We start from the raw sequence: 51,054 nt of genomic DNA on the forward strand, positions 1-51,054 counted from the left end.
CGCCGGAGCATCTGCCTTTCGCCGACGCGCTCGGGGCGGCGCTGGCCGCCCCCCTGGAGGCGCTTACCGACCTGCCCGCCTTCGACACCTCCGCCATGGACGGCTGGGCGGTGTCCGGGCCGGGGCCGTGGCGGATCGGTCCGGCCCGCGCCGACAACAGCGACCAGCTGCTGGCCGGCCGCGGCAGCACGGTGCCGCTGGCGGACGGCACCGCCGTGCGCATCGCCACCGGCGCGCAACTGCCGCCGGGCGCCACCGCCGTGCTCCGGCGCGAGGACGGCGGCGTGCGCCGCGACCGCAGCGGCGCCGAACTGCTGCACGACCGCGGCGACCACCCGCTGGAGCAGGGCCGCGACATCCGGCCGCGCGGTCAGGAGTGCCGTACCGGCGAGCCGCTGCTGCCGCAGGGCACCACGGTCACCCCCGCCGTCCTCGGCCTGGCTGCCGCGGCCGGCTGCGACACGCTCACCGTGCACCGGCGTCCCACCGTGGAACTGCTGGTGCTGGGCGACGAACTGCTGGACTCCGGGCTGCCCGGCGCGGGCCGCACCAGGGACGCGCTCAGCCCGCTGCTGCCGCCCTGGCTGCGCGCCCACGGCGCGCGGATCACCGACGTACGCCGGGTCAGGGACGACCTCGGGCTGCTCCGCGACGCGCTCCGGCGCAGCCCCGCCGACGTGGTGGTCACCACCGGCGGGACGGCGGCGGGACCGGTCGACTACCTGCACCGCGCGCTCGCCGAGATCGGCGCCGAGCTGCTGGTGGACGGGGTGCGGGTACGTCCGGGACATCCGATGCTGCTGGCCCTGCTGCCGCCGCTGGAAGGCGATGTGACCCCGCGTCACCTGGTCGGACTGCCGGGCAATCCGCTGGCGGCGGTGGCCGGTGCGGTCACCCTCGCCGAGCCGCTGCTGCGCACCCTGGCCGGCTTCCCGCGCAGCGAGCCGTACCTGGTCGAGGCCGCCGTCGCGCTGCCCGGGCACGCGGTGGACACCCGGCTGCTGCCGGTGGTGCTGCCCGAGCGCGGGGCGCTGCCGCTGGCCTTCGACGGTCCGGCGATGCTGCGCGGGCTGGCCCTGGCCGAGGGGCTGGCCGTGGTGCCGCCGGGCGGGGTCGAGGCGGGGGCCAGGGTGGAGGTACTGGAGGTCCCCACGGGATGAGCCGCACCGGCCGTTCCGGCCGCACTTCCCGCGACGGCCGCACCGCCCGTAGCTCTCGCACCTCCCGCAACGTCCGTACCGTCCGCACCGGCCGCGGCCGCCGGCACCCCGGCGAGCTGCAGCTGCGTCAGATCCTGCTGCCGGAGCCGGCGGCGTCCCCGGTGCAGCAGGTGCGGCGACGCTTCGTGCTGGCCCTGCTGGTCATGGTGGTCACCATCCTGATCGTCTACCTCGGCCGGGACGGCTACCACGACAACGCCCACGACCACCTCGACCTGCTGGGCTCCGCCTACTACGCCACGGTCACCCTCTCCACCACCGGCTACGGCGACATCACCCCGGTCAGCGACGGTGCCCGGCTGGCCAACATCCTGGTGATCACCCCGCTGCGGGTGCTCTTCCTGATCATCCTGGTCGGCACCACCCTGGAGGTGCTGACCACCCGCACCCGTCAGCTCTGGCGGATCAAGCACTGGGAGGCCGCCATGAGCCAAGGGCCCCAAGGACATGTGGTCGTCGTCGGATACGGCACCAAGGGCAGCAACGCCGTGGAGACGCTGCTGCTCAAGGGCATCGCCAAGGACCGGATCGTGGTCGTCGACCCCCAGCACAAGGCGATCGAGGCGGCCAACGAGGACGGCCTGGTCGGCATCCTCGGCGACGCCACCCGCACCGACGTGCTGCGCCGTGCCCAGGTGGAGCGCGCCGAACAGATCATCGTGGGCACCCAGCGCGACGACACCGCGGTCCTGGTCACCCTGACGATCCGGCAGCTCAACAAGCACGCCACGGTGGTGGTCGCGGTACGGGAGGACGAGAACGCGCCGCTGCTCCGGCAGAGCGGCGCCACCGTGGTGGTGACCAGCTCCAGCTCGGCCGGCCGACTGCTCGGCGTCTCCACCCTCAGCCCCAACGCCGGTGCGGTGCTGGACGATCTGCTGACGGTCGGCAACGGCCTGGACGTCATCGACCGCCCGGTCACCGCCGCCGAGGTCGGCGGCTCCCCGATGGACTGCGGCGACCTGGTGATCTGCGTGGTCCGAGGCAACCGCAGGCTCCCCTACGACGACCCGGAGGCCGCCGCCCTGCAGTCGACCGACCGGGTCATCGCCATCCGACGGGTGGACCCGGCACTCGTCTGACCGGCTACTTCTGCTTGTTCGCCGGATCGACGATGTCCTGGGCGAACACCATCCCCAGCGGCTCCGGCCCGATGTACTGCTGGCAGTTGCAGGGCCGGGCCTCGTACTTCAGCGGCTTGCGCGCGGCGTCCCAGGCGGTCGGCGCCTCCACCACCTCGTGGCACTTGCCGCTGCGGTCGTGCTTGGCCAGATGGTGGGTGCAGCCGCAGACCGGTTCCGGCGGTCGGTTGGCCGCGTCGAGGGCGAGCTGGCGCTGCTCGGTGGCCTTGAGCAGTTCCAGCCTGCGCTCGTGCCGGGTGCGCAGCGAGCCCTGCAGGAGTTCGCCGAGCCGGCCGCCGCCCACGATCACGGCAGGGATCAACAACCACAGCCAACCGCCCATGCCGGACCTCCCTGTGGGATCGCTCCTGCAGTCCAGCTTAACGAGCGTCAGGACCTGGCTGTCAGTACCTGAAGCAGCCTCGCGTTGCCCGGCCGACAGCCGCGCTTCCGGTAGCGTCGGGCGCATGCGAGCGATCACGATCACAGAGCCCGGCGGACCCGATGTGCTGACCTGGAGCGAGGTCCCCGACCCGGTCCCCGGGGAGGGCGAGGTGCTGGTCCGGGTGGCGGCCTCGGCGGTCAACCGGGCCGATGTGATCCAGCGGCAGGGCTTCTACGACCCGCCGCCGGGAGCCTCGGCCTACCCCGGCCTGGAGTGCTCGGGCCGGATCGCCGCGCTGGGCGCGGGCGTCTCCGGCTGGGGCGTCGGGGACGAGGTCTGCGCACTGCTGGCCGGCGGCGGCTACGCGGAACTGGTGGCGGTGCCCGCCGGGCAGCTGCTGCCGGTGCCGAAAGGCGTCGACCTGGTGAGCGCGGCGGCCCTGCCCGAGGTGGTCTGCACGGTCTGGTCCAACGTGTTCCAGGTGGCGCATCTGCGGCCGGCCGAGACGCTGCTGGTGCACGGTGGGAGCAGTGGGATCGGGACGATGGCGATCCAGCTGGGCAAGGCGATCGGCGCCCGGGTGGCGGTGACCGCGGGTAGCGCGGAGAAGCTGGAGGCGTGTGGTGCGCTGGGTGCGGACGTCCTGGTCAACTACCGCGACCAGGACTTCGTCGAGGTGCTTCAGGGTGTCGGCGGCGCAGATGTGATCCTGGACGTGGTGGGCGCGAAGTACCTGGACCGCAATCTGGACGCGCTGGCGGTCAACGGCCGCCTGGTCGTCATCGGCATGCAGGGCGGCGTCAAGGCCGAGCTGAACCTGGCCAAGCTGGTCGCCAAGCGCGCCGCCGTGGCCGGCACCGGTCTCCGGGCCCGCCCGCTGGTGGAGAAGGCCGCGATCGTCGCCTCGGTCCGCGAGCACGTCTGGCCGCTGTTCGAGTCCGGCGTCGTCAAGCCGGTCGTCGACCGGGCCTTCCCGCTGCCGGAGGTCGCCGAGGCGCACCGCCTGATGGAGTCCAGCACCCACATCGGCAAGATCCTGCTCACGGTCTGAGTGCCCAGCCCCCTCTCCTCGTCCTCCGACCGGCCGCAGCAACGGATGTCTGGAATGCCGGATATAAGGGCATGTGTAAAAGTCGACTGAGCAGGTGTTGTCGGATGCGGGTCGGCGTCGGGCGGGAGGGTGCGGAGCGTGGCCATGTCCTCTTCCTCCGTTGCGGCCAGGGCTGCCGCGCTGGCGCTGGGGTTGGGTGTCGCGCTGGCCGTCGGAACCGCTCCGACGGATGCCGCCGCGGCGGGCGGTGCGACGGCCAGGGGGTGGCGGCCCGCGCCGTACTGGCCGGACGGGATGGTCGTGCAGCTGCCGGGGGGCTCGGAGATTTGGGTGGAGTGGCCGGGTCTGCCGTTTCTTGCGGGGATCCCGGGCGCGGGGTTCGGGGCGGACGCGGCGCCCGCACCGTCGGAGTCGGCGTCCGTGCCGCCGGACCCCTCGCCGCCCGCCCCGTCGGCGCCGGTGGCCTCGAAGCCTGCCGGGCCGTCGCCGTCCGCCTCGCCGGCCCGGACCCCGGCCGGCCCGTCGCCGTCGGTGTCACCCTCGCCGAGGCATGCGCCGTCGCCGTCGGCCTCCCCGGCGCCGTCCGTCAGCTCGCTGTTCCCGGTGCAGGTGGAGCCGCAGCGGACCCCGGCCGGACCCCCAGCGCCCGCCCCCGCCGCGGGCAATGCCGCAGCGGCCCCGGGCGCCTCGCGCCACTCCCGGCGGCCGTCCGCCGACCAGGACCCCGCCTGGACCGCGCCCTCGCAGGGGCCGCCGCCGCTCGGGCCGGGGGCGCTGGCCGGACAGGCCGTTCCGGACCAGGTGACCGCCGTACGCACCGGTAACGCGGACTCCGCGCGGGACCTGCTGAAACGCAGGCTGCTGCCGCTGGGGGTGGGGCTGGCGCTGATCGGCTGCGGGGCCGCGCTGTTCGGCTGGCGGCTGCGCCGCATGTAGCACCGGACGCAGCACCGCTGTGCCGTGGCGGTGTGCGGCGCCGGATGGGGCGGCAGAACGCCCGCGGCCGTACAGGTGTTCTCCGGGCTGCCGCCCCAAACCCGGTCCGTTGGGGCAGAATGACGGCTATGAACAGCCCGAACGCGCGGCCCGAAGACGGCCCCCACGGCCCCCAGGTCCTGATCGTCGGCCCCGACGGGATGCCCGTCGGGGGCCTCCCCGGCGGCGCCCGACGCCCCGCCCCGGAGGAGGGGGCGAGCGGCGAGGGCGAGTCCCGCGAGCTGCCGATCACCGAGATGGTCGAGCAGCCCGCCAAGGTCATGCGGATCGGCAGCATGATCAAGCAACTGCTGGAGGAGGTCCGGCAGGCGCCGCTGGACGAGGCCAGCCGGGTCCGCCTCAAGGAGATCCACGCCAGTTCGGTCAAGGAGCTGGAGGCGGGTCTCGCCCCGGAGCTCGTGGAGGAACTGGAGAGGTTGTCACTGCCGTTCACGGAGGAGGCCATCCCCAGCGAGGCCGAGCTCCGGATCGCCCAGGCACAGTTGGTGGGTTGGCTGGAGGGCCTCTTCCACGGCATCCAGACCGCGCTCTTCGCCCAGCAGATGGCCGCCAGGGCGCAGTTGGAGCAGATGCGGCGGGCGCTGCCGCCCGGCCAGGGCGGTCTGGACGAGGGCGACGACGGCCAGGGGCACCTCCGTTCGGGCCCCTACCTGTAGCAGTTCCGGTGGCGGCGCGGCGGTCACGGACCGGAATCGGTCCTATGGCGCCGCGACGACTGTCCGTGCGGACCGCTAGCCTGATCCCCTGATGCCGTGGGGGAGAAGAGAAGACAGATGAGCGAGCAGGGCACCACCGAGCAGAGCGGCGCAGCTGGACGAACGGTCGGTCACGGCCGCTACCTGCTCCGGGAGTTGCTCGGGCAGGGCGGGATGGCGACGGTCCACCTCGCGGACGACACGGTTCTGGACCGCCCGGTGGCGGTGAAGAGCATGCTCGGCAACATGAGCGCGGAGCCCTCCTTCCGCGAGCGCTTCCGCCGTGAGGCGCAGGCCGTCGCCAGGCTCAACCACCCCAATATCGTCTCGGTGTTCGACAGCGGCGAGGACGTCAACGAGGACGGGGTGCATGCCCCCTTCATCGTCATGGAGTACATCGAGGGCGGTTCGCTCAGCTCGGTGCTCAGGGACGACATCGCCGCCCACGGCGCGATGCCGACCGACAAGGCGCTGAAGATCACCGGCGATGTGCTGGCCGCCCTCGGCGCCTCGCACGAGCAGGGGCTGGTGCACCGCGACATCAAGCCCGCCAACGTCATGCTGACCAGGCGCAACACCGTCAAGGTGATGGACTTCGGGATCGCCAGGGCGATGCAGTCCGGGGTCACCTCGATGACCCAGACCGGCATGGTGGTGGGCACCCCGCAGTACCTGTCGCCGGAGCAGGCACTCGGCAAGGCGGTCGACGCCCGCTCCGACCTCTACTCGGTCGGCTGCCTGCTCTTCGAGCTGCTCACCGGCCGGCTGCCGTTCGAGTCCGACACCGCGCTGGGCATGGCCTACCAGCACGTCCAGGACACTCCCCCGGCGCCGTCCTCCTTCAACGCCGCGGTCACCCCGGCGGTGGACGCGCTGGTGGCGCGGGCGCTGCGGAAGGACCCGGGGCACCGCTTCCAGACCGCCGACGAGATGCGCGAGGAGTGCGAGCGGCTGGCCGGGGCGGGCGGCGCCAACACCCCGCTGATCATCGGCGAGGGCCCGCGGGTGACCAACATCGGCGGCTCCGGCGCGAACGCGGTCTTCCCGCCCGCGCAGGGCCAGCTGGGCACCATGCCGCCGCAGCAGCCGTACCAGCAGCAGCCGATGCCGCACCCCTCGATGCCCGGCACCCCGCCACCGCAGAGCTACGTCCCCGGGCCGACGCCGCCTCCCACTCCGTACCCGCAGGGCGGCCGTCCCGGCATGCCCACGCCGCCGCCCACCCCGACCCCGTATCCGCAGGCCATGCAGGGGATGCACGGCGGCATGCAGCAGGGCGTGCAGACGCCGCCGCCCTACCGGCCGACGCCGGCGCCCACCCCGCTGCCGCGACCGACGCCGATGCCGCAGCCGCCGCGGCCGGGGACGCCCGTCCCGCGTCCGGTAAGCAGGCCCGTCAACACCGGGCAGCAGCCGCACACCCCCATTCCCAAGGGCGGCCGGGGCTGCGGCGCCGCCGCGGCCGTGGTCGGCGTGATCGTCGGCGTACTGGTGCTGCTGGTGCTGATCCTGGTGCTGGTGCTGCAGAACAACGGGTCCAGCTCGAACACCACCGACAACGGTTCCGGCCGGCTCGGACCGGTCGCCGCGGAGCAGGCATCCGGAGGCCCGGCGCTACTGGGCTGAACTGGGCCGAAACGGGCTCTCACATGGTCCACACGGTGATCGGCGGGCCCGGACACGGCGAAAAACCAGTAGCGTGCAGATGCTGGGTCGCCCCGAGCTGAATGCGGGAGCGGTGCGCAGGCGAACGACCGACGGCGGAGAGTAATGGCAGACAACGAGCGGCCCGACCACGGGGAAGGCACCGGACCGGGTGCCCCCCAGGGCGGCGGCCCGGGCGACACCCCCACCGTCGGAAACCCGATGATCGGCGGCGGCGGTTCGGACGGCGGCGGCTACGGTGCCCCGGGTCAGGGCGACCCCGCCCGGACGCCGACACAGGGCGGCGCCTTCCCCGGCGATCCCGGCCTCGGCGCCGACGAGCCGCTGGTCACCTCCACCAGCGGGCTGTCCGTCTTCGGCGAGGGCCGCTACCGGCTGACGCACCGTCTGGGCCGGGGCGGCATGGCCGAGGTCTTCGCCGCCAGGGACGTACGGCTGGGCCGCACCGTCGCCATCAAGGTGCTCCGTCCCGAGCTCGCCGAGGACACCACCGCGCGGATCCGCTTCACCCGCGAGGCCCACTCGGTCGCCTCGCTGAACCACCACGCCGTCGTCGCCGTCTACGACACCGGCGAGGAGGCGCAGCGCGGCGAGACCGTCCCCTACATCGTGATGGAGCTGGTCGAGGGCCACACGGTCCGCGAGCTGCTGCAGGGCGACGAGCCGCCGCCGGTCAGCCAGGCCCTGATCATCACCGCCGGGATCCTGGAGGCGCTGGCCTACAGCCACCGCCACGGCATCGTGCACCGGGACATCAAGCCGGCCAACGTCATCATCACCAACACCGGCGCGGTCAAGGTGATGGACTTCGGCATCGCCCGCGCGCTGACCGGTGCGACCAGCACCATGACCCAGACCGGCATGGTCATGGGCACCCCCCAGTACCTGTCGCCGGAGCAGGCCCTCGGCAAGTCCGTCGACCACCGCTCCGACCTCTACGCCACCGGCTGCATGCTCTACGAGCTGCTGACGCTGCGTCCGCCGTTCACCGGCGACACCCCGCTGTCGGTGGTGTACCAGCACGTCCAGGACCCGCCGGTGCCGCCGTCGCAGGCCAACTCCCGGGTCCCGGCCTCGCTGGACGCCCTGGTGCTGCGCTCGCTGGCCAAGGATCCGGACGACCGGTTCCAGAGCGCCGACGAGTTCCGGGCCCACCTGCAGCACGCCCTGCGCACCCTGGGGTCGGCCACCGGGCCGACCGAGCTGCTGCCGAGCGCCGCGGCCGCGGCGATGGCGCCGACCGTGGTCGGCCGTACCGTCGGCACCCCGCCGATGGGCACCAGGGCGATGTCCGCCGGCGCCGCCGGCGCGGTCCCGCCCCGGTACAACGACCGGGACGACGAGGCCGGCGAGGGCGGCAACCGCCGGATGTTCTTCGCGGTGGTCGCGGTGCTGGTCGCGATCGCGGCGATCACCATCGGGGTGGTGCTGGCGATGCAGGGCACCGGCGACAACGGCAACAACCCCGGCGTCGCGACCAGCTCGTCGGTCAGTGCCACGCCGTCGGACACGGCGTCCTCGGAGCTCCCGAGCGACTCGGCCTCCCCCACGCCCTCGGCGAGCCCGAGCACCGTGCCGCCGAGCACCCAGACCTACACCAACACGGCCCCGACCACCAGCAGTTCGCCGTCGCTGTCGGCCTCCGCCAGCGCCAGTGCCAGCGCTTCGGCGAGCGCCTCGGCCAGCGCGTCCAAGAGCCCGAGCGCACCTCCGAGCAACACGGGCGGGCCCAGCAGCACGGCTTCGAACCCGGCGGCGGGCGGCGGCCCGTCGTCGTCCAGCACCGCGAAGGTCTCTTGAGCCGCACTCAGTTCACACAGGCGTCGAGCACCTGCTCGTACTCCTCGCACCACCACACCAGCTGCGCCGCCGCCGCCGGGAACAGCGGGTCCGCCCGCTCGTCCCGGCGCTGGTAGCGCCAGCGCAGGATCCAGAAGTCGTTCAGCCGCTCCCACCAGACCCGGTGCACCGCGGCGGCCAGGTGCTCCGGGCTGCTGCCGGAGGCCTCCCGGTAGCCGCGGGCGTAGTGCCGCACCCGGGACAGGTCCAGCACCCCGGTCTCGGGGTGGTTGAAGAACAGCGTCGAGGCCCGGACCGCCTCCTCGGCGCAGGGCTTGACCCCCAGCCGGTCCCAGTCCAGCACCGCCACCGGCTCCGCCGCTCCGTGCCCCGGGTCCCCCGCGGCGGACGCCGGATAGAGCAGGTTCAGGTGGTGGAAGTCGCCGTGCACCCAGCCGGACGGCGGCGCCGCGTCCGGCTGCGGCCTGCGGTGCCGGTACCGCGCCAGCAGCTCGCGGCGCTCCCGCAGCCGCTCCCTGGCCAGGGCGTCGAAGGGCTCCTGCGGGGTCCGCAGCTGCGAGCGTTCCAGCAGCTCCGCGATGGTCTGCTCGGTCCGCGCCGGATCGGCGCAGGGCAGCGAGCGCGGTTGCGGCACCGGCGGGTGCAGCTCGGCCAGGGTGGCGTGGATCCGTCCGAGCAGTGTGCCGAGCGCCGCGCACTGCTCCCGGTCCAGCGAGCGGCCGGTGCGGTGGGACCCCTCGACCCAGGGGAACAGCGCGTAGCGGCGCCCGCGCAGCAGCACACTGCTGCGGCCGTCCCTGGCGGTGAGCGGGGGAGCGGTCGGCAGGCCGCGGTCGCGCAGCGCCGCTATGGCCCGGTGCTGGGCCGCGATCGCCGCGCCGGAGGCGTGCCCGGCGTCGTCCAGGTACTGCTTGAGGAAGTAGCCGCCGTGCGGCCCGCTGATCCGGACCCCCCGGTTGAGCAGGCCCTGGCTGACCCGCTCCACCGTCAGCTCCGGGTAGGCGTCGGGGAGGTCGTAGCGCTCCAGCACCCCGGCGACCGGGATCCCGTGCACCCTGTCCAGCAGCCCCGCCCGCGTCTGAGCCTGCGTCACGGTGCCGATGCTACTGCTGATGCGCGTGGGACACGTGTTCACTTGACAGCGGAGCCGTCGATCTGATCCGGTGTCAGCGCTCCTCGGCGTGCAGCTTCGCGACGTACGCCGCGGCCTGGGTGCGGCGCTCCATCCCGAGCTTGGCCAGCAGGCTGGAGACGTAGTTCTTCACGGTCTTCTCGGCCAGGTGCAGTTCGTTGCCGATCTGCCGGTTGGTCATCCCCTCGCCGATCAGGTCGAGGATCCTCCGCTCCTGCTTGGTCAGCCCGCTCAGCCGCTCGTCCTCCTGCGAGCCCTCGCGCAGCCGGGCCAGCACCTGGCCGGTGGCCACCGGGTCCAGCAGCGACTTCCCCGCGGCGACGTCGCGCACCGCCGACAGCAGGTCGGTGCCGCGGATCGCCTTGAGGACGTAGCCGGCCGCCCCGGCCATGATCGCGTCGAACAGCGCCTCGTCGTCGGAGAAGGAGGTGAGCATCAGGCACTTGATCTCCGGCTGCCGCGAGCGGATCTCCCGGCACACCTCCACCCCGCTGCCGTCCGGCAGCCGCACGTCCAGCACGGCCACGTCGGGGCGGGTCGCCGGGATGCGGTTGAGCGCCTCGGCGGCGGTGCCGGCCTCGCCGACGATCTCGATGTCGTCCTCCAGCGAGAGCAGCTCATGGACGCCGCGGCGGACCACCTCATGGTCATCCAGAAGAAAAACCCTGATATGCCCGGATTGTGTCATGGCACAAGATTCGCACAGCACATCCCGGCCCACGCGCGGGAATGGCAGGAAATAGCCTGATTTGCCATGGGGCGGGGTACTCGGAGGTTACAAGGACGTCCTACCAGCGGAGCGGCAGGCCCTTCCGCTGGGTAACGTTCTCCTGCAGGATCAGGGCACCACCAACCGCTGGTCCGCACCCCGCGCACACCCCGCGCAGCGAGTACGGAGACGGCGACCGGACCGGTGGCCGGCACTGGCCCTTACCCAGGGTTGCAGGCGGAGACCGGAGAGACCGAGGAGTGAACGTGACCGTCGACAGCACGGCCGGGGCGCCCACCACCGCCCCCGCCCACGGTAGCCCCGCCGACGCGGGTCCACCGGAGCTGGTACAGCTGCTCACCCCCGAGGGGGAACGGGTCGACCACCCCGCCTACTCGCTGGAGACCACTCCGGAAGAGCTGCGCTCCATCTACCGGGACCTGGTCCTGGTACGTCGCTTCGACTCGGAGGCGACCTCGCTGCAGCGCCAGGGCGAGCTGGGCCTGTGGGCCTCGCTGCTGGGCCAGGAAGCGGCCCAGGTCGGCTCGGGACGGGCGATGCGCCCCACCGACTACGCCTTCCCGACCTACCGTGAGCACGGTGTGGCCTGGTGCAAGGGCGTGGACCCGCTGAACCTGCTGGGGATGTTCCGCGGTGTGAACCACGGCGGCTGGGACCCCAACGAAAAGAACTTCCACCTGTACACCATCGTGATCGGCTCGCAGACGCTGCACGCGACCGGCTACGCGATGGGCATCACCAAGGACGGCGCGGACGACGCGGTGATCGCCTACTTCGGCGACGGCGCCTCCAGCCAGGGCGACGTGTCCGAGGCGTTCACCTTCGCCTCGGTCTACCAGGCCCCGGTGGTGTTCTTCTGCCAGAACAACCAGTGGGCCATCTCCGAGCCCACCGAGAAGCAGACCCGGGTGCCGCTCTACCAGCGCGCCTCCGGCTTCGGCTTCCCCGGTGTGCGGGTGGACGGCAACGACGTGCTGGCCTGCCTGGCGGTCACCCGCTGGGCGCTGGACCACGCCCGTACCGGGCAGGGTCCGGTGCTGATCGAGGCGTTCACCTATCGGATGGGCGCCCACACCACCTCGGACGACCCGACCCGCTACCGGATCGCCGAGGAGCTGGAGTCCTGGAAGCTCAAGGACCCCATCGAGCGCCTGAAGGCCTACCTGGTCCGCGAGGGCTGGGCCGACAGCGCCTTCCTGGAGTCGGTGGAGGCCGAGAGCGAGCAGCTGGCCCGCCGGGTCCGCGAGGGCGTGCGCACCATGCCGGACCCCGACCCGAGCTCGATCTTCGAGAACGTGTACGCGGAGGGGCACGCCCTGGTGGACGAGGAGCGCGAGGGCTACCTGGCCTACGCGTCCTCCTTCGTGGGCGCGGCGGCTGAGATCACGGACGGGGAGGACGACTGATGGCGGTCGAGCCGGAATTCGATAAGCCGGTCACCATGGTGAAGGCGCTCAACGAGGCGCTGCGCCGCTCCCTGGACGAGAACCCCAAGACCCTGGTCATGGGCGAGGACGTGGGCCGCCTCGGGGGCGTGTTCCGGGTCACCGACGGACTGCACAAGGACTTCGGCGAGGAGCGGGTGATCGACACCCCGCTGGCCGAGTCCGGCATCGTCGGCACCGCGATCGGCCTGGCGCTGCGCGGGTACCGCCCGGTGGTGGAGATCCAGTTCGACGGGTTCGTGTACCCGGCGTTCGACCAGATCGTCACCCAGCTGGCCAAGATGCACGCCCGGGCGCTGGGCCACATCAAGCTCCCGGTCACCATCCGGATCCCGTTCGCGGGCGGCATCGGCGCGGTCGAGCACCACAGCGAGTCGCACGAGGCGTACTTCGCGCACACCGCCGGGCTCAAGGTGGTCGCCCCCTCCAACCCGGCGGACGCGCACTGGATGCTGCGGCAGGCCATCGCCAGCGACGACCCGGTGGTCTTCCTGGAGCCCAAGCGGCGCTACTGGGACAAGGCCGTGCTGGACCCGACCGGCGCTCCGGCGCTGGGGCTGCACCAGGCCAGGGTCGCCCGCTCCGGCAGCGACCTGACCCTGGTGGCCTACGGGCCGATGGTCAAGGTCTGCCTGGAAGCGGCCGAGGCCGCCGCCGAGGACGGGCTGAAGCTGGAGGTCGTGGACCTGCGCTCGCTGTCCCCGATCGACTTCGACACCCTGGAGCAGTCGGTCAAGCGCACCGGCCGCGCCGTGGTGGTGCACGAGGCCCCGGTCTTCCTGGGCATGGGCGCGGAGCTGGCGGCGCGGATCACCGAGCGCTGCTTCTACTCGCTGGAGGCCCCGGTGCTGCGCGTCGGCGGCTACTTCGCCCCCTACCCGCCGTCACGGGTCGAGGACGCCTTCCTGCCGGACCTGGACCGGGTGCTCGACGCCGTCGACCGCGCCATGGCCTTCTGAGGGGTTGAGGAGACGTCATGACGACAGCAGTCGAGTCGGTACGGCAGTTCAAGATGCCCGATGTGGGCGAGGGGCTGACCGAGGCCGAGATCCTGAAGTGGTACGTCCAGCCCGGTGACACGGTCAGCGACGGACAGGTGGTCTGCGAGGTCGAGACCGCCAAGGCGGCCGTCGAGCTGCCGATCCCGTTCGACGGGGTGGTCCGCGAGCTGTTCTTCGACGAGGGCACCACGGTCGACGTCGGCCAGGTGATCATCACCGTGGCCGTGGCCGGGGGTTCCGCCCCCGCCGAGGCACCGGCGGAGGTCGCCTCCGAGCCTGCGGCCGCGTCCGAGGAGTCCGAGCCCGAGCGCCGCGAGGTGCTGGTCGGCTACGGCCCCCGCTCCGGCGCCTCCCGGCGCCGCCCCCGCAAGGTGGCGCTCACCCCGCCCGCGACAGTCCCGGCGACCGCCCCGGCAGCGGTGCAGGCGCCGGCCCCTGCGCCGGCCCTGGCGGTCCCGGCGGCTCCGGCCGCCGCGCCCGCAGCCCCGGCCGCCCCGGCGGACGGGGAGCGCCCGCTGGCCAAGCCGCCGGTGCGCAAGCTGGCCAAGGACCTGGGCATCGACCTGCGCACGGTCACCCCGACCGGCCCGCACGGGACCATCACCCGGGAGGACGTCCACGCCGTCGCGGCTCCCGCAGCCCCGGCCGCCGCCCCCGCCCCGGTGCCGGCCGCCGCCCCCGCGGCCACCGCCGTCACCACCGCCGTGACCAGTGCCGACGGTGACCTGCGGGTCCCGATCAAGGGTGTCCGCAAGGCCACCGCGCAGGCCATGGTGGCCTCGGCGTTCACCGCGCCGCATGTCACCGAGTGGGTGCAGGTGGACGTCACCCGCACGATGAAGCTGGTGCGCAGCCTCAAGGCCAGCGGCGAGCTGGGCCCGAACGTCAGGGTCAGTCCGCTGCTCCTGGTCGCCCGGGCGCTGCTGACCGCGATCCGCAGGCACCCGGAGGCCAACGCCGCCTGGGACGAGGCCAACCAGGAGATCGTGGTGAAGCGCCGGGTCAACCTCGGCATCGCCGCGGCCACCCCGCGCGGGCTGATCGTCCCCAACATCAAGGACGCCGGCTCGCAGACCCTGACCGAGCTGGCGCAGTCGCTGACCGCGCTGATCGAGACGGCCCGCGAGGGCCGGACCTCGCCGGCGGACATGCAGGGTGGCACGGTCACCATCACCAACGTCGGCGTCTTCGGCGTCGACTCGGGCACCCCGATCCTCAACCCGGGCGAGGCCGCCATCCTGGCCTTCGGCCAGGTCAGGGAGCTGCCCTGGGTGCACAAGGGCCGGGTGGTGCCGCGACTGGTGACCACGCTGGCGCTCTCCTTCGACCACCGCATGGTCGACGGCGAGCTCGGCTCCCGGGTGCTCGCCGACACGGCGGCGATTCTGGAGCAGCCCAAACGCCTCATCAGCTGGGGTTGACGGGCTTCGCCACTTACGGGTGAAGGCTGATCGGGTGACGCGTGGTCGCCCGAGGCCGGTGGGTACTCCTTCGCGGACCACGTTTCCCGAGGGGTGGAGGAGTACCCGATGCGACCGAAGGCCCATGCCTTGGTCCTGTCCGTTTCCGTGCTGCTGATGGTGCTCGCGCTGCTGGCGCGGGGGCCGGCACGAGCCGCGGCGGCCGGTTCCGGAACGCTGGTGGTGAACAACGGCGATCCGGGGAAGCGGATCACCCTGGTCCTTCTGGGCGACGGCTATACGGCCGCCGACCTGCCCCGTTTCCGGGAGCAGGCGGCGGCCGTGTGGCAGGCGCTGACCGAGGTGGAACCTTTCCGCACGTACCAGCACTTCTTCGACGTCCGCCGGGTGGACGTCGTCTCCCCGCAGTCGGGGCTGCACCGGGGCTCGCCGCTGGGCATGCACTTCGGCTGCGACGGCATCGCCCGGCTGCTGTGCGCCGACGACTCCGCGGTGGCCGGCCACGCGGGCGAACCGTCCGGTCCCCAGTACACCCTGGCGCTCGCCGACTCGACCGAGTACGGCGGCGAGGGCGGCGGGGCGACGACCACGCTGGCGGCCGGGTCCCCGGACGCGGCGCAGATCATCCAGCACGAGATGGGGCACACCGTCGGCGCCCTGGGCGACGAGTACGACTCGGCCCCCGCCGACAGCTCCTACCCCAACCTCTCCTCGAAGGGCGCCGGCGCGATGCGCGCCGACCGGGTCAAGTGGTGGCGCTGGCTGGGCGCGGCCGACCCCAGCGGCGGCACGGTCGGCGCGTACCGCAGCGGCAACGGCCTGTACCGGCCTACCAAGGACTCGATCATGCGGACCCTGGGCGGCGTCTACAACCTGCCGTCCCGGGAGGCGATCATCGAGTCGGTCTACCGCCAGGTCTCTCCGGTCGACCATGTCGCCCCGGCCGCCGGCACCGTGGCCGGGCTGCCGAAGCTCCAGGTCTTCCCGCTGGCGCTGGCCGGCGGCCGCCGGCTCCAGGTGAGCTGGCGGGTGGACGGGCGCCCCGCCCCCGCGGCCGCGGTCAGCGGCGACACCCTGGACCCGACCCGGCTGGGCATCGGCCCCGGGCGGACCTGCACGGTCGCGGTGACGGTACGGGACACCACGCCCTGGGTGCGGGACGAGGCCTTCCGGGCGGGCTCGATGACCCGGACGGTCACCTGGAGCCTGCGGGGCTGAGCGTGTGCCCCGCTGCCGGGAGCGAATTCATCCCACCATAGGATGGCGGCACTATGCCTGCCGACCCCGGCGTCTCCACGTCCGCAACCGTGTCCCCGTCCGCATCGGCCGCGGTACCGGCCCAGCCGCTCAGGGCAGCAGCCGCCCGGACCACCGCGGTACCGGGGGCCTGGGCGGCGTGGGGCATCGGCGTCGCCGTCTACGTCCTCGCCGTGGTGCACCGCACCAGCCTGGGCGTGGCCGGACTGGACGCCGCGGCCCGCTTCGGCATCGGCGCCTCCGCGCTGTCGACCTTCTCCATCCTCCAGGTGCTGGTCTACGCCGGGATGCAGATACCCGTCGGCCTGCTGGTGGACCGGCTGGGGCCGCGCCGGGTGCTCAGCGGCGGGCTGCTGCTGCTCACCGCGGGCCAGCTCGGCTTCGCCTTCTCCACCGCGTTCACCCCGGCGCTGGTGTCGAGGGCGGTCCTCGGCTGCGGCGACGCGATGACCTTCGTCAGCGTGCTGCGGCTCGGCTCGCGCTGGTTCCCGCCCCGCCGCAACCCCTTCATCGCCCAGCTCACCGGCCTGGTCGGCACCATGGGCAACCTGGTCAGCACCCTGGTGCTGTCCCAGGTCCTGCACAGCGCCGGCTGGACGCCGACCTTCGCCACCACCGCGCTGCTCGGCGTCGCCGTCCTCGCCATGGTGCTGCTGTTCCTGCGGGACACCCCGGACAGCCCGCGCCGGGCCTCGCTGTTCCGGCTGCCGGTGGTGGCCTCGCTGGACGGCCTGACCGAGGCGGCCCCGGCGGCGGCGCCGGCCCGGCTGCCGCTGCGCGAGCAGATCGCCGCGGCCTGGCGCGAGCCCGGGACCAGGCTCGGCCTGTGGGTGCACTTCACCACGGCCTTCCCGGCCTCGGCCTTCCTGCTGCTGTGGGGGATGCCGTTCCTGATGTCCGGTCAGGGGATGTCCAGGGCGCTGGCCGGCTCACTGCTCAGCCTCGTCATCGTCAGCGGGGTCGGCTTCGCGCTGCTGTTCGGGCAGCTGGTGTCCCGCCGCCCCGGGGTGCGCACCCCGCTGGTGTTCACCGTGGTGCTCACCACCGGCGGCCTCTGGGGCCTGGTGCTGAGCTGGCCGGGCGACCACATCCCGATGGGCCTGCTGGTGCTGCTGACCGTGGTGATGGGCAGCAACGGCCCGGCCTCCCTGGTCGGCCTGGACTACGCCCGACCGGTGAACCCGCCGGAGCGGATCGGCACGGCCTCCGGGATCGTCAACATGGGCGGCTTCATCGCCGCCGTGCTGGCCCTGTTCGGCATCGGCCTGGTGCTGGACCTGCTCACCCCCGGCGGCGGGGACGACTACACCCCGCACGCCTTCCGGCTCGCGTTCTGCATGCTCTACCTGCCCATGGCGCTGGGCCTGACCCAGATCCTGCGGCTGCGGCCCAAGGCGGCCCGCCGGGAGGCCGAGCTCAGGTCCGAATCCAGGGCGTGACGGATCTACGGCGTGACGGCGAAGTTCTCCAGGATCCGCCGCCCGAGGGCCTCGTCCCCCTCGATCTTGACGTTGGCCGACATCGCGGGAATGCGGCCGCAGGCCAGCCGGGCGAAGGTCTCCCAGTCGGTGGTCAGCTGCACCGCCGGGGCCAGCGGTACGGTCGCGTCCACGGTGCCAAGGCCGTCGTCGTCCACCCGCACCGTCCGCATGAACTCCAGCGGGCCGTGCACGTCGAAGACCACGGCGGTGCCGGCCGGGGCGCCGGCCAGCTTGGCGACGGCCTTGGGCAGCATCTCGATCAGGTTGTCCCGGCTGACCACGGCGGCGGGGGAGTCCAGGTTCCCGGGCTTGCGCAGGGCACGGCGCAGGTCCTGCTCATGGGTCCACACGTCGAAGGCCCGGTTGCGCAGCAGGTGGAAGTACGGGATGTCGCGGCTGTAGGGGCCCATCGGCCAGCGCACCTCGTCGGTGGGCTGGTAGCGGCTGTTGTCCCGCAGCGCGCGCGAGCGCCGGATGATGGTGTACTCCAGCTCCGCGGTCATCTCCGGCGCGGTGTGGCAGCGCCGCTTGTCGACCGGGACCTCGCAGTAGCGGGTGAACTCGTCGACGACATGCCGCAGATCGCGCGGCAGGGTGTGGATCGGACGCGGGTCGCCCAGCAGTTCCGTCTCCATGGCGATGACATGCGAGACCACGTCCCTCACCGACCAGCCAGGGCATTCCGTCGGACGGTTCCACTCACCCTCGGGGAGCGGCGCCACCAGCTCGGAGACGGCCTCGATGGACTGGGTCCAGGCGTCGGCATAGGCCTGGACTATCTGTGTGTCGGTCACGTTTCTTGACCCCTCGGCCACAGGGCGGCGGTGTGTTCGGTCGGCTGCGGTTCATTACAGGTGTGGTCTCGCGGCCCGCTCCCCGGGCTCCGGTCGCTGCCGTGCAGTGACCAGGGCCGATCGGACCGACGAATGCGCTATTGGCACGTTACGCTCACCAGTGTTACCGGGTCAGCGCTTTCACATGTTGATCGCACCGATCGTAGTCCGCTCACCTGGGAGGGTGACAACGTGCGTGCCTCGCTCATCCAGCTCGACGTCGATCCGGCGGAGTCCCCGGACGACCGCAGGACCCGTACCGCGGCCCTGGTCCGCGGGCTGCGCGGCTCCGACCTGGTACTGCTCCCCGAGCTCTGGCCGCTGGGCGGCTTCGCCTATGACGCCTGGTCAGCCGGGGCGGAGACGCTGGAGGGCCCGACCGCCGAGGCGATGGCCGCGGCCGCGGCGGACGCCGGGGTCTGGCTGCACGCGGGTTCGATCGTCGAACGCGACCCGGACGGACCGATCTTCAACACCTCGCTGCTGTTCTCGCCGACCGGCGAACTGGTGCACACCTACCGCAAGATCCATCGCTTCGGCTTCGACAGCGGGGAGGCCGTCGCGATGGGCGCCGGCACCGAGATCGTCACGGCGGCGACGCCCTTCGGCACGCTCGGTCTTGCGACCTGCTACGACCTCCGCTTCCCGGAGCTCTTCCGGGCCCTGCTCGACGCCGGCACCGAGCTCTTCACCATCCCGGCGGCGTGGCCCGCGAGGCGGGTCGAACACTGGACCCTGCTGGCGCGGGCACGGGCCGTCGAGGAGCAGGCGTACGTCCTGGCCTGCAACAACGCCGGCACCCACGGCGGGGTGCCGCAGGGCGGCCACAGCATCGTCGTCGACCCCTGGGGCAAGGTGCTCGCCGAGGCAGGCGAGGGCGAGGAGATCCTCACCGTAGACCTGGACCCGGCCGCCGTCGCCAAGTCCCGGGAGGCCTTCCCCGTCCTGAGGGACCGCATCATGGGGATCCCGGCCCCGGCGGAACGCGGCTGACGCCGCGCGGCTGAGCCACTGCCTGGGTCCGGGCCTGCTGCCGCTCTCCCCACTGCGTGGTTGCTGTTCGCGCAGTTCCTCGCGCCCCTGGGGGACTGCCTGGCTGAGGTCCTGCCGACGCCTTCCCACGAGGGTGGTTGCTGTTCGCGCAGTTCCCCGCGCCCCTGAGCGGCTGCAACCGGCCCGGTTGCACTTGCTGGGGGCGCGGGGAACTGCGCGAACAGCAACCACGCACTGCGCAGGGGCATGCGCGAACATCAACCACCGGTGACCTGCACCGCATCCGCCAACGCCCGGAACAGCAGAACGGTGGACGCCGCCCCCGGGTCCAAGTGGCCGACGCTCCTCGGGCCCAGGTACGACGCCCGCCCCTTCCGGGCCTCCAGCGGGACGGTCGCCTCGGCGCCGCCCTCGGCAGCCGCCGCAGCGGCGAGTGCGGCCGCCTGCAAGGCCTCCCCCGCGGCGACGGCCGAGTCGAACCCGTCGACGGCCGGGATCCATGCGTCCAGCATGGTCTTGTCCCCGCCCCGGGCCCCGCCGAGCGCCGCGATCGCATCACGCGCCGCCGCCAGCCCCGCCACCACCTGTTCGGCGTCCGCGCCCCCCGAATCCGCCAGCGCCTTGCCCATGGCCCGCAACGCACTGCCGTACAGCGGACCTGACGCCCCGCCGACACTCGACACCAGTGTTCGCCCCGCCAGCATCAGCACCGCCCCGGGCGTCCCCGCCGAAGCCGCCGACAACGCCGCCTCCACGGCAGTGAACCCGCGCTGGAGGCTGATCCCGTGGTCCCCGTCGCCGATGGCCGCGTCCAGCTCCGTCAGCCGGTCCCGCTCCCGGTCCACGGCTTTCGCCATTCCCGCCATCCAGCCGCGCACCCCGTCCGCATCCAGCAGCACCGTCACGGTCAGACCCCCCACCGCAGCGCGGGGGTGTTCACCGGCGCGTCCCACAGCGCCAGCAGCTCCTCGTCCGCCCGGCACAGCGTGATCGACACCCCGGCCATGTCCAGGCTGGTGACGTAGTTGCCGACCAGGCTCCGGGCGATCCGCACGCCCCGCGCGGCCAGCACCGAGGCGACCTCCCCGAAGACGATGTAGAGCTCCAGCAGCGGAGTCCCGCCCAGCCCGTTGACCAGCGCGATCACCTCCTCACCGGACTCCAGCGGCTGGTCCTCCAGAATCGCGGCCATCGCGTCCGCGACGATCTCCTTGGCCGGCCGGATCTTCTCCCGGCTGCGGCCGGGCTCGCCGTGGATGCCGACGCCGACCTCGATCTCGTCCTCCGGCAGGTCGAAGCCGGGACGCCCCGCGGCCGGGGTGGTGCAGGAGGTGAGCGCCACCGCGAACGACCGCGAGGCGGCATTGACGCGCCGTCCGGTCGCCGCGACCTCGGCCAGGCTGCCGCCGAACTCGGCCGCCGCGCCGGCGATCTTCTCCACCAGCAGCGTCGCCCCGGTGCCGCGCCGGCCCGCGGTGAAGGTGGAGTCCTGGACGGCTACGTCGTCGTCCACCAGGACCGTCTGCACGGAGATGCCCTCCTCCTCGGCGTACTCCGCGGCCATCCGGAAGTTGAGCACGTCGCCGGTGTAGTTCTTCACGACGAAGACCACCCCGGCGCCGCCGTCCACGGACTTGGCCGCGGCCAGCATCTGGTCGGGCACCGGGGAGGTGAACACCTCGCCGGGGCAGGCGGCGTCGAGCATCCCGGTCCCGACGAACCCGCCGTGCAGCGGTTCGTGTCCCGAACCGCCGCCGGACACCAGGGCGACCTTGCCGATCCTGGTCTGCGCCGACCGGGTGATCACCCGGGCCTTGGTGTCCACGCTCAGCCCGGGGTGCGCGGCGGCGATCCCCGCCAGCGCATCGGTCACGACTTCGTCGGGGGAGTTGATCAGCTTCTTCACGCGACGGCTCCTCAGCGGTGGGAGGTTCCAGCATCACCTAGCATCAGCACACATGAGCGAAGGTGACGGTGTTTCATTTCCGTCGGTCGGAATCGTACTCGTCTCGCACAGCCCCGAGCTGGCTTCGGGCCTGCGTGACCTGCTGGCCCAGCTGAGCGCCGGCCTGGTCCCGGTCGCTGTCGCGGGCGGCACCGACGACGGCCGGCTGGGCACCAGCTACGGGCGGATCGCCGGGGCCGTCGCGGAGGCTGACCGCGGCGCCGGGGTGCTGGTCCTCGCCGACCTGGGCAGTTCCGTGCTGACGGCCCGGATGGTCCTGGAGGACCTGGAGCGCGGGGACGTCGTGCTGGTGGATGCTCCGTTCGTGGAGGGGGCGGTGGCCGCAGCGGTGCTGGCCTCCACCGGCGCGGGCCTGGCCGAGGCGGTGGCGACGGCGCGGGACGCGCGCGGCGTGCCGAAGTTCTGAGTGGGGGCCGACGGGCTGTCACTACGGACCGTCACTTCACCCGGGTCAGCGACAGCAGCTCCCGGGCCGGACCCGCCGGGCGGGTTCCGGTCGGCCAGACGGCACGGAGCGGACGACTCAGGTCCAGGCCGGCGACCGGGACCGAGACCAGCCGGCCCCGGGCCACCTCGTCCGCGACGGCCAGCTCACTGAGCACGGCCGGCCCCGCGCCGGTCACCGCCGCCGCCTTCAGCGCCGTGGTCGAGGCCAGTACCAGCAACGGCGCGGCCGGACCCCCGTACGGGGCCAGGGCCCGGTCCAGCACCTCCCGGGTGCCGGAGCCCTGCTCCCGCAGCACCAGCGGCGTCGCGGCCAGCTCCGCGCCGTCGACCGGACGGCCCCGCCGCGCCCACGGATGGCCGGGGCCGACCACCAGGTGCAGCCGGTCGGCGGCGATCCGGACCTCGTCGAGGCCGGGCGGGGTGCGCAGCCCCTCCACGAACCCCAGGTCCGCCTCCCCGGCCAGTACCTGCGCCGCGACATCGGCGGAGTTGGCGGCGCGCAGCGTCACCGCGGTGTCGGGCAAGGCGGTGTGCAGGGCCATCAGCCAGCCGGGCATGAGGTACTCGGCGACGGTGAGGCTGGCCGAGACCCGCAGCCGGCCGTCCCGGCGCTCGCGCAGCGCGCCGATCCCGGCGTCCAGCGCCTGCGCGGCGGCCAGCACGGGTGCGGCCCACTCGGCGACCAGCGAGCCCGCCTCGGTCGGGCGCGAGCCGCGCGGGGAGCGCTCCAGCAGCGGCACGCCGATCTGCCGCTCCATCCCGGCGATCCGCGCGGACGCCGCCGGCTGGGTGACCCCGAGCTCGGCCGCGGCCCGCCCCAGGCTGCCCAGCCGGATCACGGCGAGCAGCAGCTCCATCGCGCCCAGGTCGGGCATCCGGTGCGACAGGTGCGGGTGCGGGTGCGGAGAGCTGCTCATGGGTCCAGGGTAGAGCTCCGCTCATAGAGGACGCTTATGGCCTCATCGCCCGGGAGGTTCTACCGGGGGGCCGTCCGCGCGACGACCGTGGAGTCATGGCCACCACCGCGACTGCTGCTGCTCCTCGGACCCTCTCCCCCGCTCCCGCGACCCGGCTCTCCGGACTACCGGGCCGCTTCGGGCCGAACTGGTACGCGGCCGTGATGGGCACGGCGATCGTCGCCAACGGCGCGCACGCGCTGCCCGCCGCCGTCCAGAGCCGTGCACTGGCCGACGCCGCCGCCGCGGTCTGGCTGCTGTCGCTGCTGATGCTCACCGCGCTGGCGGCGCTCCGCCTCTCCGCCCGGCGGCTGCCGAACCGCATCCGTGCGCTGGACGACCCGGCGACCGCCGTCTTCCTCGGCTGCCCGCCGATGGCGATGCTCGCCGTCGGCGCGGGGGCGCTGGGCGCGGGAGCGCCGCTGGTCGGACACGGCAGCGACGCGGTCGCCCTGGACGCCGCGCTGTGGATCGGCGGCACGGTCTACGCCGTCGGCGCCGCGGCCGGGATCATGTACCTGCTGCTGAACCGCTACCGGGTGGAGCGGGCCGAGGCGGCCCCGACGCTGCTGCTGCCGGTGGTCGCCCCGATGGTGTCGGCCGCGCTCGGCCCCGCGCTCATCCCGCACCTGCCGGCCGGCGGCCAGGCCAGGGACACCATGCTGGCGCTCTGCGTCGGGCTCTTCGGCGTCAGCCTGCTGGCGACCCTGGTGCTGCTGCCGGGGATCTGGAGCCGGCTCATCCACGAGGGCCCGCTGCCGCCGGCTCTGGTGCCGACCCTCTTCCTGGTCCTCGGCCCGCTGGGCCAGTCGGTCACCGCAGCCACCCAGTTCACCACCGCGGCCCCCGCGTTGCGCGGGTTCGCCCTGCTCTACGGCGCCACGGTGATCGGCTTCGCCCTCCTCTGGCTCGGCGTCGCCGTGGCGACCACGGTCCGGACCCTGCGGTCCGGCATGCCCTTCGCGATGACCTGGTGGGCCTTCACCTTCCCGGTGGGCACCTGCGTCACCGGCACCGCAGGCCTGTGGCACCTCACCGGTCTCGACCTCTTCGCGGTGCTGTCCGTCAGCCTCTACGCCCTGCTGCTCACAGCCTGGACCGTCGTGGGCGTCCGCACCGTACGGGGCCTCGCCACGGGGGTGCTGCTACCGGCCGTCTGAACCCCCGTAAATGGTTCTCGCGCAGTTCCCCGCGCCCCTTACGTGCTGCAACTGGCTCAGTTGCACATGCCTACAGGGGTGCGGGGAACTGCGCGAACAGCAACCATGTGCCGGCCCGCACCGTTACCGCTTGGGCCGCCAGACCACCAACGCGCTACTGGCCTGCACCTGCTGATACGGCACCAGGTCCCGCCGATAGGAAGCGTGCACCGCCGCCTCCCGCTGCGAAGCAGCCACGCCGGCCGAGGCGACCTCGCCCTGGAGCTCGGCGACCCGCGCCTGCAACGCCGTCACCTGGTTCTCCAGCTCGATGATCCGCTTGATCCCGGCGAGGTTGATCCCCTCCTCCTGGGACAGCCGCTGCACCTCCCGCAGCTGCTGGATGTCCCTCGCGGAGTACCGCCGCCCGCGCCCGGCCGTGCGGTCCGGGCAGACCAGGCCGAGCCGGTCGTACTGCCGCAGTGTCTGCGGGTGCAACCCGCTGAGCTGCGCGGCGACGGAGATGACGTACACCGGCGTGAGCTCGGTCAGCTGGTACGCGGCACCGCCGCGCCCCGCGCCGCGTCCCCGGCCCGGCCCGGGAACGCCCCCGGGCAGGCCGTCGCCCAGCCCGACACCGATCGACCGGGCCCGGTCCTGGGACCGGTCCTGTCCGGCGGAGCCGGTCCTCTTGCCGTCCATCACCTCACGCCTCCTCTGCGGCCTTGAACAGTGCTGCCCTCGGGTCGCCGTCCGCCGTGGCCTCGCGGTACTTCTCCAGGGCCGACAGCGCCTCGCCGTCGGTCTCCGGCGGCACCGCGACCTCCACCGTCACCAGCAGGTCTCCGCGGGTGCCGTCCTTGCGCACCGCACCCTTCCCGCGGGCCCGCATCGTACGGCCGTTGGCCGTCCCCGCGGGGATCTTGAGGCTGACCGCGGGTCCGCCCAGGGTCGGTACCCGGATGGTCCCGCCCAGCGCGGCCTCCGGGAAGCTCACCGGGACGGTCACGGTCAGGTTGTCACCCTTGCGGCCGAAGACCGGGTGGTCCTGGACGTGCACGGTGACGTACAGGTCGCCCGGCTGGCCGCCGCGCTCGCCCTGGGCGCCCTTGGCCTTGAGCCGGATCCGCTGGTTGTCCGCGACACCGGCCGGGATCCGCACCTGCATGGTGCGGGCCGAGGTGGCGCGGCCGCTGCCGTGGCAGACCTCGCAGGGATCGTCGACGATCAGCCCGCGGCCCTTGCAGTCCCGGCACGGGTCGGACAGCGCGAAGCTGCCCTGGCCGCGCTGGACGTGCCCGGTGCCGACGCAGGTCGGGCAGACCCGCGGCGTGGTGCCGGCCTTGGCGCCGGTCCCCGCGCAGGTCTTGCACGCGGCCTGACTGGTCATCCGGAGCGGGACGGTGGTGCCCTCGACCGCCTCCATGAAGCTCAGCGTGACCTCGGACTCGACGTCCGCGCCGCGCCGCGGCTGGGCCGTACGGGTGCCGCCGCGGTTGAAGATGCCGCCGAAGACGTCACCCAGACCGCCGCCGCCCCCACCGCCGCCGAAGGTGCCCGACTGGCCGCCCTGGCCGCCGTTGAAGAGGTCGCCGAAGTCGAAGCCGAAGCCGCCGGTCCCGCCGCCGCCGGTACGGAAGCCGCCGTTGGCGAACAGCGTCCGGGCCTCGTCGTACTCCTTGCGCCGTTTGGGGTCGGACAGCACGTCATTGGCCTCGGAGATCTCCTTGAAGCGCTCCTCGGCACTGCGGTCGCCCTTGTTGGCGTCCGGGTGGAACTCCCGGGCCAGCTTGCGGTAGGCCTTCTTGATCTCCGCGAGGGTGGCGTCCTTGGGCACGCCGAGGACCTTGTAGTAGTCCTTCTCCACGAAGTCCTTGCTGCTCAACGGAATCGCCTCCTTCCCTCACCGGCTGTTCTGTCACGGATGGCGCTGCTGTCGAAGACGACGCTGACGGGGATGGTGCCGTGGGACCGCACCCCGGAGCGGGCAGCTCCGGCATGCGGTCCCACGGGCGCCATCGGGTCAGTCCTCGTCGCCACCGTCGCCCTTGGCGCCGGCAGCCGAACCCGCGTCATCCTGGCGGGCGTCGCTGACGTCGCCCTCGGACTCGCCCGAGCCGCCCGGCTCGGGCTCCGCCACGGCGACCCGCGCCGGCCGGATGATCCGTTCACCGATCTTGTACCCGGGCTGCAGGATCTGCACGCACGTGGTCTCGGAGACGTCGGACGAGTAACTGTGCATCAGGGCCTCGTGCAGCTGCGGGTCGAAGGGCTCGCCCTGCTTCCCGAACTGCTGCAGCCCGAGCTTGGAGACCACGGTCTCCAGCGACTCGCCCACGGACTTGAAGCCGCCCGTCAACTCCTCGTGCTCGCGCGCCCGGCCGATGTCGTCCAGCACCGGGAGCAGGTTCTCCAGGAGCGCGGCGACGGCGATCTCACGCACCGTCACCCGGTCCCGCTCGACCCGCTTGCGGTAGTTCTGGTACTCGGCCTGGAGCCGCTGCAGGTCCGCGGTGCGCTCGGCGAGCGCCTTGCGGGCCTCCGCCAGCTCCTCAGCGCCCGACGCCGCGGCCTCGGCGGCTCCGTCCTTCCCGGAGCCCCCGGAACCTTCCGCGGCCTTCGCGGCGGAGTCGGCGCCGGGCTCCTTCTCGTCGCCCTGCGTCTTCTCCTCGGTCACTGTGCACCGCCCTCGCGCTTCTCGTCGTCGACGATCTCGGCGTCCACGACGTCGTCATCGGCGGCGGCGGCGTCCTGCGGGGCGTCGGTCGGGCCGCCGGCCGCGGCCGCGCCCTCGCCCGCCTGGGCGTAGAGGGCCTGGCCGAGCTTCTGCGAGGTGGCCGAGAGCTTCTCGGTGGCCTCGCGGATCGCGGCGCTGTCCTCGCCCTTGAGGGCTTCCTTCAGCTCGGTGACCGCGGCCGCGACCTCGTCCTTGACCTCGCCGGGGACCTTGTCCTCGTTGTCCTTGACGAACTTCTCGGTCGTGTAGACGAGCTGCTCGGCGGTGTTGCGGGTCTCGGCGGCCTCGCGGCGCTTGTGGTCGTCCTCGGCGAACTCCTCGGCCTCGCGCATCATCCGCGCGATGTCCTCCTTGGGGAGGGCCGAGCCGCCGGTGACGGCCATGCGCTGCTCCTTGCCGGTACCGAGGTCCTTGGCGGAGACGTGCATGATGCCGTTGGCGTCGATGTCGAAGGTGACCTCGATCTGCGGCAGGCCACGGGGGGCCGGCGGCAGACCGGTCAGCTCGAACATGCCGAGCTTCTTGTTGTACGCCGCGATCTCGCGCTCGCCCTGGTAGACCTGGATCTGCACGGACGGCTGGTTGTCCTCGGCCGTGGTGAAGATCTCGGAGCGCTTGGTCGGGATCGTGGTGTTGCGCTCGATCAGCTTGGTCATGATGCCGCCCTTGGTCTCGATGCCGAGGGACAGCGGGGTGACGTCGAGCAGCAGGACGTCCTTGACCTCGCCCTTGAGCACGCCGGCCTGGAGGGTCGCGCCGATGGCGACGACCTCGTCCGGGTTGACGCCCTTGTTGGGCTCCTTGCCGCCGGTCAGGTCGCGGACCAGCTCGGCGACGGCGGGCATCCGGGTGGAGCCGCCGACCAGGACCACGTGGTCGATCTCGGACAGCTGGATGCCGGCGTCCTTGATGACGTTGTGGAACGGGGTCTTGCAGCGGTCCAGCAGGTCCGAGGTCAGCTGCTGGAACTGGGAGCGCGAGAGCTTCTCGTCCAGGTGCAGCGGGCCCTCGGCGGAGGCGGTGATGTAGGGCAGGTTGATCGTGGTCTCGGTCGAGGACGAGAGCTCGATCTTGGCCTTCTCGGCAGCCTCACGCAGACGCTGCAGCGCCATCTTGTCCTTGGACAGGTCGACGCCGTGGCCGTTCTGGAACTGCTTGACCAGGTGGTCCATGACCCGCTGGTCCCAGTCGTCGCCACCGAGGTGGTTGTCGCCGTTGGTGGCCTTCACCTCGACGACGCCGTCGCCGATCTCCAGCAGCGACACGTCGAAGGTGCCACCGCCGAGGTCGAACACCAGGATCGTCTGGTCGTCCTTGTCCAGGCCGTAGGCCAGGGCGGCGGCGGTCGGCTCGTTGACGATGCGCAGGACGTTGAGGCCCGCGATCTCACCGGCCTCCTTGGTGGCCTGCCGCTCCGAGTCGTTGAAGTAGGCCGGGACGGTGATGACCGCGTCCGCGACCTTCTCGCCCAGGTACGCCTCGGCGTCGCGCTTGAGCTTCTGCAGGATGAAGGCGGACATCTGCTGCGGCGTGAAGTCCTTGCCGTCGATGTTCACCTTCCAGTCGGTGCCCATGTGCCGCTTCACGGACCGAATGGTCCGGTCGACATTGGTGACCGCCTGGCGCTTGGCGACCTCGCCTACGAGGACCTCGCCGTTCTTGGCGAAGGCGACGACGGACGGTGTGGTCCGGGCGCCCTCGGCGTTGGTGATGACGGTGGGCTCACCGCCTTCGAGGACGCTGACGACAGAGTTCGTCGTTCCGAGGTCGATTCCGACCGCACGAGCCATCGTGGAACCCTCCAGAGGGGAAGTTGAGCTTGACGGGCTCAATCATGCCCTGCCGATCTCGATGCGTCAACAGAGCTGAGTGGAGCTGGCTCAACTTTATATAGCCCCTACACCGAATGGGTTCATGTGACCGGCGGCATAGGAACGGGGGCGCCCGGTGCGGGGTAGGGTCCCGCTGATCGGGACCTGCCGGTTCCCGGCTAAGTTACCGGCGGGTACACTCGGCTCAAGCAGCTATACGCCAGCCCTAGGAGACGGAGCGATGCAGCTCGCCGCGATCGTGATCTCACTGGTCACGACACTGGTCGGTACCGCGCTGGCCGCGCGAGCCGCCCTTTACATCTACACGTTCGTCAAGCTCGGCGCAGATGTGCCGGCCGGCCTGCGCACCGGCAACCCGGTGCAGCGGGTGAGGACGGTGGCGAAGGAGTTCCTCGGCCACACCAGGATGACCACCTGGGGCGTCGTCGGGGTGGCCCACTGGTTCGTCGCCACCGGCTTCTTCTGCCTGGTGCTCACCCTGGTGACCGCCTTCGGCCAGCTGTTCCAGGCCGACTTCGCGCTGCCGCTGATCGGCAACTGGTGGCCGTACGAGCTGTTCGAAGAGGTCGTCGGCCTGTTCACCACGCTCGGCATCATCACCCTGATCGTGATCCGGCTGCTGTCGCTGCCGGGCCGGGCCGGCCGCAAGAGCCGCTTCGCCGGCTCGATCGCCTGGCAGGCGTTCTTCGTCGAGTACGTGATCCTCGGCATCGGCATCTGCATCCTGGTGCTGCGCGGCCTGGAGGGCGCGCTCGCCGGAGTCGGCCACTACCAGGTCCAGTACGCGGTCAGCTACCCGCTCGTGCTGGCGTTCAAGGGGCTGAGCGCCGCCACGCTGCAGAACCTCATCTACTTCTTCGCGATGCTGAAGATCACGATCTCCTTCACCTGGGCGATCACCATCGGCCTCAACCCCTCGATGGGTGTGGCCTGGCACCGTTTCCTGGCCTTCTTCAACATCTACTTCAAGCGCGAGGAGAGCGGCGAGGTCGCCCTCGGCGAGCTGCTGCCGATGACCTCCGGCGGCACCCCGATCGACTTCGAGGACCCGGCCGACGACGCGGTCTTCGGCGTCTCCCAGGTCGAGCAGTTCTCCTGGAAGGGCCTGCTGGACTTCTCCACCTGCACCGAGTGCGGACGCTGCCAGTCGCAGTGCCCGGCCTGGAACACCGGCAAGCCGCTGTCGCCCAAGCTGCTGATCATGAACCTGCGGGAGCACGCCTACGCCAAGGCCCCGTACCTGCTCGCGGGCGGCGGCAAGGACGCCGAGGGCAACGAGACCGCGACGCCGGAGCAGCTCGCGAACGTCCCCGCGGCCGCCCTGGCCGAGGCCGAGCGCCCGCTGATCGGCACCGCCGAGGCTGCAACCAATGGGCTTGGCGGGGTCATCGACCCCGACGTGCTGTGGTCCTGCACCACCTGCGGCGCCTGCGTGGAGCAGTGTCCGGTGGACATCGAGCACATCGACCACATCGTCGACATGCGCCGCTACCAGGTGATGATCGAGAGCTCGTTCCCGACCGAGGCCGGGACCATGCTCAAGAACCTGGAGAACAAGGGCAACCCCTGGGGCATGGCCACCAAGGCCCGGCTGGACTGGGTGAAGGAGCTGAAGAAGGAGACCGGCATCGAGGTCCCCGTCATCGGCGAGGACATCGACCCGGCCGAGGTCGAGTACCTGTACTGGGTCGGCTGCGCCGGCGCCCTGGAGGACCGGGCCAAGAAGACCACCAAGGCCTTCGCCGAGCTGCTGCACACCGCGGGCGTGAAGTTCGCCATCCTCGGCAAGGAGGAGTCCTGCACCGGTGACTCGGCCCGACGGCTGGGCAACGAGTTCCTGTTCCAGATGCTCGGCGCGCAGAACGTCGAGACCCTGAACACGGTGCTGGAGGACGCTCCGGTCAAGCGGATCGTGGCCACCTGCCCGCACTGCTTCAACACCATCGCGAACGAGTACCCGCAGCTGGGCGGCCACTTCGAGGTGATCCACCACACCCAGCTGCTGCAGCACCTGATCGACGAGGGCAAGCTGGTCCCGGTCAACCCGGTCGAGGGTCTGATCACCTATCACGACCCCTGCTACCTGGGCCGCCACAACAAGGTCTACACGCCTCCGCGCGAGATCATCTCCGCCGTCCCCGGACTGCGCAACGAGGAGATGCACCGTCACAAGGAGCGCGGCTTCTGCTGCGGCGCCGGCGGCGCGCGGATGTGGATGGAGGAGCGGATCGGCAAGCGCATCAACACCGAGCGGGTGGACGAGGCGCTGTCGCTCGACCCCGACATCATCTCCACCGCCTGCCCGTTCTGCCTGGTGATGCTGTCCGACAGCGCCAACGGCAAGAAGAGCGAGGGCGCGGCCAAGGAGAACCTGCGGGTGGTCGACGTGGCCCAACTGCTGCTGGACTCGGTCAAGGCCGCCCCGGAGGCCCCGGCCGACGCCGCGGGCGACCCGGAGCCGGTGCCGTCGGCCTGAGCACCGCACGGGGCTGAGGCCCCGTCGGTGTGACGGTGTCACAACTGCGCTGCAAGCGGCCGCTGTCGATCATTCCGATGGGAACAGCGGCCGTTCGGCGGGTACCGTCCATACGTGGGCAGCAACAGATTCAGCTTCGGCAGGGGCGGCGGCCGGCAGGTGCCGGTGGCGCCGGCCCACACTCCTGAGCAGGGCCGTCCCGAGTCGGACAACGGATATGACGACATGCCGGGGCACACCAGGGCGTTCGCCGTCCAGGTCCCGGACGAGCCGTTGGCGGAGCCCTACTACGACGGCGCCTACAACGGCGCGGCGGCCTCCGCTACCGGCAACGGCAATGGCATCGGCAACGGCAGCAGCGGCAGCAGCAATGGCAGCGGCAGCACGCATGTCACCACCTACCGGGCCGGCACCGCGCACCCGCAGGTCAGCTCGGCACGGCTGGCCTGGCGCCCGCTGCTGGCCGGCGTCTTCCGGCATCCGCACCGCACCTTCGCGCAGATGCGCGGACACCAGGTCTGGGCGGTGGCGCTGACCGTCTCGGCCGTCTACGGCGCGCTGGCGGTCTTCGGCTTCGGGGACACCCGGGACTCGGTGCTGAACTCCACCTTCTCGCTGGCGCTGACCTATGTGCTGTCCAGCGCCGTGGGCATGGTCATCGCCGGGCTGATGTTCGGCGGGGTCACCCATGTGCTGGGCCGCAGGCTGGGCGGGGACGGCGCCTGGGCGCCCACCATCGGCTTCGCCATGATCATCTCCTTCGCCACGGATGTGCCCCGGCTGCTGTTCTCGCTGTTCCTGCCGGCGGACAACGGCTTCGTCCAGCTGCTGGGCTGGGCCACCTGGCTGTTCTGCGCCTGGCTGCTGACGGCGATGGTGCGGCAGCTGCACGACCTGCCCTGGGGCAAGGCGGCGATGGCGGCGTCGATCCAGCTGATCCTGCTGCTGGTCGTGATCAAGCTGCCCACACTCAGCTGATCGCTGCGGGTCCGATGGGAGAAGATGGACGGGTCCGTCCGATCCGTCCAGGAGAGCCGTATGCCGCTGCCCAGCACGTCCACCCAGGTGACCTTCCCCGCCGGGGCCGTCGAGGGCCGCTCGACCGTCCTCGCCGCCGAGCCGCTGGGCGACGGGCGCTACGCGGTGGTCACCGCCGAGACGCCGTTCCACCCGCTGGACCACAGCTGGCCAGACCAGCCGGCCGATACCGGCAGCCTCGGCGGCGTGGCCGTACGCGACTGCGTGACCGGCGCGGTGGGTCCGGGCCCGGGCCCGGAGGGCGGGGCGCTGCTGCTGGGCGCGGACATCCCGGTGCGGCGCGGCGAGGAGGGCTGGGCCTGGCTGGTGGTCCATGTCACCGACGAACCGGTCGCCGTCGGCGCCGAGGTGGAGCTACGAGTGGACGCCGACCGCCGGGCCGCGCTCAGCGCCGCGCACACCGGCTGCCACCTGCTGGCGCTGGCCCTCAACGAGGCCCTGGCCCCGCGCTGGCGCAAGGACCCGGGCCGCGCGGACGCCCTGGGCCACCCCGACTTCGACAGCCTGGCGATGGACACCTCACGGATGGACACCGACGCCAGCACCGACACCTACCGGATCGGCAAGTCGCTCCGGAAGAAGGGCTTCACCTCTGACGACCTCGCCGCCGATCTGCCCGCGCTCACCGAGGCCGTCAACGCCCGGCTGGCCTCCTGGGTCGCCGCCGACGCCCCGGTCCGCGTCGAGGCCCCCGGCCCCGAGCTCACCGCCCGCCGCCGCTGGGCCTGCGACCTGCCCGAGGGCGGCGCCTCGATCTTCTGCGGCGGCACCCACCTGCACCACCTCGGCGAGCTCGCCGCGCTCAGCACCGAGCTGCGCCTGAGCGAGGACGGCACCGAACTGATCGCCGTCACCACGCCCAAGCGACGTTGAGGTTTCGGACTACTTTCGGGCTACTCGCTCAGATCTTCGACTGATGAAAATTCAGGTACGAGCGTGACGGCGTCGGCCCGCGCTGCCCCTGGTAGCGCGAGCCGTACTTCTCCGAGCCGTACGGGTGCTCGGCGGGGGAGCTGAGCCGGAACAGGCAGAGCTGTCCGATCTTCATCCCCGGGTAGAGCTTGATCGGCAGCGTGGCGACATTGGACAGCTCCAAGGTCACGTGCCCGCTGAAGCCGGGGTCGATGAACCCCGCGGTCGAGTGCGTGAGCAGCCCCAGCCGCCCCAGCGAGCTCTTGCCCTCCAGGCGCGAGGCGACGTCGTCCGGCAGCGAGATGACCTCGTACGTCGAGGCCAGCACGAACTCACCGGGGTGCAGGATGAAGGGCTCGTCGCCGTCCGGCTCCACCAGCCTGGTGAGGTCCGGCTGCTCGACCGAGGGGTCGATGTGCGGGTACTTGTGGTTCTCGAACACCCGGAAGAACCGGTCGAGCCGTACATCGATACTGGACGGCTGGATCATGGCCGGGTCGTACGGGTCGATGACCACGCGACCGGACTCGATCTCGGTTCGGATGTCCTTGTCTGAGAGCAGCACGCCACGAGGTTACGTGCACCGAAGGGCCCCCGCCCAATCCGGCGGGGGCCCGCTTGACGTCTTGCGCTCCCTTGGGCCTACCTCAGGCCAGGAACTCGGCGGCTTCCCGCCGCAGGGCCTGCTGGATCTGCTCACCGGTGAGGGTGCCGAGATCGGCCGGTACGGAGCTGCGCAGTCTGGCGCAGAGGGGACACCGGATGAGCCGGCCGGGGCCGAGTCTCCCCGGCCCGAGATTCTGCAGCGGGAACGTTGCGGTGCTGAACAGGTGCCCCTCGGCACAACGGACGACTGTGCGCTCCATTGCTTCCTTTCCCCATCGGACGACATGCCGTGCCCAACCGCGCGAGCGGCGGCCGACCAGGCCCAACTCGCTCTGCACGCACTGCTGTCCGAGTGCTCGACCGACCGCGTCGCCCCGGGTACGGCGTTGTCACATTAGGGGATGTTCCGGACATCCTGCCCGATGGCGCGCCGACCGGAACCCACCTCGATACTCACCCGGAAGCCGCCCGCCACAGTACGCCGCAGCGCCCCTCCCCCACCACCCGCCGCACGGGGCCCACGCGGTCGGTGCACCCGACCGGGGCCATGGGGTAGAGTGAAGCCGTCGGCCATACCTGACGGCCGATCACGCGGGTGTAGTTTAATGGTAGAACATGAGCTTCCCAAGCTCAGAGCGCGAGTTCGATTCTCGTCACCCGCTCCACGCAAACCCCCAGGCCAGCGGCCCGGGGGTTCTTTGTTGTCTAAACCAATTTCAAGTGACGCACCACTGCCGCACCAGTAGTAGCGGTCAGCCAGGGTCAATGGGGGGTAGTCGCAGCGTTCCATGGTCTCCGTTGGCATGTCTCCAGTCGGTGCTGGTCACGTTCAATTGCACGTCGGATGGGGCAGTTCCTATCAGGGGCAGCTCTGAGAAGGTCCGGCGACGCATCGGTCTTCAGTGCGGGATACCGTCGAACCTAGACCAATCATGTACAGGCCAAAGGGGGCATGGTGGTGGGTGAGACCGATCCATACGCTCGGGAGCTTGCACGGCAGGCTCGGGAGCAAGAGAAGCTTCGTCGGGCTGCTGAGGCGGAAGCCAAGCGGCGGGGTCGTGACGAGAAGCTGGCTTACGAAGCAGCCCGCGCTCAAGCAGCCGTTGACCAGACCAGTGTGATCGAGCACGAGGTTGAACAGCTCACGGCGCTGTTACGTACGGCGGTATCGGCGAACCAGGCGTTGACCTTCCCTGCGCTCAGGCAGGATTTTGTCCGGTCAATCTTTGCTCCGAAGGCTGGGCTGTCGCGAGAGACGCCGGTCCCTCGCTGGGAGGACTACGAGCCTGAACCTCCAAGGGGCTTGCGAGGAGCCCTTGGATTCGGGCGCCGCGGCTACGACGCGGAGATGGCGTCGGGGCGTGAGCAATTCGACAGGGCCCTGCGGAATCGCGAACGTGATGAGCAGAGGCGCTTGGAGAAGCTCGACAGGGCTCGTGCCCGGCATGAGGAGCGGAACGAAAGAGAGTCGGTGCGGGTCGCGGAATGGAACGCCGGTGTCGAGGAGCGGCGAAACGCTTACCGGGACAGGGACGTCGAAGCCGTCGAGTGGTTCGTCGATCAGGTCCTCGCAGCCTCCGTCTATCCGCAGGGCTTCCCGAAGGCCCACCAGGTCTCTTACCAGGCCGACACAGGGGACCTGCTTGTCGAGATCGACCTGCCGTTGGAAGACGTAGTGCCCGCGGCTCGCGCGTACAAGTACGTGAAGACACGCGACGAGCTGACAGCCGTTCCCCGCCCCGAGAAGGAACGCCATGAACTGTTCGCGTCGGTCCTCGCGCAGACAGCCTTGCGGACGGTCTACGAGCTGTTCGCCTCCGACGCCGAGGGCGCACTGCTGTCCATCGCGTTGAACGGGCACGTGGCCACCATCGACCGTGCCACTGGCCGCGACGTTCACCCGTGCCTGATCACTCTTCAGGCGAGTAAGGAGGAGTTCGGCCAACTGGTCCTCACCCAGGTCGATCCGAGGGCCTGCCTGAAGCACCTTCGGTCGCTGATCTCGCCCAACCCGTACGAGCTGGAACCGGTGCGCCCTCTGGTGACGTTCGACCTGACCAAATTCCGACTCATGGACGGCATGGATGTCGTCGCGGGGTTGGACAGCCGACCAGTTCTGCTGGACCTGACACCTACGGAGTTCGAGCATCTCGTCCGGCAGCTGTTCGAGGCGATCGGGCTGGAGAGCGTCAACACGCGGCCGTCCCAGGACGAAGGCGTGGACGCGATCGCCATGAACACAGATCCCGTCATGAAGGGGCTGTGCGTCATCCAGGCGAAGCGCACCGCCAAAGTGGTGCCGTACGAGACGGTGTCCGCGCTTGCCGGCACGGTTGAACACAAGCGGGCGGCGAAGGGGATTCTCGTGACCACCTCGTGGTTCGGAAGGGCCAGTGAAGCGTTCGCCAACGAGCATGGGCGGCTCGAACTTCTAGACGGTGCCAACTTGGTGCACTTGTTCAAGGAGCACATGGGTCTCGACGTCATTCCCGGTCCGGTGCCACCGAAGCGCCGTCCTCGATAGCTGTAACCCCCGTATCCGGGTGCGATGTCTTCTCCTGCCGGGGAGCAGAGGGTGGCTCGGACGTGACCGGCCGTGCGACTCTGCGCTACCGCTCGAAGACCACCGATCCGTTGGCGGGGCGGAGATCAGGTCTCGGTGTCCAGAAGTCTGGCCGCTGCGCGTGGATCCATGATGTTGGACCAGGCTTGCTCGGCGGGGAGGAGGTCGCGTTCGGGGAGGGCGTATTCGGGGTACCAGCCGTCCGTGTCACAGCCGGGGATGTTGCCGAGGACGACGGTGGCGAGGTTGGCGGGTACGGAGCCCGTGATACGGACGGCGGCGTAGGTTTCGTGCCCGTTGTCGGCCCGAACTTGGAGACCAAGGGTGAAGGTGTCGAAGTCCGAGGTGTGTTCGCGGCCGTCGCGCAGTGTGGCCCTGGTGAGCTCCTGGATCGTTGCGCGCAGACGCCGGGCGAAGCGGACTCCGGCTTCGGCGCGGTAGCGGATGTGGTCTTCGCGGGTCGGCAGCAGGTGCGCGCTGGACGTGGAGGTTTTCAACCCGTCGGCATGCGTGGCGTTGTAGCGGGAGCGCATCGCCTTGGCTTGGGCTTCGAGGGCGGCGTAGAAGTCGTCGCTGGAACCGTCTTCCCGTAGACCCGCTGCGACCAGCCAGGGAAGATCGGCGTCGATCCAGACGGCTCCGCGCCAGCGCTGCACCTTGACCTTGAACAGCACCGTGTCATCGATCGACCGAATCCGTTCGTGTTTGGTCTCTGCTTCGGCGAACTGCTCCGCAGCCTTGCCGAGGAGCGGATGAGCCAGCTCGTTCAGCGGCAGCGTCACAGCGGGCAGTGCCAGCTTCAGATCCTCGGCGAGACAGCGCAGGGTGGGGCGGGCAGGGTGCATCGTGTTCCCCCGGTTACTCGTCGATCCCGCCGACGGAATCGATCTCTTCCGCAGTCAGCCCAGTCAGCAGCATCACGTCGGACTTGAGAGAGCCGTCGAGCACCTGCAACGCCTCGGCCATGCCAATTCGTAGGTCTTCGCGCCGCTGCTCCAAGTAGACCCGTACGGCATCGGCTACAAGGTCCTTCTTCGTCAAGCCCAGGAAATGTGCGCCCTGGCTGATCAGCTTGTCGGTTTCCGGGTCTACCTTCAGCGGTGACTGCCGGGGTGTCTTCGGTGAAGCCGTCGTCATCCGTACCACCTCCATGACAGATGGTACCTAAGTACCTCAAGCGATGCCATCCTCCTCTCGCTCCCACGCACCGCTAGCGCACCAGTGGAAGCCGATTCTCGCCGAGGGGCTGCGCTTCGACGAGCGGGACGGTTGCGGGTGCGCCAGAGAGCCCAAGTTTCGACCGCGGTCCCGTGCCCAGCTCCGTGAGCGTCAGATCGCGTCGAAGCACCTGGAGGTTCCCCTTGCGGTCATGCTGACGAGGCGCGACCCCAGCAGCCGGAGACTCGGGACGAGAAGGTGTGAGCCATCGTGCCCCTCGCGTGCCCGAACGAGCAGAGCCGAGCGGTAAACCACGGTGAAATCAGGGTCGTTCGATCAGCGGAGCAACGGCCTCGGGCGGGCTGAATGACCAGGTCAGGGCCAGTATTCCATGGTCATCGGGGCAATGCTTCCCAAGCTCAGAGCGCGAGTTCGATTCTCGTCCCCGCTCCATATGAAAGTCCCAGGTCAGTGACCTGGGACTTCGTCGTTGTCTAGACCAACTGTATGCGGTCGTGCCAGTTGCGTGCCAGATTGAGACTAACGGACAGTCAGATTCGATCAGAAATGGTCACTGTTCGTGCGGCGGTGGTCGATTGGCATGCGACTATCCCAAATAGTGAGACGGACTTTCTGTGACCTGAGTCACTTGAAGTGGCAGGTGCTCTCTGATCGCGACTGCCGCGCCGGTTTGGCGACAGTCCACAAAGTGGTGCTCACTGCGATGCCTGCGCCAACGCTGGCCAGCGCAAGGGCCGCAGCTATGCTCCGGCCTGTGACTGTCATCCGGCCCGAGCCCCTGACCCATGAAACGGCGTTCGCCCTGCTCGCTGCCTTGCCCGCTGAGATCGGTCCCGGACTGAGCGAAGCCGAGCTGGAGGCGATCGAGTGCGGGTATGGATTCACCTTTGCGGATGACCATCGGGTCCTGCTCCACGCCGGGTTGCCACTGGGCCGGTCCTGGCCGGACTGGCGTGACGGTGATCCGCAGGAGCTTCGCAATCGCTTGGACGCCCCGGCCGCCGGGGTCCTCTTCGACGTCGAGCATGCCGGCTTCTGGTACCCCGCCTGGGGCGAGCGGCCGGAGGATCGCAACGTGGCTCTGCGGCTCGCCCGCGAGCATCTGCTCAACGTCCCGCAACTGGTTCCGGTCTTCGGGCACCGATACCTGCCCGCCGGCAGCGGGCAGAGCGGCCACCCCGTGCTCTCCGTCATGCAGACCGACATCATCTACTACGGCAACCACCTCGCCGACTACCTCCACCACGAGTTCGGCGGAGTCGCAGTCGACCTCAGCCGCACCCGAGCGAGCGTGCCCTTCTGGTCCTACTTCCTCGGCGAGACCGGGATGCCGAGAGAGGTCGTCATCACCACGCCCCACGACCCCTACGCCGTCAGTGCGGGCGAGGCAGTCGACCACCTGCGCATGCTCGCCATCGAGCAGCGCCTCGGCCGCATCGTAGGTGCCGACCAGCTCATCCAAGCCGCCTTGGTCGCCCTCGTCCTGGACGTCGACACCCCTGCCCTGCGGGTTCTGGCCGGGCTGACGCGCAACGAGGAACCCTTGGCCAACGACCTGTTCGTCCAGGTCATCGAGGAACTCGACCTCGCTCCCACCATCCCCGACACGCAATCGGCCGCTGGCTGGGCCCTGGTGCGCTGGTGGCTTCAGCTGATCGCCAACGGCAGCCTGAACCCCGTCAAGGGCGGCGACCTCATCTGGTACGAGGGTTGGGACAGGCTCGGCCGCCCGGCCGCGCTGCGCCCCATCATCGGCTGGACCAGCGAGTACGACGACTGGACACCGGACTACACCGTGCCCCGCGACACCTGCAAGGACCGCATCATTCAGGAGGCCCGCACCCTCCTGCACGGGCCGTGGCCACCCGACAGTTGATCTACTGGTCCAGCCGTGCGGCGAGTGCCCTCAGGTCGGCGAGGTTCAGCTCCCGGCCGCCGGTTCCCGGGAGCAGGAGGTGGAGTGGGCGGGTCCAGGGTTCGGGGATGGCGTCCAGGCCGTAGACCGCGCCGGCGAGGCCGCCGGTGACGGCGGCGACGGTGTCGGTGTCGCCGCCGAGGTCGACGGCGGCGCGGAGGGCGGCGTCGAAGGTGTCGGTGGTGCGGAGGGCCCAGACGGCGGAGCCGAGGCAGGGCCAGACGGCGCCGTTGAACTCGGTGGCCTGGTCGGGGTGCCAGTCGGGGGCGAGGACGACGGCGTAGCGCTCGCGCTGGTCGGGGTCGAGCAGGGGGAGGATGTCGGGGAGGGCGGTGAGGGGGTCTCCGCCGTCCAAGGCGATGCGGATGAGCTCGTGGCAGATCGCGGTGCCCTCCCAGGCGGCGGGGTCGCCGTGGGTGAGGGCGGCGATGCGGCGGGCCGCGTCCATGGTGGTCTGCTGTCCGGCGCGGGCGAAGTAGACGGCGGAGGTGGTGGCGCGCATCAGCGAGCCGTTGCCAGCGGCGCGGTGGTTGGTCTGGAAGTGGATGGCGGCGGCCAGGTCCCAGGGGTGGCCGTTGGTCAGCACGCTCTGGGTCTGGAGCCCGATGTCCATGGGGTCGTCGGTGGCCCAGCGCTGGAAGCGGTCGAAGATGTCCGGCAGATCCAAGCCGCTGCGTTCGAGCAGGGACACGGCGAGGTGGACGGCCATCTGGGTGTCGTCGGTGGCCTCGCCGGGCTCCCAACTGCCGCCTCCGCACATCTCCTTGTCGGGATCCGGTTCAGGGAAGCGAGTGGAGAAGGTGCGCTCCCTGCTGAACTCGAAGGGCGCACCCAGCGCGTCACCGACCGCCGAGCCGACCACGGCACCTGTCACCCGCTGGTCACGAACCATGGCGGCAGCCTAGTTACGGTGGGAAAGGGACGGCACTGGGTTTCTGACGCAGGCGTTCAGCGTGGGTCGAGTGCGGCGGCCCAAGCGCCGAGCCGGGTGAAGTCCTCCGGTTGCAGGCCGAAGCTCGGGTCGATGCGCTGGAGCAGGCAGGGGCTGGGATGGTGGGCAACTGCCCAAGCACGGTCCGCGTCGGTGATCTCGTCGTCCACCCAGGCGAAGGGGCGGCCGGCGGCCCAGGCCAGCAGCGGGCGCGTCTTCCAGTGCAGCGCGCCCAACTCGTCGTCATTCGTGGGGTCTGGCCAGTCGACCACCGGCAGTTGCGGCAGTCCGAGCCGGGGCGCGACGCACTCGTTGGCGTCGGCCATCCAGGTCGTGGCCCACACCAGCTCGTACGGCAGGGCCGCCAGGAGGTGGCCGAGTGCGGGATTGATGCGGGCCAGGAGTGGACTGGCTTCGGCATCGCGTCGTTCGGATCGGGCCTGGTAGAGCGGGTATCCCCCGGGGAGTTGTTCCGACGTCGCCCCGAACGGGATGAGTGGTCCGTCCACGTCGAGGAAGAGAAGTGGGCGCTGCCCTGGGCTGATCACGGCTGCACAGTACATCTGCCTTTCGGTCCACCGGCCGTCGGAGTTCATGACGGAGCGATCGGAATCGTTCCTTCACCGGTCGCAGGCGGCCTCGACGTCGCCGAACGCTGCCGCGTAGGGGATTGCGTCAGGTGGATGGCTCCCGTCGCTGAGGCGGAAGACGCTGTGCTGTTGCGGGAGTTGGTCGGTCATACTGGTGCGCGTCCTGTCAAAGGGAGGAAGGCGTACGGCATATGGACTTCGGAGCGGGCGCCGTCGGCCGAATCGGTGGCTATGCCGTCGAGCGTGAACTGGGCGTCGGTGGAATGGGCACCGTGTATCTGGCCCGCTCGCGGGGAGGTCGTTCGGTGGCCGTCAAGGTGGTGCGGCCGGAGCTTGCCGCTGACCCGCACTTCCGTGAACGGTTCCGCGCCGAGGTCGCTGCTGCGCGCAGGGTCGGCGGCTTCCACACCGCCCCGGTCGTCGACGCCGATCCGGAGGCGGACGCGCCGTGGCTGGCCACCGCTTACGTGCCAGGTCCCACATTGTCCCGTTTGATCGAGGCCCAGGGGCCGATGGACGAGGAGCGGCTGCGGATGCTGGGCGCGGCTCTGGCCGAGGCACTGCAGGCCATCCACCAGTGCGGTCTGGTTCACCGTGACCTCAAGCCCAGCAACATCATCATGGCCGAGGACGGCCCGCGGGTCCTGGACTTCGGAATCGCCCGGGCAGTGGAGTCGACCCGGCTGACCAGCACCGGAGTCGCCTTCGGCACGCCCGGGTTCCTGGCCCCCGAACAGGCCCAGGGCCTGGATGTGGACGGCTCCGCCGACGTGTTCGCGTTGGGCGCGGTTCTGGTCGCAGCGGCCGGCGGCAGCGCCTTCGGCGCGGGGACACCCATGGGTCTGATGTACCGTTCAGTGCACGAATCGCCGGATCTGTCCGCGGTGCCGCCCGGCATCCGCCCGGTCCTCGCCGCCTGCCTGGCCAAGGTACCGGCCCAGCGGCCCGCACCGGAGCAGCTGCTGGACCTGTTCGTGCCCTCTTCGGCGCCTTACACGCCGACGGTGGTCGTGGCTGCCGAGCACGCGTACGTCGCGCCACCGGCAGCCAGCCCTTCGGGGCCTCCGCGCGCAGCACGCCCTGACGACTCCGGCGATGACGCGGACGCGGACGCGCTCGCCTTCATCGCCGCGGACCGCAGAGGCGGCATCGCCATCGACTACGGCGGCGTCTGGGTCGACTCCGAGACGCAAAGCGTCGAGCTCAGCTGGGAAGAAGTCCGCTCTGTCGAGTACACGGCGGAACGCAAACGGCTCAGGATCACCGTTCACCACCAGGACGGCACCGTCACCCGCTGCTGGCTGAGCACACGCCGGGCTTCGCGGCTCAACGAGTGGATCGAGCAATTGGTCCACGTTGTCGACCGGTACCTGCCATCAGCCCAGAGCTGACGAGAACACGCTGCTCCGATCCGGCTGGGCGGTCACTGAGGCAGCTCCCAGTTCGCCGACCGGCGAGAGTAGTTGCGGCAACGCGGATGACAATTGCCCGGTAGCGCGCTCGCCCAGTCTCGGTTCACAGATCGTCGGACTTCGTGACGGCGCCGTCGGCAGGCGGGTCAACGTCGCGATTCGTCGTACGTCCGGTCGGTAAGTCCCAGTGCGCATACGGCGCCCAGTACGCAGACCACGGCTGTCACCCGGAAGATGTCGCTGTACTCGGTGTGGAGCGCCACCTTCAGTGCATGTTGGTACGCGGGCCAAGCCTTCTTGAAGTCGGACGTGCCCGGGACCGGCATGTCGAGGTGAGCCGTCAGCGTCTGAAAGCGGTGCAGCCCCCACGCCGACAGCGCCGCCACGCCGACCAGCATGCCGATCGTCCGGGAGACCACCGCTGCGGCCGAGGCCGTCGCGTGCTGGCCGGGCTCCGTCGAGTCCAGCACCGCGCCCGCCACCGGCGCGATCACCAGGCCCAGCCCCAAGCCTGCGATCACGAGGTCGCTCTGCGCGAGTGGAAGCGGGCCGAGACGGGCGGCCAGAGGTGCCAGGGGCCAGGCCGCGATCAGGAAGTAGCCCGCGGCCGCCACCGCCATGCCGACCGCGGCCACGACGGAGTGGGTCAGCCGACGTCCGGCCAGACCGCCGATGACGGCGCCCACCGGCAGCGCCGTCAGGAACCACATCAGCAGCAGTGCGCCGCCCACCGAGCTCTCGCCCAGCAGCGACTGCGCCACCAACTCCCCGTCCACCAGCGTGACCAGCAGCGCCACGCCGGCGCAGAAGCTCGTCGCCATCGCTGCGGCGAAGGGGCGCCGTCGCATCCGTCGGGTATCGATCAGGCGCGTCCGACTGCGGCGCTCCCACAACGCGAAGGCCGCCAGCGCCACCACGCTGCCGAGCAGCATGGGCAGGCCCCAGCTCGGCAGCACCGACTTCTGCGGGTCCTGGTTGTCCAGGGCCGCCACCAGCAGCGCCAGCGCCACTGCCAGCAGGGCGCCGCCGACCAGGTCCGTGTGGCGGCCCTCGTCCGGCCCGCCCTGCTCGGGCGAGGCCGCGGCGGGAACCGTGAACTCCGTCACCACCGCCGCGACCAGCACGAGCGGGACGTTGACCCAGAACACCCCGCGCCAGCCCGTGAGCGACGCGACGCCGGCCCCGTACAGCGGGCCCAGCACGCTCCCGAGCTCCTGCGCTGCGCCCACGGAACCGAGCGCCACCGGCCTTGCCCGGCCCTGGAACAGGCGCCCGGCCAGCGCGAGTGCGACCGGCAGCAGCGCACCTGCCGCGATGCCCTGCACCAGCCGCCCCGCGACCAGCAGTTGGAGGCTGTGCGCGCTCGCCGTGAGCGCCGAGCCGGCCGCGAAGACGACGAGGCAGGCCTGGAGCACGCGTCGCGGGCCGAACCGGTCCGCGCTCTGAGCCAGTAGCGGCATGGCGGCGACATAGCCGAGCAGGTACGCGGTGACGATCGCGGTGGCCCGCTCCAGATGGTTGAGCGGGATCCCCAGGTCATCGGTGATCGAGTTCAGCAGGGTGACGATGACGTAGGTGTCCAGCGACCCGAGCAGCACGACCACGCCGGTGACGCCCAGGACGGCGTGCCGCCCCGTTTGGGCCGTCCCGGTGTCGACGTCGGTCACGACGGCGGAGCGGTGATCGTCGCCGGCGCGTCGAAATCGGAGAACGTGGCCGTCACCGAGCCGCTGCCTCCCGATGCCGTGCTTACGGGGAACGAGACCTGCACGAGTTGCGACGAGGACACCGTCAGCCACAGATCGCCCTGCTCGCTCTGCGAGTCCCCGGGAACCAGCGTGGCCAGCACCGGCTGCGCCAGCAGCGCCTTCACGTGGTAGACCGACTGCCCGTCCAGCGTCTCCCGGTCCACCGTCCGCGCACCCGTCGCCGTCTGCAGCAGCTTCACGACCCCCTTGTCCGGGTCCAGGATCGCTTCGGGGTTGTAGACGGAGGTGGCGACCTGGAGCGGGACCTTGCTGTAGCCACCGGTCGCGCCCTTGATGTAGGCAGTGGAGCCCACGATGACGAAGTTGATCTCCAGTAGGGCGCCGCTCTCGGACACGGACGCCTTGCCCTGCGCGTTCCCGGCCCGGGTCAGCTGACCGGTGGCACTGCGCAGGGCGAGGCCCGCGATCTGGCCGCTCGCATTGATCGAGAAGCGCACCGTCTGCACTGCGGTCATCGCCGTCGCACCGCTGCCCAGCAATTGCGCGGCTGCCGGAAGGTTGGTTGTTTCCTTGCCGCCGCCGCTGCTGCTGCCGCCACTGGAGCATGCGGAGAGCGGGAGCGCGAGTACGGCCATGACAGCCGCTAGGGTCCGGGGGTTTCGCATAGTCGGATGCTAGAGGTCGCGTCAGGCCGGCGGCAGTGGTTCACGGGCACAACAAGGAACGATCTGACGGTACGTCATATTATCTGCTCGGGGGACATTGCGGGGCTGGTTCGGGTCGGCTCCCAGGTGCGGGAGGTTGGGCGGATTGTCAGTGGGTGCTGCCAGGATCGCGGCATGAGCGAGGTCGACGGTGGTGGGGTCGTGGCGACCGCGGAGGCGCGGGTGCCGTGGGTGGCGGCGTTTCTGGACGAGCGGCGCGGGGCGCGCCGGTTCGGACGGTCGAACTGGCCCGGCCAGGAGGTGTTCCGGGATCACCAGGCGCGGGCGGCGGCCACGTGGGCGAAGCTTGGCGAGCGGCTGGCGGGGTGCACCGCGCAGGAGCGGCGGGCGGCGGTCGTGTGCCTGCTGATCGCTGACGGGTTGGACTCCACGGACGTGCTGCGGGCCCGGGACGCCATCGGGGTGCTGCTGCCGGGGGTGGGCGGCTGGTCGGCCGGTGAGGTCGAGGTGATGCTGCGCTACGCCTGCGGTCAGGCGCACCAGACGGAGCTCACCGCCCGGCTGCCGATCGCGCTGACTGCGGCGGAGCAGTTGGATGCGGACGGGTGTCGCGCGGTCGAGCCCTGGCTGCGGCATGCACACGGGCTGCTGATGTCGACGGAGGTGGACGCCCGCCGGCGCAAGGCGCTGGTCGGCCGGGTGCAGGCACTGCTCACTTGTGCGGATGAGGCCACGATTCCGGAGGGACTGATCCCCCCGCACGACCCGTGGGCAGCACCGCTCCGGGCGCAGGCTCCCACCGCGGAGTTCGCAGCGCTCCTGCGGCACTTCGTCGCCCTGTCCGGACCGCGGCCGTCGCAGCGGTGGCGGAGCGAGTGCATCCGCCTGGTAGGGGCGGCTTCGGCGAGCGAGGTCGTCGGGGAGGTGCTGGGTGCCCTGGCAGAGGGAGACCCGGGCCGCGAGGAGTGGCGGCCCGGCTCTTCCTGGGCGTACCTGGTCCGCATGGAGCACGGTGATCTGGCGCGCGGGCTGGTGTGGGCGGCCGCGCTCCAAGGCGGCGCGGCCGCGGTTCCGCGGCTGACCGCGTTGGCGCTGCGCCTGGGAGTCCCCCGCAACGGCATGCTGGACAGCCCCAAACTGGTCAATGCGACCGTCAACGCCCTGGCCGAGGTGGACGGACCGACCGGGCTGGAAGCCCTGGGCCGGCTGCAGACGGCGATCAAGGATCGTGGCCTGCGCAAGCAGATCGCGGCCGCGCTGGCCACCGCGGCCCGGCGGCTCGGGATCACGGCGGCACAGTTGGTGGAGCGTGGTGTGCCGGATCACGGGCTGGCGGCGGACGGCTCGGCGGATTGGGTGGTGGACGGCCACCGGGTGCGGTTGGCCGTGGTGGACGGCGCTGTCGTCCGAACGACCTACACCGCTCCGGACGGGAGGACGACCGCCACGGCGCCGCCAGCGATCCGGGACGAGCTCGGACCGCTCAAGGCCGTGGTGAAGGAACTGCGGAAGACGGTGGCGGGTGAGCGGGCCCGTGTTGAGGGGCTACTGGCGACGGACCGATCGTGGCCCTACGACGAGTGGTGCCGGTACTACCGGGACCACCCCGTCACAGGGGCGATATGCCGTGCGCTGATCTGGGAGTTCGAGGACGGGGACGGTGCTTGGACGGCAGTCGCGCCGGGGGCGGACCCGGGCGGCGCCACCGTGCGGGTGCGGCTGTGGCATCCGGTGCGCGCCTCGGCGGACGAGGTCGCCGGGTGGCGCGAGCACATGCTCGCGGCCGAGCTGCGGCAGCCGTTCAAACAGGCGTTCCGCGAGGTGTACCTGTCGACCCCGGCGGAGGAGGCGACCGGCAGCTACTCCAACCGGTTCGCCGGGCACATCGTCCACTACCAGCAGCTGTACGCGCTGTTCAAGGCGCGGGGGTGGCAGGCCAACTATCTCAGCAACCACGACGGCGGCTATGAGGGGGACGCCCGGGCCGAGTTCGGCGAGGGGCAGTGGCGGGCACGGTTCCACCACGAGCCGGCCGAGGACGGCTTCGCTTTCACCCCTGACCTCGCCGCCACCGACCAGATACGGTTCGAGCGCCGCGATGGACGCCGGTGGCGTCCGGTCAGGGTGGCGGAGGTGCCGCCGGAGGTACTCAGCGAGGCCATGCGGGATGTCGACCTGTTCGTGGCAGTGACCTCCATCGCCGCGGACCCGACCTGGTCGGATCGGGGGGAGGACCGCCATGCCGACTACTGGAGCCGGGCCGCGACAGAGCACCTCACGGCATCGGCGGAGGTCCGACGCGAGGTACTGGCGCGGCTCCTGCCGCGACTGAGGCTCGCGAAGCAGTGCAGGCTGGAGGGCCGCTACCTGGTGGTCAGCGGCCGGCTGGCGACCTACCGGATCCACCTGGGGTCGGCCAATGTGCTGATGGAGCCCGGCGGCGGTTACCTGTGCATCGTTCAGGCGCGAAGCAGAGGTGTGGAGAAGGTGTTCCTCCCGTTCGAGGACGAGCGGCTGTCGCTGATCCTCAGCAAGGCCGCGATGCTCGCCGCCGACGCGAAGATCACCGATCCGTCGATCCTCGCGCAGATCAGGAGAAATGGCTGATGGCCACAGTGGTGCTGCGGACGGAGACGGTGGGCGGGGCGCCAGTGGCAGCCGTCGAGGTCGGGGACGTGCCGGAAGCCATGACCGCACGAGAGCTGATACGGCTTCGAGCCCGGGACGAGTTCTCCCGCACCTTTCCCGACGCGCCGGAGCACGATCGCGAGCGGCAGGCGGACCAGGCCGAGCGTGCCTTCCTCGCCAACGGCTTCTTCCTGCTGGTCGGCGACCGGCAGGTGCTGGAGCTGGACGAGATGGTGGAGCTCGGCACGGTGGCGGAGGTGGTGTTCCTCAGGCTGGTGCCGCTGGTGGGTGGATGAGTTCCGGCGGATGAGTTCCATACGCCGCTGGAGGGTGGGCCGCCGACTGTGGGCAGCCCCCTGGTGGGGGTGGGGCGAGCTGTAGTGCGGGGGAGCGCGGGCCTGCGGGGGCGGCTCCGGGAAAAGGCCTGATCGCGGACGCCGGCGGCGGGGCCGATAGGCTCGGAAACATGAGACTCCACGTCGGATGCGCGATGTGGGCACACACCGCCTGGCAGGGCAGCCGGCTGCCGCACCCGCTCGCACCCCGGGAACGCCTGCGCGCGTACGCGAGCTGGTGCAACGCGGTCGAGGGCAACACCACCTTCTACGCGACGCCGTCCGCCGCCACGGTCGACTCCTGGGTCGAGCAGACCGCACCGGACTTCCGACTGCTGCTCAAGCTTCCCAAGCAGATCAGCCATGTGCTGCGGTTGGCCGACGCCGAGGGTCCGCTGCGCGGCTTCCTCGACGTGATGCAGCCGCTGGGCCCGCGGGTGCACGCGCTGTGGGTCCAACTGCCGGCGTCCTTCGGCCCCGCGGACCTCGGCACCCTGGCCGCGTTCCTGCACCGGGTGCCGCGCGGGCTCCGCTGCACGGTCGAGGTCCGGCACCCCGCGTTCTTCGAGGAACCGCGGTGGGAGCAGCGGCTGGAGCGGGTCCTGGGCGACGTCGGTGCCGAGTGGACGTCCTTCGACACGACCGACTTGTTCTCCGCCCCGCCGACCAGCGCGGCGGAGCGCGAGGCCTGGGCGAAGAAGCCCCGCCTGCCGCGCAGGTCGCGCGCGCTCACCGAGCACCCGGTGGTCCGCTACATCGGCCGGGACCACGGGCAGCCCCAAGCCGAGGGCTGGCACCACTGGGCCGGCACGGTCGCCGACTGGCTGCGCGAGGGCCGCTCACCCACGGTCTTCATCCACACCCCGGACAACGACGAGTCCCTCACCCTCGCCCGCCGCTTCCACGACGACGTCCGCACCCTGGTCCCCGCCCTGGAGCCACTGCCCGAGCCCGTCCCCACCGGGCCGCCGACCCTCTTCTGACGGCCGGCATCGGACGATGGGTCAGCTGCAGAGGCTGTGACCTGCTGGAACGCCCCGGCTTACCGGCCGCGCAGCCTCCCCGACCGGGTGTGGATTCTGCACGGGTGGTGCGTGACAACTGGGACTACTCCGCCTCGGCGGCCCGTGGAAGTGTCTGGTTCATCGCCGTTGAGGGAGCCGGAGGGGCTGGGGGATGGACAAGCGTTACGAGGTCTTCTGCCTGGCTGACCGGTTCTTCTACGAGCGTCCGGAGTACGGGGCCGCCTCTGCGCGGGGCCGGGAGTCGCTGTTCGCTGCCGCGGAGCGCGCGGTGCCGGAGGGGTGGCGTTCGGTGCGGCACCGGGACTGGCTGCAGCTGCGGCCGGTGGATGCCGAGTCGGCGGCGCAGGGGTGGAAGGTGCATGTCTCGGCCACGCTGGACTCCGCCGAGAAGACCGCCGCCCGGGTGTGGGACTACTGCGTCCCGCGCGGGCTGCCGTTCAAGTTCATTCCCAGCGCCCGGCTGCTGCACCTGCGCAACTCGAAGTACGCCCCGCGCGGGTCGAGCGGGAAGTTCGTCACCGTCTATCCGGGGGACGAGGCACGACTTGAGACCGTGCTGCGGGAGTTGGGTGAGCTGCTGGACGGGGAGCCGGGGCCCTACATCCTCTCCGACCTGCGCTGGAACAACGGGCCGCTGTACGTCCGCTACGGCGGGTTCGCGTTGCGGCACTGCTTGGACGCCGCCGGGGAGCTGGTGCCCGCGATCCAGGACCCGAGCGGGGAGCTGGTGCCCGATCGGCGTGATCCGTCGTTCCGGCTGCCGGAGTGGGTGAAGCTGCCGGCGTTCCTGGAACCGCAGGTGGCCGCCCGCAACGCGACCACCACCGAGGAGCTGCCGTACCGGGTCGAGAGTGCGCTGCACTTCTCCAACGGCGGCGGGGTGTACCTGGGCCGGGACCTGCGCAGCGGGGACCGGGTGGTGCTCAAGGAGGCCCGCCCGTACGCCGGACTGGCCTCGGACGGAGCGGACGCGCCGACCCGGTTGGAGCGGGAGATGGACGCGTTGGAGCGGCTCTCCGGACTGGGCGTGGCTCCCGAGGTGCGGGACTGGTTCACCCTGGGCGGGCACCGGTTCCTGGTCATGGACTTCCTGCCGGGACGCACCCTCAACAGCTGTTTCGCCGAGCGCCACCCGTTGCTCGCCGCCCGTCCCGACCCCGAGGGCCTGGCCGGGTACACCCGGTGGGCGATGCGGGTCTGCGACGGGGTGGAGCGCGCGGTCGCCGCCGTGCACAGCCGCGGGGTGGTCTTCAACGACCTGCACCTCTTCAATGTGATGGTCGACGGGGACGGGGAGTCCGTCTTCCTGCTGGACTTCGAGGCCGCCGCACCGGTCGACCGGGGACAGCGCCAGTCCCTGGCCCACCCGGGTTTCGTCGCACCGGCCGAGCTGCGGGGCTTCGACGTCGACCGCTACGCGCTCGCATGTCTGCGCCTGGCGCTGTTCCTGCCGCTGACCCAGCTGCTGGCCATGGACCGGGGCAAGGCCGCGCACCTCGCCGAGGTGGCGGCGAGCGAATTCCCCACCCCTGACGGCTACTTCGACGAGGCCGTGCGGATCATCGACGGGCGGACCATCGACGGCCGGCTCGTCGACGGTCGGGGCAGCAGTACGTCCGAGGCTTCAGGACGGGGCCGGCGGCCCGACGCGGGGGCCCGTCCCGCCCCGGTGGTGGACCCGGCCGACTGGCCGCGGAGCCGGGACTCCATGGTCGCGGCGATCCTCGCCTCGGCCACCCCGGATCGTGACGACCGGCTCTACCCCGGCGACATCGACCAGTTCGGTGAGGGCGGCGGCCTCGGGTTGGCGAACGGCGCCGCAGGGGTGCTGTACGCGCTGGCGGAGACCGGTGCGCCCCGGCACGAGGCCGGGGAGGAGTGGCTGCTGCGGCACACCGATCCGGGCCGGATACCCGTCGGCACTCCGCTCGGGCTGTACGACGGACTGCTCGGCACCGCGTACGTGCTCGAACGGCTCGGCCACCGCCAACGCGCCCTGGACCTGACCGAACGCGTGCTGGCCGAGCGGTGGCAGCAGCTCGGCAGCGGGCTGGAGGGCGGCCTGGCCGGGATCGGGCTGGTGCTGGACCACCTCGCCGAGCGCACCGGCGAGAGCGTGCTGCGCGAGCGGGCCGCGGAGGCCGCCGGGCTGCTCGCCCAGCGGCTCCGGGACGATCCGCCGACCAGGGCGGGTCTGCTCAACGGCGCCACCGGGCCGGCACTGCTCTTCCTGCGGATGTACGAGCGGCGGGCCGACCCGGCCCTGCTCGACCTGGCGGCTGCGGCGCTCCACCTCGACCTGGCCCGCTGCGTCAGGAACAGCTACGACGCGCTGGTCGTGGACGAGGGCTTCCGCACCATGCCGTATCTCGGAGCGGGCAGCGCCGGCATCGCCATGGTCCTGGACGACTATCTGACGCACCGTCAGGATCCCGGGTTCGAGGCCGCCCGCGCCGCCGCGCTGCCGGCCGCGCACGCCCGCTTCTACGCCCAGTCGGGCCTGTTCGCGGGCCGGGCCGGGCTGGTGCTGCACCTCGGCCGCACCAGCGCGCCGACGGCGGTCCGTGCCGACCTCGACGCCCAGATCGCCGCGCTCTCCTGGCACGCCATGGACTTCCGGGGTCACCTGGCCTTCCCCGGCGACCAGATCATGCGGCTGTCGATGGACCTGGCCACCGGAACGGCCGGTGTCCTGCTCGCCCTGGGCGCGGCGCTGCACGGCGAACCGGTCGGACTTCCCTTCCTGCCACCACTACCGCCCCCGCCC

General features: G+C 71.3%; 44 protein-coding genes and 1 tRNA gene. 26 read left to right on the forward strand and 19 right to left on the reverse strand.

From position 1 onward, the window contains the following. Together TR46_RS29450 and TR46_RS29455 are read left to right on the forward strand one after the other, a co-directional pair. Nucleotides 1–1,160: molybdopterin molybdotransferase MoeA (locus TR46_RS29450; protein ID WP_063770696.1), on the forward strand; the 1,160-nt coding region annotated here is incomplete at its 5' end. Then, on the forward strand, nucleotides 1,157–2,302 hold the full coding sequence (locus tag TR46_RS29455; RefSeq protein WP_084719041.1) for a potassium channel family protein: 1,146 nt from the start codon (nucleotides 1,157–1,159) through the stop codon (nucleotides 2,300–2,302). The genes TR46_RS29450 and TR46_RS29455, both read left to right, overlap by 4 nt. Nucleotides 2,303–2,306: 4 nt before the next feature. Here the strand turns inward: TR46_RS29455 and TR46_RS29460 are convergent, their stop codons facing one another. Then, the gene (locus TR46_RS29460; protein WP_042407284.1) at nucleotides 2,307–2,684 is read right to left on the reverse strand and encodes a hypothetical protein; all 378 of its coding nucleotides are present in this window, start codon (nucleotides 2,682–2,684) and stop codon (nucleotides 2,307–2,309) included. Between the two features lie 124 nt (nucleotides 2,685–2,808). On the opposite strand from TR46_RS29460, the gene TR46_RS29465 reads away from it, so the two are divergent. The 5 genes from TR46_RS29465 to TR46_RS29485 all read left to right on the forward strand — a co-directional run bounded on the left by TR46_RS29465 (nucleotide 2,809) and on the right by TR46_RS29485 (nucleotide 8,933). Next, entirely contained in the window at nucleotides 2,809–3,777 is a 969-nt protein-coding gene (locus TR46_RS29465) for an NAD(P)H-quinone oxidoreductase (protein WP_042407286.1), read from the forward strand. A 144-nt stretch (nucleotides 3,778–3,921) separates the two neighbouring features. After that, nucleotides 3,922–4,713, forward strand: a complete 792-nt coding sequence (locus tag TR46_RS29470) for a hypothetical protein (RefSeq protein WP_152626747.1) — start codon at nucleotides 3,922–3,924, stop codon at nucleotides 4,711–4,713. Between the two features lie 128 nt (nucleotides 4,714–4,841). After that, nucleotides 4,842–5,429 carry a bacterial proteasome activator family protein gene (locus TR46_RS29475; RefSeq protein WP_042407292.1) on the forward strand — a complete coding sequence of 196 codons (588 nt, stop codon included), beginning with the start codon at nucleotides 4,842–4,844 and terminating at the stop codon, nucleotides 5,427–5,429. Nucleotides 5,430–5,546: 117 nt separating this feature from the next. Then, a complete protein-coding gene (locus TR46_RS43275) occupies nucleotides 5,547–7,094 on the forward strand; it encodes a protein kinase domain-containing protein (RefSeq protein WP_063770697.1) in 1,548 nt (515 codons plus the stop codon). Between the two features lie 144 nt (nucleotides 7,095–7,238). Beyond that, nucleotides 7,239–8,933, forward strand: coding sequence for a protein kinase domain-containing protein (locus TR46_RS29485; RefSeq protein WP_236655567.1), 1,695 nt, complete (start codon nucleotides 7,239–7,241; stop codon nucleotides 8,931–8,933). A 7-nt stretch (nucleotides 8,934–8,940) separates the two neighbouring features. Here the strand turns inward: TR46_RS29485 and TR46_RS29490 are convergent, their stop codons facing one another. Further along, nucleotides 8,941–10,026: a phosphotransferase enzyme family protein gene (locus TR46_RS29490; RefSeq protein ID WP_042407375.1), complete on the reverse strand. Its 1,086-nt coding sequence runs from the start codon at nucleotides 10,024–10,026 to the stop codon at nucleotides 8,941–8,943. 73 nt (nucleotides 10,027–10,099) lie between these two features. Then, a complete protein-coding gene (locus TR46_RS29495) occupies nucleotides 10,100–10,753 on the reverse strand; it encodes a response regulator (protein ID WP_042407296.1) in 654 nt (217 codons plus the stop codon). A 287-nt stretch (nucleotides 10,754–11,040) separates the two neighbouring features. Here TR46_RS29495 and pdhA point away from each other — a divergent pair, with 287 nt between their 5' ends. The 5 genes from pdhA to TR46_RS29520 all read left to right on the forward strand — a co-directional run bounded on the left by pdhA (nucleotide 11,041) and on the right by TR46_RS29520 (nucleotide 17,358). Next, nucleotides 11,041–12,201 carry a pyruvate dehydrogenase (acetyl-transferring) E1 component subunit alpha gene (gene pdhA, locus TR46_RS29500; RefSeq protein ID WP_042407378.1) on the forward strand — a complete coding sequence of 387 codons (1,161 nt, stop codon included), beginning with the start codon at nucleotides 11,041–11,043 and terminating at the stop codon, nucleotides 12,199–12,201. Then, entirely contained in the window at nucleotides 12,201–13,199 is a 999-nt protein-coding gene (locus TR46_RS29505; RefSeq protein ID WP_042407298.1) for an alpha-ketoacid dehydrogenase subunit beta, read from the forward strand. Before pdhA ends, TR46_RS29505 begins: the two co-directional genes overlap by 1 nt. A gap of 17 nt (nucleotides 13,200–13,216) precedes the next feature. Continuing rightward, complete coding sequence (locus TR46_RS29510; RefSeq protein WP_042407302.1) at nucleotides 13,217–14,662, forward strand: dihydrolipoamide acetyltransferase family protein; 1,446 nt, start codon at nucleotides 13,217–13,219, stop codon at nucleotides 14,660–14,662. Between the two features lie 108 nt (nucleotides 14,663–14,770). Then, nucleotides 14,771–15,880, forward strand: a complete 1,110-nt coding sequence (locus tag TR46_RS29515) for a M64 family metallopeptidase (protein ID WP_042407305.1) — start codon at nucleotides 14,771–14,773, stop codon at nucleotides 15,878–15,880. Nucleotides 15,881–15,933: 53 nt separating this feature from the next. Continuing rightward, nucleotides 15,934–17,358: an MFS transporter gene (locus TR46_RS29520; RefSeq protein ID WP_042407308.1), complete on the forward strand. Its 1,425-nt coding sequence runs from the start codon at nucleotides 15,934–15,936 to the stop codon at nucleotides 17,356–17,358. A 5-nt stretch (nucleotides 17,359–17,363) separates the two neighbouring features. Here TR46_RS29520 and TR46_RS29525 read toward each other — a convergent pair whose 3' ends face one another. Then, on the reverse strand, nucleotides 17,364–18,194 hold the full coding sequence (locus TR46_RS29525; protein WP_042407309.1) for a maleylpyruvate isomerase family mycothiol-dependent enzyme: 831 nt from the start codon (nucleotides 18,192–18,194) through the stop codon (nucleotides 17,364–17,366). Nucleotides 18,195–18,425: 231 nt separating this feature from the next. Here TR46_RS29525 and TR46_RS29530 point away from each other — a divergent pair, with 231 nt between their 5' ends. Then, entirely contained in the window at nucleotides 18,426–19,226 is an 801-nt protein-coding gene (locus tag TR46_RS29530; protein WP_042407311.1) for a carbon-nitrogen family hydrolase, read from the forward strand. Nucleotides 19,227–19,483: 257 nt separating this feature from the next. Here the strand turns inward: TR46_RS29530 and dhaL are convergent, their stop codons facing one another. Both dhaL and dhaK read right to left on the reverse strand, forming a co-directional pair. Beyond that, a complete protein-coding gene (dhaL, locus tag TR46_RS29535; protein WP_042407379.1) occupies nucleotides 19,484–20,122 on the reverse strand; it encodes a dihydroxyacetone kinase subunit DhaL in 639 nt (212 codons plus the stop codon). An 11-nt stretch (nucleotides 20,123–20,133) separates the two neighbouring features. Next, nucleotides 20,134–21,132, reverse strand: coding sequence for a dihydroxyacetone kinase subunit DhaK (dhaK, locus tag TR46_RS29540; RefSeq protein WP_042407315.1), 999 nt, complete (start codon nucleotides 21,130–21,132; stop codon nucleotides 20,134–20,136). A gap of 52 nt (nucleotides 21,133–21,184) precedes the next feature. On the opposite strand from dhaK, the gene dhaM reads away from it, so the two are divergent. After that, entirely contained in the window at nucleotides 21,185–21,598 is a 414-nt protein-coding gene (dhaM, locus tag TR46_RS29545; protein ID WP_042407318.1) for a dihydroxyacetone kinase phosphoryl donor subunit DhaM, read from the forward strand. 31 nt (nucleotides 21,599–21,629) lie between these two features. On the opposite strand, the gene TR46_RS29550 is transcribed toward dhaM, so the two are convergent. Next, nucleotides 21,630–22,556 (reverse strand): LysR family transcriptional regulator, encoded by a 927-nt coding sequence (locus TR46_RS29550; RefSeq protein ID WP_042407321.1) that lies wholly within the window; start codon nucleotides 22,554–22,556, stop codon nucleotides 21,630–21,632. Between the two features lie 95 nt (nucleotides 22,557–22,651). On the opposite strand from TR46_RS29550, the gene TR46_RS29555 reads away from it, so the two are divergent. Further along, nucleotides 22,652–23,755, forward strand: coding sequence for an SLAC1 family transporter (locus tag TR46_RS29555; protein WP_042407326.1), 1,104 nt, complete (start codon nucleotides 22,652–22,654; stop codon nucleotides 23,753–23,755). Nucleotides 23,756–23,878: 123 nt separating this feature from the next. Here the strand turns inward: TR46_RS29555 and TR46_RS29560 are convergent, their stop codons facing one another. The 4 genes from TR46_RS29560 to dnaK all read right to left on the reverse strand — a co-directional run bounded on the left by TR46_RS29560 (nucleotide 23,879) and on the right by dnaK (nucleotide 28,261). Further along, entirely contained in the window at nucleotides 23,879–24,436 is a 558-nt protein-coding gene (locus TR46_RS29560; RefSeq protein WP_084719048.1) for a heat shock protein transcriptional repressor HspR, read from the reverse strand. Between the two features lie 4 nt (nucleotides 24,437–24,440). Next, nucleotides 24,441–25,619: a molecular chaperone DnaJ gene (dnaJ, locus tag TR46_RS29565; RefSeq protein ID WP_042407329.1), complete on the reverse strand. Its 1,179-nt coding sequence runs from the start codon at nucleotides 25,617–25,619 to the stop codon at nucleotides 24,441–24,443. A gap of 138 nt (nucleotides 25,620–25,757) precedes the next feature. Continuing rightward, entirely contained in the window at nucleotides 25,758–26,411 is a 654-nt protein-coding gene (gene grpE, locus TR46_RS29570; protein ID WP_042407332.1) for a nucleotide exchange factor GrpE, read from the reverse strand. Then, a complete protein-coding gene (gene dnaK, locus TR46_RS29575; RefSeq protein ID WP_042407336.1) occupies nucleotides 26,408–28,261 on the reverse strand; it encodes a molecular chaperone DnaK in 1,854 nt (617 codons plus the stop codon). The genes grpE and dnaK overlap by 4 nt, the downstream gene beginning before the upstream one ends. 262 nt (nucleotides 28,262–28,523) lie before the next feature. On the opposite strand from dnaK, the gene TR46_RS29580 reads away from it, so the two are divergent. The 3 genes from TR46_RS29580 to TR46_RS29590 all read left to right on the forward strand — a co-directional run bounded on the left by TR46_RS29580 (nucleotide 28,524) and on the right by TR46_RS29590 (nucleotide 32,690). Beyond that, nucleotides 28,524–30,779, forward strand: coding sequence for a (Fe-S)-binding protein (locus TR46_RS29580; protein ID WP_042407339.1), 2,256 nt, complete (start codon nucleotides 28,524–28,526; stop codon nucleotides 30,777–30,779). A gap of 114 nt (nucleotides 30,780–30,893) precedes the next feature. Further along, nucleotides 30,894–31,757 carry a Yip1 family protein gene (locus TR46_RS29585; protein WP_052433187.1) on the forward strand — a complete coding sequence of 288 codons (864 nt, stop codon included), beginning with the start codon at nucleotides 30,894–30,896 and terminating at the stop codon, nucleotides 31,755–31,757. Nucleotides 31,758–31,817: 60 nt separating this feature from the next. Then, nucleotides 31,818–32,690 carry an alanyl-tRNA editing protein gene (locus TR46_RS29590; RefSeq protein WP_042407342.1) on the forward strand — a complete coding sequence of 291 codons (873 nt, stop codon included), beginning with the start codon at nucleotides 31,818–31,820 and terminating at the stop codon, nucleotides 32,688–32,690. 28 nt (nucleotides 32,691–32,718) lie between these two features. On the opposite strand, the gene dcd is transcribed toward TR46_RS29590, so the two are convergent. Both dcd and TR46_RS29600 read right to left on the reverse strand, forming a co-directional pair. Beyond that, entirely contained in the window at nucleotides 32,719–33,294 is a 576-nt protein-coding gene (gene dcd / locus TR46_RS29595) for a dCTP deaminase (protein ID WP_042407344.1), read from the reverse strand. 82 nt (nucleotides 33,295–33,376) lie between these two features. Next, nucleotides 33,377–33,595 (reverse strand): hypothetical protein, encoded by a 219-nt coding sequence (locus TR46_RS29600; RefSeq protein ID WP_037595346.1) that lies wholly within the window; start codon nucleotides 33,593–33,595, stop codon nucleotides 33,377–33,379. Between the two features lie 331 nt (nucleotides 33,596–33,926). On the opposite strand from TR46_RS29600, the gene TR46_RS29605 reads away from it, so the two are divergent. Both TR46_RS29605 and TR46_RS29610 read left to right on the forward strand, forming a co-directional pair. Then, nucleotides 33,927–34,000: transfer RNA gene (locus TR46_RS29605), tRNA-Gly, on the forward strand. A 293-nt stretch (nucleotides 34,001–34,293) separates the two neighbouring features. Beyond that, the gene (locus TR46_RS29610) at nucleotides 34,294–35,859 is read left to right on the forward strand and encodes a restriction endonuclease (protein WP_236655568.1); all 1,566 of its coding nucleotides are present in this window, start codon (nucleotides 34,294–34,296) and stop codon (nucleotides 35,857–35,859) included. A 125-nt stretch (nucleotides 35,860–35,984) separates the two neighbouring features. Here TR46_RS29610 and TR46_RS29615 read toward each other — a convergent pair whose 3' ends face one another. Continuing rightward, nucleotides 35,985–36,743: a hypothetical protein gene (locus tag TR46_RS29615; RefSeq protein ID WP_042407349.1), complete on the reverse strand. Its 759-nt coding sequence runs from the start codon at nucleotides 36,741–36,743 to the stop codon at nucleotides 35,985–35,987. 13 nt (nucleotides 36,744–36,756) lie between these two features. Beyond that, nucleotides 36,757–37,050 (reverse strand): hypothetical protein, encoded by a 294-nt coding sequence (locus tag TR46_RS29620; protein ID WP_236655569.1) that lies wholly within the window; start codon nucleotides 37,048–37,050, stop codon nucleotides 36,757–36,759. 655 nt (nucleotides 37,051–37,705) lie between these two features. Here TR46_RS29620 and TR46_RS40055 point away from each other — a divergent pair. Then, complete coding sequence (locus TR46_RS40055) at nucleotides 37,706–38,953, forward strand: hypothetical protein (protein ID WP_236655570.1); 1,248 nt, start codon at nucleotides 37,706–37,708, stop codon at nucleotides 38,951–38,953. 1 nt (nucleotide 38,954) lies between these two features. Here the strand turns inward: TR46_RS40055 and TR46_RS29630 are convergent, their stop codons facing one another. Together TR46_RS29630 and TR46_RS29635 are read right to left on the reverse strand one after the other, a co-directional pair. Beyond that, nucleotides 38,955–39,884 carry an ADP-ribosylglycohydrolase family protein gene (locus TR46_RS29630; RefSeq protein ID WP_042407352.1) on the reverse strand — a complete coding sequence of 310 codons (930 nt, stop codon included), beginning with the start codon at nucleotides 39,882–39,884 and terminating at the stop codon, nucleotides 38,955–38,957. Between the two features lie 56 nt (nucleotides 39,885–39,940). Then, nucleotides 39,941–40,486, reverse strand: a complete 546-nt coding sequence (locus TR46_RS29635) for an HAD domain-containing protein (protein ID WP_042407401.1) — start codon at nucleotides 40,484–40,486, stop codon at nucleotides 39,941–39,943. Between the two features lie 218 nt (nucleotides 40,487–40,704). Here TR46_RS29635 and TR46_RS29640 point away from each other — a divergent pair, with 218 nt between their 5' ends. Next, entirely contained in the window at nucleotides 40,705–41,904 is a 1,200-nt protein-coding gene (locus tag TR46_RS29640; RefSeq protein ID WP_042407353.1) for a serine/threonine-protein kinase, read from the forward strand. Nucleotides 41,905–42,071: 167 nt separating this feature from the next. On the opposite strand, the gene TR46_RS29645 is transcribed toward TR46_RS29640, so the two are convergent. Together TR46_RS29645 and TR46_RS29650 are read right to left on the reverse strand one after the other, a co-directional pair. Next, nucleotides 42,072–43,592 (reverse strand): MFS transporter, encoded by a 1,521-nt coding sequence (locus TR46_RS29645; protein ID WP_084719043.1) that lies wholly within the window; start codon nucleotides 43,590–43,592, stop codon nucleotides 42,072–42,074. After that, nucleotides 43,589–44,269 carry an LppX_LprAFG lipoprotein gene (locus TR46_RS29650; RefSeq protein WP_161790216.1) on the reverse strand — a complete coding sequence of 227 codons (681 nt, stop codon included), beginning with the start codon at nucleotides 44,267–44,269 and terminating at the stop codon, nucleotides 43,589–43,591. The genes TR46_RS29645 and TR46_RS29650 overlap by 4 nt, the downstream gene beginning before the upstream one ends. Nucleotides 44,270–44,473: 204 nt before the next feature. Here TR46_RS29650 and TR46_RS38380 point away from each other — a divergent pair, with 204 nt between their 5' ends. The 4 genes from TR46_RS38380 to lanKC form a co-directional block, all read left to right on the forward strand. After that, nucleotides 44,474–46,906, forward strand: coding sequence for a DUF4132 domain-containing protein (locus TR46_RS38380; RefSeq protein ID WP_052433189.1), 2,433 nt, complete (start codon nucleotides 44,474–44,476; stop codon nucleotides 46,904–46,906). Beyond that, nucleotides 46,906–47,223, forward strand: coding sequence for a hypothetical protein (locus TR46_RS29660; protein ID WP_042407356.1), 318 nt, complete (start codon nucleotides 46,906–46,908; stop codon nucleotides 47,221–47,223). The genes TR46_RS38380 and TR46_RS29660 overlap by 1 nt, the downstream gene beginning before the upstream one ends. A gap of 170 nt (nucleotides 47,224–47,393) precedes the next feature. Continuing rightward, complete coding sequence (locus TR46_RS29665) at nucleotides 47,394–48,245, forward strand: DUF72 domain-containing protein (RefSeq protein ID WP_042407359.1); 852 nt, start codon at nucleotides 47,394–47,396, stop codon at nucleotides 48,243–48,245. Nucleotides 48,246–48,438: 193 nt separating this feature from the next. Next, the coding region (gene lanKC, locus TR46_RS29670) for a class III lanthionine synthetase LanKC (RefSeq protein ID WP_042407361.1) at nucleotides 48,439–51,054 on the forward strand (2,616 nt) is incomplete at its 3' end.

Origin of the sequence: Streptacidiphilus carbonis, assembly GCF_000787775.1 — a bacterium.
GTDB classification, from domain to species: domain Bacteria; phylum Actinomycetota; class Actinomycetes; order Streptomycetales; family Streptomycetaceae; genus Streptacidiphilus; species Streptacidiphilus carbonis.

Excerpts from the sequence above, each read along its gene's own strand:
- TR46_RS29505 (WP_042407298.1), top strand. The coding sequence starts at position 12,201 with ATGGCGGTCGAGCCGGAATTCGATAAGCCGGTCACCATGGTGAAGGCG.
- TR46_RS29515 (WP_042407305.1), top strand. The coding sequence starts at position 14,771 with ATGCGACCGAAGGCCCATGCCTTGGTCCTGTCCGTTTCCGTGCTGCTG.
- TR46_RS29510 (WP_042407302.1), top strand. The coding sequence starts at position 13,217 with ATGACGACAGCAGTCGAGTCGGTACGGCAGTTCAAGATGCCCGATGTG.
- TR46_RS29635 (WP_042407401.1), bottom strand. The coding sequence starts at position 40,486 with ATGTACTGTGCAGCCGTGATCAGCCCAGGGCAGCGCCCACTTCTCTTC.
- TR46_RS29640 (WP_042407353.1), top strand. The coding sequence starts at position 40,705 with ATGGACTTCGGAGCGGGCGCCGTCGGCCGAATCGGTGGCTATGCCGTC.
- TR46_RS43275 (WP_063770697.1), top strand. The coding sequence starts at position 5,547 with ATGAGCGAGCAGGGCACCACCGAGCAGAGCGGCGCAGCTGGACGAACG.
- TR46_RS29660 (WP_042407356.1), top strand. The coding sequence starts at position 46,906 with ATGGCCACAGTGGTGCTGCGGACGGAGACGGTGGGCGGGGCGCCAGTG.
- dhaM (WP_042407318.1), top strand. The coding sequence starts at position 21,185 with ATGAGCGAAGGTGACGGTGTTTCATTTCCGTCGGTCGGAATCGTACTC.
- TR46_RS29665 (WP_042407359.1), top strand. The coding sequence starts at position 47,394 with ATGAGACTCCACGTCGGATGCGCGATGTGGGCACACACCGCCTGGCAG.
- TR46_RS38380 (WP_052433189.1), top strand. The coding sequence starts at position 44,474 with ATGAGCGAGGTCGACGGTGGTGGGGTCGTGGCGACCGCGGAGGCGCGG.
- TR46_RS29600 (WP_037595346.1), bottom strand. The coding sequence starts at position 33,595 with ATGGAGCGCACAGTCGTCCGTTGTGCCGAGGGGCACCTGTTCAGCACC.
- TR46_RS29555 (WP_042407326.1), top strand. The coding sequence starts at position 22,652 with ATGGCCACCACCGCGACTGCTGCTGCTCCTCGGACCCTCTCCCCCGCT.
- TR46_RS29560 (WP_084719048.1), bottom strand. The coding sequence starts at position 24,436 with ATGGACGGCAAGAGGACCGGCTCCGCCGGACAGGACCGGTCCCAGGAC.
- TR46_RS29650 (WP_161790216.1), bottom strand. The coding sequence starts at position 44,269 with ATGGCCGTACTCGCGCTCCCGCTCTCCGCATGCTCCAGTGGCGGCAGC.
- TR46_RS29620 (WP_236655569.1), bottom strand. The coding sequence starts at position 37,050 with ATGGAGGTGGTACGGATGACGACGGCTTCACCGAAGACACCCCGGCAG.
- TR46_RS29475 (WP_042407292.1), top strand. The coding sequence starts at position 4,842 with ATGAACAGCCCGAACGCGCGGCCCGAAGACGGCCCCCACGGCCCCCAG.
- TR46_RS29485 (WP_236655567.1), top strand. The coding sequence starts at position 7,239 with ATGGCAGACAACGAGCGGCCCGACCACGGGGAAGGCACCGGACCGGGT.
- TR46_RS29580 (WP_042407339.1), top strand. The coding sequence starts at position 28,524 with ATGCAGCTCGCCGCGATCGTGATCTCACTGGTCACGACACTGGTCGGT.
- TR46_RS29520 (WP_042407308.1), top strand. The coding sequence starts at position 15,934 with ATGCCTGCCGACCCCGGCGTCTCCACGTCCGCAACCGTGTCCCCGTCC.
- TR46_RS29630 (WP_042407352.1), bottom strand. The coding sequence starts at position 39,884 with ATGGTTCGTGACCAGCGGGTGACAGGTGCCGTGGTCGGCTCGGCGGTC.
- TR46_RS29460 (WP_042407284.1), bottom strand. The coding sequence starts at position 2,684 with ATGGGCGGTTGGCTGTGGTTGTTGATCCCTGCCGTGATCGTGGGCGGC.
- dnaK (WP_042407336.1), bottom strand. The coding sequence starts at position 28,261 with ATGGCTCGTGCGGTCGGAATCGACCTCGGAACGACGAACTCTGTCGTC.
- TR46_RS29455 (WP_084719041.1), top strand. The coding sequence starts at position 1,157 with ATGAGCCGCACCGGCCGTTCCGGCCGCACTTCCCGCGACGGCCGCACC.
- TR46_RS29495 (WP_042407296.1), bottom strand. The coding sequence starts at position 10,753 with ATGACACAATCCGGGCATATCAGGGTTTTTCTTCTGGATGACCATGAG.
- TR46_RS29550 (WP_042407321.1), bottom strand. The coding sequence starts at position 22,556 with ATGAGCAGCTCTCCGCACCCGCACCCGCACCTGTCGCACCGGATGCCC.
- TR46_RS29465 (WP_042407286.1), top strand. The coding sequence starts at position 2,809 with ATGCGAGCGATCACGATCACAGAGCCCGGCGGACCCGATGTGCTGACC.
- TR46_RS29590 (WP_042407342.1), top strand. The coding sequence starts at position 31,818 with ATGCCGCTGCCCAGCACGTCCACCCAGGTGACCTTCCCCGCCGGGGCC.
- TR46_RS29470 (WP_152626747.1), top strand. The coding sequence starts at position 3,922 with ATGTCCTCTTCCTCCGTTGCGGCCAGGGCTGCCGCGCTGGCGCTGGGG.
- TR46_RS29615 (WP_042407349.1), bottom strand. The coding sequence starts at position 36,743 with ATGCACCCTGCCCGCCCCACCCTGCGCTGTCTCGCCGAGGATCTGAAG.